The organism is Pseudoduganella albidiflava (assembly GCF_004322755.1).
Taxonomy (GTDB): domain Bacteria; phylum Pseudomonadota; class Gammaproteobacteria; order Burkholderiales; family Burkholderiaceae_D; genus Rugamonas; species Rugamonas albidiflava.
The window spans coordinates 571,475-626,981 of sequence record NZ_CP036401.1 but is presented as its reverse complement, the minus strand read 5'-3'; the positions used below and the strand labels follow the sequence as shown (position 1 = coordinate 626,981).

General features: G+C 66.8%; 52 protein-coding genes and 2 tRNA genes (2 of these 54 cut by a window edge). 22 read left to right on the top strand and 32 right to left on the bottom strand.

Annotated elements, in window-relative coordinates:
• Window positions 1–511, top strand: the 3' portion of a protein-coding gene (locus EYF70_RS02735; RefSeq protein ID WP_131144027.1) for a 3-deoxy-7-phosphoheptulonate synthase. 548 nt of this gene lie to the left of the window's left edge; the window shows 511 of its 1,059 coding nt (coding positions 549–1,059); the start codon falls outside the window, past its left edge; its stop codon occupies window positions 509–511.
• A 20-nt stretch (window positions 512–531) separates the two neighbouring features.
• Here EYF70_RS02735 and nirD read toward each other — a convergent pair whose 3' ends face one another.
• Window positions 532–942 carry a nitrite reductase small subunit NirD gene (gene nirD / locus EYF70_RS02730; RefSeq protein WP_131144026.1) on the bottom strand — a complete coding sequence of 137 codons (411 nt, stop codon included), beginning with the start codon at window positions 940–942 and terminating at the stop codon, window positions 532–534.
• A 357-nt stretch (window positions 943–1,299) separates the two neighbouring features.
• Between nirD and tsaD the strand changes: the two genes are divergently transcribed.
• Entirely contained in the window at window positions 1,300–2,331 is a 1,032-nt protein-coding gene (tsaD, locus tag EYF70_RS02725) for a tRNA (adenosine(37)-N6)-threonylcarbamoyltransferase complex transferase subunit TsaD (protein ID WP_131144025.1), read from the top strand.
• 13 nt (window positions 2,332–2,344) lie between these two features.
• Here the strand turns inward: tsaD and EYF70_RS30975 are convergent, their stop codons facing one another.
• From EYF70_RS30975 to ybaK, 7 genes are all read right to left on the bottom strand, one after another.
• Entirely contained in the window at window positions 2,345–2,515 is a 171-nt protein-coding gene (locus EYF70_RS30975) for a hypothetical protein (protein ID WP_165497559.1), read from the bottom strand.
• Between the two features lie 129 nt (window positions 2,516–2,644).
• Window positions 2,645–3,550, bottom strand: coding sequence for an ion transporter (locus tag EYF70_RS02720; protein ID WP_229420675.1), 906 nt, complete (start codon window positions 3,548–3,550; stop codon window positions 2,645–2,647).
• Window positions 3,551–3,590: 40 nt separating this feature from the next.
• A complete protein-coding gene (locus EYF70_RS02715; protein ID WP_131144024.1) occupies window positions 3,591–4,817 on the bottom strand; it encodes a metal-dependent hydrolase in 1,227 nt (408 codons plus the stop codon).
• Window positions 4,818–5,108 (bottom strand): DUF427 domain-containing protein, encoded by a 291-nt coding sequence (locus EYF70_RS02710; protein WP_131144023.1) that lies wholly within the window; start codon window positions 5,106–5,108, stop codon window positions 4,818–4,820.
• 142 nt (window positions 5,109–5,250) lie between these two features.
• Window positions 5,251–5,934: a DsbA family oxidoreductase gene (locus EYF70_RS02705; protein WP_131144022.1), complete on the bottom strand. Its 684-nt coding sequence runs from the start codon at window positions 5,932–5,934 to the stop codon at window positions 5,251–5,253.
• Between the two features lie 88 nt (window positions 5,935–6,022).
• Window positions 6,023–6,655 carry a glycerol-3-phosphate 1-O-acyltransferase PlsY gene (gene plsY / locus EYF70_RS02700; protein ID WP_131144021.1) on the bottom strand — a complete coding sequence of 211 codons (633 nt, stop codon included), beginning with the start codon at window positions 6,653–6,655 and terminating at the stop codon, window positions 6,023–6,025.
• Window positions 6,656–6,698: 43 nt separating this feature from the next.
• Window positions 6,699–7,190 carry a Cys-tRNA(Pro) deacylase gene (gene ybaK / locus EYF70_RS02695; RefSeq protein WP_131144020.1) on the bottom strand — a complete coding sequence of 164 codons (492 nt, stop codon included), beginning with the start codon at window positions 7,188–7,190 and terminating at the stop codon, window positions 6,699–6,701.
• A gap of 36 nt (window positions 7,191–7,226) precedes the next feature.
• Between ybaK and EYF70_RS02690 the strand changes: the two genes are divergently transcribed.
• Window positions 7,227–8,213 (top strand): endonuclease/exonuclease/phosphatase family protein, encoded by a 987-nt coding sequence (locus tag EYF70_RS02690; RefSeq protein WP_131144019.1) that lies wholly within the window; start codon window positions 7,227–7,229, stop codon window positions 8,211–8,213.
• Window positions 8,214–8,219: 6 nt separating this feature from the next.
• On the opposite strand, the gene EYF70_RS02685 is transcribed toward EYF70_RS02690, so the two are convergent.
• From EYF70_RS02685 to EYF70_RS02655, 7 genes are all read right to left on the bottom strand, one after another.
• Window positions 8,220–10,349: a putative bifunctional diguanylate cyclase/phosphodiesterase gene (locus EYF70_RS02685; protein ID WP_131144018.1), complete on the bottom strand. Its 2,130-nt coding sequence runs from the start codon at window positions 10,347–10,349 to the stop codon at window positions 8,220–8,222.
• A gap of 253 nt (window positions 10,350–10,602) precedes the next feature.
• Entirely contained in the window at window positions 10,603–10,839 is a 237-nt protein-coding gene (locus EYF70_RS02680) for a hypothetical protein (RefSeq protein WP_131144017.1), read from the bottom strand.
• Between the two features lie 49 nt (window positions 10,840–10,888).
• On the bottom strand, window positions 10,889–11,788 hold the full coding sequence (gene xerD, locus EYF70_RS02675; protein ID WP_131144016.1) for a site-specific tyrosine recombinase XerD: 900 nt from the start codon (window positions 11,786–11,788) through the stop codon (window positions 10,889–10,891).
• Complete coding sequence (locus tag EYF70_RS02670; protein ID WP_229420674.1) at window positions 11,764–12,288, bottom strand: methylated-DNA--[protein]-cysteine S-methyltransferase; 525 nt, start codon at window positions 12,286–12,288, stop codon at window positions 11,764–11,766. Before EYF70_RS02670 ends, xerD begins: the two co-directional genes overlap by 25 nt.
• Before the next feature lie 546 nt (window positions 12,289–12,834).
• Window positions 12,835–14,121 (bottom strand): TRAP transporter large permease, encoded by a 1,287-nt coding sequence (locus EYF70_RS02665; RefSeq protein ID WP_131144015.1) that lies wholly within the window; start codon window positions 14,119–14,121, stop codon window positions 12,835–12,837.
• Window positions 14,118–14,675, bottom strand: coding sequence for a TRAP transporter small permease (locus tag EYF70_RS02660; RefSeq protein ID WP_131144014.1), 558 nt, complete (start codon window positions 14,673–14,675; stop codon window positions 14,118–14,120). The genes EYF70_RS02665 and EYF70_RS02660 overlap by 4 nt, the downstream gene beginning before the upstream one ends.
• 78 nt (window positions 14,676–14,753) lie before the next feature.
• The gene (locus EYF70_RS02655; RefSeq protein ID WP_131144013.1) at window positions 14,754–15,743 is read right to left on the bottom strand and encodes a TRAP transporter substrate-binding protein; all 990 of its coding nucleotides are present in this window, start codon (window positions 15,741–15,743) and stop codon (window positions 14,754–14,756) included.
• 129 nt (window positions 15,744–15,872) lie between these two features.
• Between EYF70_RS02655 and EYF70_RS02650 the strand changes: the two genes are divergently transcribed.
• From EYF70_RS02650 to EYF70_RS02630, 5 genes are all read left to right on the top strand, one after another.
• Entirely contained in the window at window positions 15,873–17,876 is a 2,004-nt protein-coding gene (locus EYF70_RS02650; RefSeq protein WP_131144012.1) for a sensor histidine kinase, read from the top strand.
• 17 nt (window positions 17,877–17,893) lie between these two features.
• The gene (locus EYF70_RS02645; RefSeq protein ID WP_131144011.1) at window positions 17,894–18,481 is read left to right on the top strand and encodes a response regulator transcription factor; all 588 of its coding nucleotides are present in this window, start codon (window positions 17,894–17,896) and stop codon (window positions 18,479–18,481) included.
• Between the two features lie 8 nt (window positions 18,482–18,489).
• Window positions 18,490–19,221 carry an AAA family ATPase gene (locus EYF70_RS02640; RefSeq protein WP_131148857.1) on the top strand — a complete coding sequence of 244 codons (732 nt, stop codon included), beginning with the start codon at window positions 18,490–18,492 and terminating at the stop codon, window positions 19,219–19,221.
• A 115-nt stretch (window positions 19,222–19,336) separates the two neighbouring features.
• Window positions 19,337–19,837, top strand: coding sequence for a MarR family winged helix-turn-helix transcriptional regulator (locus tag EYF70_RS02635; protein ID WP_131144010.1), 501 nt, complete (start codon window positions 19,337–19,339; stop codon window positions 19,835–19,837).
• On the top strand, window positions 19,834–20,688 hold the full coding sequence (locus EYF70_RS02630) for a CPBP family intramembrane glutamic endopeptidase (protein WP_131144009.1): 855 nt from the start codon (window positions 19,834–19,836) through the stop codon (window positions 20,686–20,688). The genes EYF70_RS02635 and EYF70_RS02630 overlap by 4 nt, the downstream gene beginning before the upstream one ends.
• Window positions 20,689–20,738: 50 nt before the next feature.
• Here EYF70_RS02630 and queG read toward each other — a convergent pair whose 3' ends face one another.
• Entirely contained in the window at window positions 20,739–21,827 is a 1,089-nt protein-coding gene (gene queG / locus EYF70_RS02625) for a tRNA epoxyqueuosine(34) reductase QueG (RefSeq protein WP_131144008.1), read from the bottom strand.
• 49 nt (window positions 21,828–21,876) lie between these two features.
• Between queG and tsaE the strand changes: the two genes are divergently transcribed.
• The 3 genes from tsaE to EYF70_RS02610 are packed head-to-tail and all read left to right on the top strand — an operon-like array spanning window position 21,877 to window position 24,521.
• On the top strand, window positions 21,877–22,353 hold the full coding sequence (gene tsaE, locus EYF70_RS02620; RefSeq protein ID WP_174800384.1) for a tRNA (adenosine(37)-N6)-threonylcarbamoyltransferase complex ATPase subunit type 1 TsaE: 477 nt from the start codon (window positions 21,877–21,879) through the stop codon (window positions 22,351–22,353).
• A complete protein-coding gene (locus EYF70_RS02615) occupies window positions 22,317–23,717 on the top strand; it encodes an N-acetylmuramoyl-L-alanine amidase (RefSeq protein ID WP_131144007.1) in 1,401 nt (466 codons plus the stop codon). The genes tsaE and EYF70_RS02615 overlap by 37 nt, the downstream gene beginning before the upstream one ends.
• A 9-nt stretch (window positions 23,718–23,726) precedes the next feature.
• Window positions 23,727–24,521, top strand: a complete 795-nt coding sequence (locus tag EYF70_RS02610) for a D-hexose-6-phosphate mutarotase (protein ID WP_131144006.1) — start codon at window positions 23,727–23,729, stop codon at window positions 24,519–24,521.
• Window positions 24,522–24,716: 195 nt separating this feature from the next.
• Here EYF70_RS02610 and EYF70_RS02605 read toward each other — a convergent pair whose 3' ends face one another.
• Both EYF70_RS02605 and EYF70_RS02600 read right to left on the bottom strand, forming a co-directional pair.
• Window positions 24,717–25,736 carry a carbonic anhydrase gene (locus EYF70_RS02605; protein ID WP_131144005.1) on the bottom strand — a complete coding sequence of 340 codons (1,020 nt, stop codon included), beginning with the start codon at window positions 25,734–25,736 and terminating at the stop codon, window positions 24,717–24,719.
• An 82-nt stretch (window positions 25,737–25,818) separates the two neighbouring features.
• Window positions 25,819–26,445, bottom strand: coding sequence for a VTT domain-containing protein (locus tag EYF70_RS02600; protein WP_371861700.1), 627 nt, complete (start codon window positions 26,443–26,445; stop codon window positions 25,819–25,821).
• Between the two features lie 157 nt (window positions 26,446–26,602).
• On the opposite strand from EYF70_RS02600, the gene EYF70_RS02595 reads away from it, so the two are divergent.
• The 6 genes from EYF70_RS02595 to EYF70_RS02570 all read left to right on the top strand — a co-directional run bounded on the left by EYF70_RS02595 (window position 26,603) and on the right by EYF70_RS02570 (window position 31,588).
• The gene (locus tag EYF70_RS02595) at window positions 26,603–27,502 is read left to right on the top strand and encodes a peptidylprolyl isomerase (protein ID WP_131144003.1); all 900 of its coding nucleotides are present in this window, start codon (window positions 26,603–26,605) and stop codon (window positions 27,500–27,502) included.
• Window positions 27,499–28,269, top strand: a complete 771-nt coding sequence (locus EYF70_RS02590) for a hypothetical protein (RefSeq protein ID WP_131144002.1) — start codon at window positions 27,499–27,501, stop codon at window positions 28,267–28,269. Before EYF70_RS02595 ends, EYF70_RS02590 begins: the two co-directional genes overlap by 4 nt.
• 83 nt (window positions 28,270–28,352) lie before the next feature.
• Complete coding sequence (mutL, locus tag EYF70_RS02585; RefSeq protein ID WP_131144001.1) at window positions 28,353–30,263, top strand: DNA mismatch repair endonuclease MutL; 1,911 nt, start codon at window positions 28,353–28,355, stop codon at window positions 30,261–30,263.
• A 5-nt stretch (window positions 30,264–30,268) separates the two neighbouring features.
• The gene (miaA, locus tag EYF70_RS02580; protein ID WP_131144000.1) at window positions 30,269–31,216 is read left to right on the top strand and encodes a tRNA (adenosine(37)-N6)-dimethylallyltransferase MiaA; all 948 of its coding nucleotides are present in this window, start codon (window positions 30,269–30,271) and stop codon (window positions 31,214–31,216) included.
• Window positions 31,217–31,358: 142 nt separating this feature from the next.
• Window positions 31,359–31,435 (top strand) — tRNA-Met (locus EYF70_RS02575).
• 76 nt (window positions 31,436–31,511) lie between these two features.
• Window positions 31,512–31,588, top strand: a tRNA-Met gene (locus EYF70_RS02570).
• A 69-nt stretch (window positions 31,589–31,657) separates the two neighbouring features.
• Here the strand turns inward: EYF70_RS02570 and EYF70_RS02565 are convergent.
• Entirely contained in the window at window positions 31,658–32,419 is a 762-nt protein-coding gene (locus EYF70_RS02565; protein WP_131143999.1) for a hypothetical protein, read from the bottom strand.
• 160 nt (window positions 32,420–32,579) lie between these two features.
• Here EYF70_RS02565 and EYF70_RS02560 point away from each other — a divergent pair, with 160 nt between their 5' ends.
• Window positions 32,580–32,834: a hypothetical protein gene (locus EYF70_RS02560; protein WP_131143998.1), complete on the top strand. Its 255-nt coding sequence runs from the start codon at window positions 32,580–32,582 to the stop codon at window positions 32,832–32,834.
• Between the two features lie 217 nt (window positions 32,835–33,051).
• On the opposite strand, the gene EYF70_RS02555 is transcribed toward EYF70_RS02560, so the two are convergent.
• Window positions 33,052–36,060 carry a PEP-CTERM sorting domain-containing protein gene (locus tag EYF70_RS02555; protein ID WP_131143997.1) on the bottom strand — a complete coding sequence of 1,003 codons (3,009 nt, stop codon included), beginning with the start codon at window positions 36,058–36,060 and terminating at the stop codon, window positions 33,052–33,054.
• Between the two features lie 549 nt (window positions 36,061–36,609).
• Here EYF70_RS02555 and EYF70_RS02550 point away from each other — a divergent pair.
• A complete protein-coding gene (locus EYF70_RS02550; protein WP_165497558.1) occupies window positions 36,610–37,995 on the top strand; it encodes an ATP-binding protein in 1,386 nt (461 codons plus the stop codon).
• On the opposite strand, the gene EYF70_RS02545 is transcribed toward EYF70_RS02550, so the two are convergent.
• The 5 genes from EYF70_RS02545 to EYF70_RS02525 all read right to left on the bottom strand — a co-directional run bounded on the left by EYF70_RS02545 (window position 37,992) and on the right by EYF70_RS02525 (window position 42,006).
• Window positions 37,992–38,144 carry a XapX domain-containing protein gene (locus EYF70_RS02545; protein WP_131143995.1) on the bottom strand — a complete coding sequence of 51 codons (153 nt, stop codon included), beginning with the start codon at window positions 38,142–38,144 and terminating at the stop codon, window positions 37,992–37,994. The two genes, EYF70_RS02550 and EYF70_RS02545, sit on opposite strands and share 4 nt — an antisense overlap.
• On the bottom strand, window positions 38,141–38,380 hold the full coding sequence (locus EYF70_RS02540; RefSeq protein ID WP_131143994.1) for a DUF1427 family protein: 240 nt from the start codon (window positions 38,378–38,380) through the stop codon (window positions 38,141–38,143). The genes EYF70_RS02545 and EYF70_RS02540 overlap by 4 nt, the downstream gene beginning before the upstream one ends.
• Before the next feature lie 10 nt (window positions 38,381–38,390).
• Window positions 38,391–40,235, bottom strand: coding sequence for an amidohydrolase (locus tag EYF70_RS02535; RefSeq protein ID WP_131143993.1), 1,845 nt, complete (start codon window positions 40,233–40,235; stop codon window positions 38,391–38,393).
• A 133-nt stretch (window positions 40,236–40,368) separates the two neighbouring features.
• Window positions 40,369–41,640, bottom strand: a complete 1,272-nt coding sequence (locus EYF70_RS02530) for an MFS transporter (RefSeq protein WP_131143992.1) — start codon at window positions 41,638–41,640, stop codon at window positions 40,369–40,371.
• A gap of 39 nt (window positions 41,641–41,679) precedes the next feature.
• The gene (locus EYF70_RS02525; protein WP_131143991.1) at window positions 41,680–42,006 is read right to left on the bottom strand and encodes a thioredoxin family protein; all 327 of its coding nucleotides are present in this window, start codon (window positions 42,004–42,006) and stop codon (window positions 41,680–41,682) included.
• Between the two features lie 112 nt (window positions 42,007–42,118).
• Between EYF70_RS02525 and EYF70_RS02520 the strand changes: the two genes are divergently transcribed.
• The gene (locus EYF70_RS02520) at window positions 42,119–42,946 is read left to right on the top strand and encodes a glycosyltransferase family 2 protein (RefSeq protein ID WP_131143990.1); all 828 of its coding nucleotides are present in this window, start codon (window positions 42,119–42,121) and stop codon (window positions 42,944–42,946) included.
• A gap of 294 nt (window positions 42,947–43,240) precedes the next feature.
• On the opposite strand, the gene EYF70_RS02515 is transcribed toward EYF70_RS02520, so the two are convergent.
• The 5 genes from EYF70_RS02515 to EYF70_RS02495 form a co-directional block, all read right to left on the bottom strand.
• Window positions 43,241–45,169, bottom strand: coding sequence for a glycoside hydrolase family 28 protein (locus EYF70_RS02515; RefSeq protein WP_307722115.1), 1,929 nt, complete (start codon window positions 45,167–45,169; stop codon window positions 43,241–43,243).
• A gap of 8 nt (window positions 45,170–45,177) precedes the next feature.
• Complete coding sequence (locus EYF70_RS02510; protein ID WP_131143989.1) at window positions 45,178–46,620, bottom strand: pectinesterase family protein; 1,443 nt, start codon at window positions 46,618–46,620, stop codon at window positions 45,178–45,180.
• Entirely contained in the window at window positions 46,617–47,393 is a 777-nt protein-coding gene (locus tag EYF70_RS02505; RefSeq protein ID WP_131143988.1) for a rhamnogalacturonan acetylesterase, read from the bottom strand. The genes EYF70_RS02510 and EYF70_RS02505 overlap by 4 nt, the downstream gene beginning before the upstream one ends.
• Before the next feature lie 76 nt (window positions 47,394–47,469).
• Window positions 47,470–50,175 carry a TonB-dependent receptor gene (locus tag EYF70_RS02500; protein ID WP_131143987.1) on the bottom strand — a complete coding sequence of 902 codons (2,706 nt, stop codon included), beginning with the start codon at window positions 50,173–50,175 and terminating at the stop codon, window positions 47,470–47,472.
• A gap of 443 nt (window positions 50,176–50,618) precedes the next feature.
• Window positions 50,619–51,311: a FadR/GntR family transcriptional regulator gene (locus EYF70_RS02495; protein ID WP_229420673.1), complete on the bottom strand. Its 693-nt coding sequence runs from the start codon at window positions 51,309–51,311 to the stop codon at window positions 50,619–50,621.
• Window positions 51,312–51,497: 186 nt separating this feature from the next.
• Between EYF70_RS02495 and garD the strand changes: the two genes are divergently transcribed.
• Window positions 51,498–53,066 (top strand): galactarate dehydratase, encoded by a 1,569-nt coding sequence (gene garD, locus EYF70_RS02490; protein WP_131143985.1) that lies wholly within the window; start codon window positions 51,498–51,500, stop codon window positions 53,064–53,066.
• Between the two features lie 167 nt (window positions 53,067–53,233).
• Entirely contained in the window at window positions 53,234–54,052 is an 819-nt protein-coding gene (locus EYF70_RS02485) for an NAD-dependent epimerase/dehydratase family protein (RefSeq protein ID WP_131143984.1), read from the top strand.
• Window positions 54,053–54,387: 335 nt separating this feature from the next.
• Here EYF70_RS02485 and EYF70_RS02480 read toward each other — a convergent pair whose 3' ends face one another.
• A complete protein-coding gene (locus EYF70_RS02480; protein WP_131143983.1) occupies window positions 54,388–55,221 on the bottom strand; it encodes a ChaN family lipoprotein in 834 nt (277 codons plus the stop codon).
• A gap of 41 nt (window positions 55,222–55,262) precedes the next feature.
• Window positions 55,263–55,507 carry the final stretch of a LysR family transcriptional regulator gene (locus EYF70_RS02475; RefSeq protein ID WP_131143982.1) on the bottom strand. Its footprint extends 688 nt past the window's final position, so the window shows 245 of its 933 coding nt (coding positions 689–933); its start codon lies off the right edge, out of view; the stop codon is at window positions 55,263–55,265.

Genomic DNA, 55,507 nt, shown 5'->3' with positions numbered 1-55,507 from the left:
GGTCGGCTTCAAGAACGGCACCGATGGCGACATCAGCATCGCCATCAACGCGATCCTGTCCGCCGCCAACCCGCACGCTTTCCTGGGCATCAATGGCGAAGGCAGCGTTTCCGTCGTGCGCACGCGCGGCAATGCCTACGGCCACGTGGTGCTGCGCGGCGGCGATGGCCGCCCGAACTACGATTCCGTGTCGGTCACGATCGCCGAGCAGGCGCTGGCGAAAGCCAAGCTGCCGGCCAATATCGTGGTCGACTGCTCGCACGCGAACAGCTACAAGAAGCCGGAACTGCAGCCGCTGGTGATGACGGACGTGACCAACCAGATCGTGCACGGCAACCGTTCGCTGGTGGGCGTGATGATCGAATCGAACATCTGCGCCGGCAACCAGAAGATCCCTGCCGATTTGTCCGAACTGAAGTATGGCTGCTCGGTGACGGACGCCTGCATCGACTGGGAAACCACGGTGCAGATGCTGAAGTCGGCCGACGCGGAACTGCGCCGCCGGCCGTAAGCACGCCGGCCGCGCTTCTTCTATGGATAGGTGCTGGCCAATGGCGCCACGCCATACGTGCCGGCCAGCGCCGCTTCCGCGCGGCTGGCCGGCGCGTTCAGCTCCAGCAAATCCAGGTAGATCTTGCCGTCCTCCACCTTGACGCTGTAGCGCCGCGTGCAACCCTGCTCGGGTGCCACCGCGCAGCCCGTCTCCAGTGCGATATTCCAGTGATGCTGCGGGCATGCCACATGCTCGCCCAGCACCATGCCCTGTGACAGCGGGGCGCCCTTGTGCGGGCAACTGTCGAGCAGCGCATAGATGCGATCGTCGGCCGTGCGGAACACCGCCACGCCCGGCAACTCCTGCCATGCCAGGCCGCGCGGCACGTGGTGCGCACTTCCCGGCGCGATATCCTTGACCTTGCAAACCAGTTTCCAGTGTTCGGGCATTGCCTCTCCTTCCACGGCGGGTCGCCGCAACGCTGTAGAAGTAGCAAGAGCGATGCCATCACCATGGCGGCAAAGCTCCCCGCCATGGCCCGCCACCGCACTGCCGCGGTGCGCCCGCGCCCCGCGATCGCCCTCCTCCTGGCCTGCAATGGCTGAGCCCGTGTCATGGTGTCAGGAAGGAGTGACGCCTTGCAAGGCGTCACCGCAACGCGGGCAAGGAGCGGTGCTCCTTGAAATCCCTGCGATGCCACCATGACACGGGCTCAGCCTTGGGGATGCCTTGGCTGAAGTGGCCGCGGCTTTCCGATACAATGGCGGATTGCCCGTCATCTTCAGTCCTCATTGTTAGCCCCTACCATGATCGTTCTCGGCGTCGAATCCTCCTGTGATGAAACCGGCCTGGCCCTGTATGACACCGGCCGCGGCCTGCTTTCGCATGCGCTGCATTCGCAGGTGGCCATGCACGAGGAATATGGCGGCGTGGTGCCGGAACTGGCTTCGCGCGACCATATCCGCCGGGCTATCCCGCTGCTGCAGCAAACGCTCGAAGGGGCGCACATCGCCGCGGCCGATATCGATGCCATCGCCTTTACCCAGGGCCCCGGCCTGGCCGGCGCGCTGCTGGTCGGTTCGTCGATCGCGTGCAGCCTGGGCCTGGCGCTGGACAAGCCGGTGCTCGGCATCCACCACCTGGAAGGCCACCTGCTGTCGCCGCTGCTGGCGTCCGATCCGCCCGAGTTTCCGTTCGTGGCGCTGCTGGTGTCGGGCGGCCACACGCAGCTGATGCGGGTCGATGGCGTGGGCCAGTACGAACTGCTGGGCGAGACGCTGGACGATGCCGCCGGCGAGGCGTTCGACAAGTCGGCCAAGCTGCTGGGGCTGGGCTACCCGGGCGGGCCGGCCATTTCGCGCCTGGCCGAGTTCGGCGATCCGGCCGCATACAAGCTGCCCCGGCCGATGTTGCACTCGAAGGACCTGAACTTCAGTTTTTCAGGGCTGAAGACGGCCGTGCTGACGGTCGTGAAGAATGCCGGCGCCGCCAATGTCTGCGAGCAGGACAAGGCCAATATCGCGCGCGGCTTCGTCGATGCGATCGTCGACGTGCTGGTGGCGAAGTGCGTGGCCGCGCTGAAGCAGACGAGCCTGAAGCGGCTCGTGATCGCCGGCGGCGTGGGCGCGAACAGCCAGCTGCGCGCCGCGCTGAACGCGGCGGCAGCCAGGAAACGCTTCCGTGTGTACTACCCCGAACTGGAGTTCTGCACCGATAACGGCGCGATGATCGCCTTTGCCGGCGCGATGCGGCTGTCGATCAATCCGGGCGCGGCGAAGCGGGAATATGCGTTCAATGTGCGGCCGCGATGGCCGCTGGATGAATTGAAGGTTATCTGACCGCTGGCGTCGTTCAGGCGCCCAGCAGCATTGCCGCCAGCCCCACCAGGGCCAGCAGGCCGCCGGCCGCCACAGCGCCGGTCTTCACCTGTTTCTTGCGTAACTCTTCCATGCGCTCGGTGCGCGGCGGCTTGGCCTGCTCGCGTGGAGCCGACTTCGCGGCGGTCGAAACTGATTCGTTCATGGTGCGCTCCTGGCGAAATATGTCTAGACGAGACAATGTAGCAGCAAATGGCGTGCCATGGCCACGAATTTGAAACGGTCGTGGTTGGATTGACAATGGCCGGGCGTGCCGCCCGGCACCTTGCGAGGGTCAGCGCGGTTCTTGCGGCAGCGCCTCGCCGCAGCTCTTGCAGAAACTCGCGTCGGCCTCGTGGCCGGAAGCCAGGCAGCGCGTGCAGACGCGCGCCGAAACGGGGCGCAAGCCGCGCTGGTGCGTGATTTCGGAACTGATGATGCCGGTCGGTACCGCCAGGATGCCCCAGCCCAGCAGCATCATGCACGAGGCGATGGCGCGGCCCAGATCCGTCTTCGGCACCAGGTCGCCGAAGCCGACCGTCGTCACGGTCGAGATGGCCCAATAAACCGCCGTGGGAATACTGGTGAAGCCGTGCCGCGGTCCCTCGACCACGTACATCACCGTGCCCAGCAGGAACACGATCATGAACACGACGGAGAGAAAAATCAGGATCTTGCGCCGGCTGGCCAGCAGGGCATTGCCCAGCATGCCGTATTCCTGGATATACAGCGTAAGCTTCAAGATCCGGAAGATGCGCAGCAGCCGCAGGATCCGCACGTCCAGCAGCACATGCGAACCGGGCACGAACAGCGATACATAGCTGGGCACCACCGACATCAGGTCGATGATGCCGAAAAAGCTGCGCGCATAGCGGTCCGGCCGCTTCACGCACAGCAGCCGGCCGATGTACTCGACCGTGAACAGCAGCGTGAACAGCCATTCGGCCGCCAGCAGCCATGGCCCGTACGCGCGCGCCACCGGCGCGATCGACGTCAGCACCACGGTGACGACGGACAGCACGATCGCACCGATCAGCACGAGGTCGAAGATCTGGCCCGTGCGCGTATGCGACTCGAAGATGATCTCGTACAACTCTTCGCGCCAGCCGCCCTCCGGCTTGCCGAAATGCTGGTGCGGATCGGCCGAGAGCTCGGGCGGCGCCGGGGCCTTGGTGGGACGCTCGTTCATGGGGGTGTTCATGGGGAACTCACGCGGTGGGCCTGGATGGTCGCGGGGTGGCTCAATGTAGCGCAGCCCCCAGCAGGTCGGCGCGCGGATACGCCCAGCGCGGCACGTTGCCGCACGGTTCGCGGCTGGCCTGGGCAAGGTCCATCGTCGTGAAATTGCCGCGCGGCGTGGCCGAGAAGCGCAGGTCGCTGGCCACTTCCGCATCCACCGCCGGCATGCGCGCAAAGCGCAGCCAGGCGTTCACGTGGCAATCGTTCCTTGCCAGCGTGCGCAGCGTGGCCAGGCTGCCCTGCCAGGCGGAAGCAAAGCTCACCCCGGCCGATTCCGTGTCGCGAGCGGCCGGATCGGCCAACGCGGCCGGGCAATGCGCAAGCACGTCCGGCGCCAGGTTGAGCAGGCCGCGGCGGATGCGGTAGCTGCCCTGCCCGGCATTTTCCTCGATGCTCACGAAGGACCAGCATAGCGGCTGGGCCGGGAAGGCCGTCATCGCCACGTCGAGCACGCGCGATGCCGGATCGGCCCGTTGCAGCGCCGCTTCCACGCGGGCCCGCCCCACCGACGAGGTGCCGCCCTGCACGGCAATGAAGGCCACCGACACCAGCGCCGACAGGGCCAGCGCACGCCGGCTCTGCATGCGCGTGATGCGCAGCGCCGCGATGAAGCCGCCCATCAGCAGCAGGCCGGCCAGCGCGACCGGATCCAGGTAGCCGCGCCAGGTGACGTAGCCCAGGAATGCCGCCAGCCCGGCCAGCGCCACGCCGCGCAGGAAGCGCCGCGGGATGGCCAGCGCCAGCGGCACGCCGAAGGCCACCCAGAACACCGGTTCGACGATGAACACCAGGTCGCCGTAGAACCAGCGCGGATCGAACGGCGCCAGTGGATGGATGCCGTAAGAATTCAGGAAATCCATCGACATGTGCAGCAGGAAGCCGAGCCCGATGGCCAGCCCGAGCCCCAGCCGCGCCTGGCCGCTGTGCCGGAGCAGGCGCCGCGCGTTCGGCCACAGCAGCCACAAGGCGGCGAGCAGCAGCAGCGCCTGGGGTATCGCGTACAGCAGGGTATGGGTATGGCCGCGGTGGTGCAGCAGGTAGCCCAGCGGTGCCGGCAGCAGGTCGGTCAGCACCAGGTCCAGGTCGGGGAAATTGCTGGCCACCGCGCACGCTGTCAGCAGCAGACGGTGGCGGGTGCGCTGCCGCGCCTCGTCGGGCTCGGCAGGCAGCGAGCGTTGCACCAGTTCGCCGATGCCGAGCCCGACGAAGGTGTGGGTGACGTTATCCACTCAGCGGCTGACCTCGACCCCGTGCCAGAACGCGATGCGGCCCTCGATGGCCTTGGCCGCGTCCTTCGCGGCCGGGTAGTACCAGGCGGCGTTGCGGTTCAACTGGCCATCCACTTCCACGTCATAGTAGCTGGCCACGCCCTTCCAGGGGCACAGCGTGGTGTGGCTGCTGTCCTTCAGGTATTCGCGCCTGACGCGCTCGGGCGGGAAATACACGTTCTGCTCGACGATCTCCACCTCGTCGGCGGTGGCCTCGGCGATGACGGCGCCGTTCCAGATGGCTTTCGGCATGGCTGTTCTCCTGATGTCTGTGGTCCGATGATACGGTGCTCGCTGCGCGCACGCTTCCCCACTGTGGATGGCGGGATGAACAACATTTCGTGCCGCGGCAGTGTAGCTCAAAAGACCCGGTGCGGTCACACCGGCATGCGGATCACTTGCCTGCCAGGATTTGCCGCAGCGCACCTTCGAACACCTCGGGCGGCTGGCCGCCGGAAATGAGGTGGCGCTGGTTGATGACGACGGCCGGCACCGAACGCACGCCGGCCTGCTGCCAGTATTGTTCGAGCATGCGCACCTCGTCGGCGAACTGGCCGGATTCCAGCACTTGCCGGGCGGCGGCTCGGTCCAGCCCCACCCGCTCTGCCGCGCCCAGCAGCACCTCGTGGGAGCTGGGGTCTTCGCCGTTCGTGAAGTAGGCTTCGAGCAGGGCGTGCTTGAGTTCCTTCTGGCGCCCCGCTTCCTCGGCCCAGTGCAGCAGCCGGTGGGCGTCGAAGGTGTTGTAGATGCGGCTGCGCTTGTCCATCGCGAACGTGAAGCCGACCGCCGCGCCGCGCTGGCGGATCATTTCGCGCGACTGTTCCTGCTGCTCCGGCGTGCTGCCGTATTTTTCGGCGATGTGCTCGGTGATGTCCTGCCCTTCCTTGCCCATGTCCGGGTTGAGTTCAAAGGGCTGGAAGTGGAATTCGACGGCCGCTTCGGGAATGCGGGCCAGCGCCGTTTCCAGCGACTTCAGCCCGACCGCGCACCAGGGGCAGGACACGTCGGAAACGAAATCGATACGGAGCGGAGCGGGTGTGCCAGGTGTGGAGGTCGTGGAGATGGCGGGTGTGGACATGGCGGCCTTCATGGATGCGGGGCCGCCGGCGGCGGCCGATCGCCGGATGATGAGGGCCGTTGCCGGGATTGCAAGCCGCTTTTACAAGTTACTTCTTCTTGGCACCCGCGGTGGCGCCCTTGCTCTTGCTGCCGATGCGGCTTTCCTTGCCGGCCATCAGGTTGCCGATGTTCTTCGCATGGCGCCAGATCAGCAGGCCGCACATGGCCACCACCGCGAACAGCTGCGGCTCCACGCCGAACAGCAGGCCGTAGTACAGCGGCGCGAACACGGCGGCGATCAGCGCGGCCAGCGACGAGTAGCGGAACGCGTAGGCGATGATCAGCCAGGTGGCGAGCGTGGCCAGGCCAAGCCAGATATCCAGCGCCAGCAGCACGCCGGCGGCCGTCGCCACGCCCTTGCCGCCCTCGAAGCGGAAGAACACCGGCCACAGGTGGCCGAGGAAGACCGCGATGGCGACCAGCGCGATGGTGCCGTCGCCGACGCCGAGCTGGCCGGCGAAACGGATCACCAGCCAGACCGCCAGCCAGCCCTTGAAGGCGTCGCCGACCAGGGTCCAGATGGCGGCGCCCTTGTTGCCGCTGCGCAGCACATTGGTGGCGCCCGGGTTGCCGGAGCCGTAGGTGCGCGGGTCGGACAGGCCGTAGACCTTGCTCACGACGACAGCGAAAGAGATCGAGCCGATCAGGTAGGCGGCAACCGCCAGCAGGAGGGTAGTCATTTCCTGTAATTATCCTATGGAGTGTTGGTGGAGCACGTGGCGATCAGTCGGCCAGCGCGCAGGTGACCGGGCGCGCGCCCAGCACCTCGGTCAATGTGCGGGGGGCGATGCCCACCAGGAAACCGCGCCGGCCGCCATTGATATAAATTGTTTCCAGTTGCAGGATGGATGCTTCGACGTACACCGGCATTGCCTTGCGCGTGCCGAACGGCGAAGTACCTCCCACCATGTAGCCCGAATGGCGCTGCGCGACCTCCGGCTTGCACGGTTCGACGGACTTGCAGCCGATGTTGCGCGCCAAATTTTTCGTCGACACCTTGCGATCGCCGTGCATCAGCACAATCAATGGCTTGGCGGCTTCGTCCTGCATCACCAGGGTCTTGACCACGTGGTGCTCGTCGACGCCCAGTGCGCGCGACGACACCGAGGTGCCGCCATGTTCTTCGTACTCGTAAGGGTGTTCGCTGAACGGCACCTTGTGCTGCCTGAGCAGCGCGGTTGCCGGGGTCTCTGAAATGTGCTCTTTCTTGGCCATGCCGTGTTACGATCGTTTGAAAAGGAGTTCCTCATTATGCAGGAAGAAATTCGCTTTGCGACCTTCAACGTCTGCAACCTCGCCCCGCCGGGCGTGAAATTGTACGACAACCTCGAGCCCCTGACTCCCGAAGGCTACGACGCCAAGGCGAACTGGATCGCGCAGCAACTCGATCAACTCGACGCGGACGTGATCGGCTTCCAGGAAATCTTTTCGCAGGCGGCATTGCGCGATGTCCTGTCCCGCACCCGCAAGTATGGCGAAGCGCTGCATGCCGGCTTCGACCCGGATCCGCAGGCGCACCGCCTGACGCCGAGCGTGGCCATCGTATCGCGCCTGCCCTTCGCCGGCCCGCCCGCCATCTATGCCAGCTTTCCCGCCGATGTGCCGTGCGATTCCGGCAGCCCCGACTCCGACCGTTTCGCCCGCGCGCCGCTGCATGTGCAGGTGGTGCTGCCCGGCGAGCGCATCGTGGACGTGCTGGTGGTGCACCTGAAATCGCGCCGCCCCGATTACCGCAGTGGCGACAGCGGCGAAGACCCGCTGCACTACGCGATGGCCAGCCTGCGCTCGCTCGTCTGGCGCGGCACCGAGGCGGTGGCGCTGCGCGTGCTGCTGTCGAAGATGATGCGCGAAACGCGCCGGCCGTGCGTGGTGCTCGGCGACTTCAACGACACGGCCGATGCCGTCACCACCACGATCGTGCTGGGCACCGGAGGCACGCGCGGCATCGATGGCAACGGCGGCAAGGTGCCCCAGGCCGAGGAGCGCCGCGGCCGGCTGTACGACAGCAACCAGATCCAGCTGCGCCAGGACCACTTGCGCCACGTGGGCTATACCAGCATCCACGAAGGGCATTACTCGACGATCGACCACGTGCTCGTGTCGGAGGAATTCAACCGGCATTCGCCGCGCGCGATCGGCGAGGTGGTCGACGTCAGCTATTTCAACGACCATTTGCGGCTGGAGCGGCCCGAGGCGTCCGACCATGGGCAGGTGCTGGTGCGGATGCGGCTGTTCTGACGCGCCTTACGACTGCCAGGCATCCGCCCTGCCCTGGACAGCCAGGCTGCCAAGACTGGCAACACCACCCAGGCCGCTGTCCTGCACCGCCGCTTCGGCCTGGCGGCCCTGGTACAGGTCGCACCCTTCGCCGCGCAGGAAAGCCAGCTGACCCGGGGTCTCCACCCCTTCCGCGATCACCGTCATCCGCATGCTGCGCGCCATCGCGATGATGGTGCGGATCACCGTTTCATCGCCGCCATCGCGCAGGAAGGCTTGCGCGATCTTCAGCTTGTCGATCGGGTAGTCCTTCAGCTGCCCGAGGCGCGACCAGCCGGTGCCGAAGTCGTCCAGCGACAGCCGCACGCCCAGCGCGCGCAGCCCGTGCAGCGTGGCGGCAGTGGCGCCGCCCCCCTTCATGATGATGGACTCGGTCAGCTCCAGCTCGAGGAAGCGCGCTTCCAGGCCGGCCGCTTCCAGCGCGGCACGCACGCGGTCGACCAGGTCGCGCTGCATGAACTGCGTCAGCGACAGGTTGACGGCCACCGCCACCGCCTGGCCGCCGTCATGCCAGCGGCGCGCGTGGCGGCAAGCCTCGCGCAGCACCCAGTCGCCGATCGGCACCATCAGGCCGGCCTCTTCCGCAACGCCGAGGAAGCGCTCCGGCAACAACAGGCCCAGCTCCGGGTGGCGCCAGCGGATCAGCGCTTCCAGCGCCACCAGGGTGCCGGTGGCGATGTCCAGCTCCGGCTCGAACGCCAGCTCGAACTGCCCTTCGGCCAGCGCGCGGCGCAAGCCCTGCTCGAAGGACGCGCGTTCGACGATGCGCTCGTTCATCTCGGCGCTGAAGAACTGGAAGTTGTTGCGGCCGCCCTGCTTGGCGTGGTACATCGCGATGTCGGCGTTCTTCACCAGGGTGTCGATATCATCGCCATCGCTGGGGAAGATGGACACGCCGATGGACGTGGACACGTGCAATTCGTGGGCGCCGATCGCATAGGGCTGGCAGATCGCCTGCCGGATCGTGTCCGCCACGTGCGCCGCGTGGTCGATGCCGCCGATGCCGGCCAGGATGATGACGAACTCGTCGCCACCCTGCCGGCTGACGGTATCGACCTTGCGCACGCATTTCAGCAGGCGCGCGGCCACTTCCTGCAACAGCTGGTCGCCCACCTGGTGGCCCAGCGTGTCGTTGATGCGCTTGAAGCGGTCCAGGTCCAGGAACAGGATCGCCAGCATGCTGCCGTTGCGGCGCGCGGCGGACAGGGCCAGCGACAGGCGGTCCAGCAGCAGCACGCGGTTCGGCAGGTCGGTCAGGAAATCGTGTTCGGCCAGGTGGCGCGTCTGTTCTTCCGAGCGCTTGCGTTCGGTAATGTCGGAAACGATCGCCATGTAATTGCTGACCTGGTCGTGGCTGTCGCGGATCGCCGTCAGCGCCAGCCAGGCGGGAAACAGTTCGCCGCCCTTGCGGCGCGACCAGATCTCGCCCTGCCAGTGATCGGTGGCCTCGATCTGGTCCCAGACGGCGCGGAAGAAGGTTTCATCCTCGATGCAGGAACGGTAGACCGACAGCGGCTTGCCCGGCATGTCGCCGCTGCCGTAACCGGTGATTTCCGAATACGCGCGGTTGATCGAGATGACGTGGCGGTCGCGGTCCATCAGCAGGATCGCATCGCGGCTGTTCTCGAAGACCTGGGCCGCCAGGTACAGCGTGCGCTCGGCGTGCTTGCGCGCCGAAATGTCGACGTCCATGCAGAACACCTGCGTCAGCTCGCCTTCGTGGTATACCGGCACCAGCGTGGAATACAGCCACAGCTCCTGGCCGCTGGCGGTGCGCACGTGCCAGTCGCCGATCGGCGAATGCCGGCCGGTCCGCCAGGCTTGCTCCACCAGCGCGTCGTGCTCGGCTTCGCGGTCGCCGCGCGAGAACAAGCACTTCAAGGGCTGGCCGACGACCGCTTCCGGCGCCACGCCGGACAAGTCGGCGCAGGCCCGGTTGCAGAAACGGACGCGGCCTTCGCGGTCGATGCTGCACACGGCCACCAGCGGCGTGTGTTCCAGCGCCGCCACGAGGCGGGCGATCAGGTCGAGGGCGGCCAGCGCCGGATTCGGCGCGGCTCGCTGTGCGGAGGGGGGAAGGTGATCTTGCGGGGCCATCGTGCCATTCTTGCCGCCCTGCCAGGCGCGCGCTTGCGCTGGCTCAAGAATGCCTGCTTGCACGGCAATTTTGTTGCCCAAATACAAAATTGGAACGCCAGCGCTATCCGGGCAAACCTGCCTTGCCAGCGGTGGCCGGTTTCCGATGTCCGCTACGGCAGGGCGGTTCAGCCCTGCCTGAGCACCGTGGTGTTTTCCTCGCAGCGCGGTTCAGCCCTGCCTGAGCACCGTGGTGTTTTCCTCGCGGCGCGGTTCAGCCCTGCCTGAGCACCGTCGCGTCTTCCTCGGCCTGGCCTTCCCCGGCCTGGCCCGGTTCGACCTGGTCTTCCTCGACCTGGTCTTCCTCCGTCCCGTATCCTGCCGTGTCGGCCTGCTGCTCGCCGGCCGGGCGGTGCTTCGCCTCTTCCTTGCGCCGGGCCTTTTCCTCGGCCTTGCGCTTCTTTTCCAACTCGCGTTGCCGCTTCTCGTACTGGAAATTCGTTTTTGCCATGACTGCCTCCGTTGCCGACATTATGCGACAGATTAGCATCGCAGATTTTTCAACCCCGCGGATGATGCAGCGCATGTAGCTGTTTCAGCCGTTCGCGCGCCACGTGGGTATAGATCTGGGTGGTCGAAATGTCGGCATGGCCGAGCAGCAGCTGCACCACGCGCAGGTCGGCGCCATGGTTCAGCAGGTGCGTGGCGAAGGCATGGCGCAGCGTATGGGGCGACAGGGGCGCGGTGATGTCCGCCTTGCGCGCGCATTTCTTCACGACCACCCAGAACATCTGCCGCGTCATCGGCCCGCCGCGGCCCGTGACGAACAGCGCATCGTCCTGCTGGCCATTCAGGATCACGCCGCGCCCGTCGCGCAGGTAGCGCTCGATCCATTGCCGGGCTTCGCCGCCGAACGGCACCAGGCGGGTCTTCGCACCCTTGCCGGTGATGCGCACCACGCCCTCGTTCAAGCCGAGCTCGGTAACCTTCAGCGCCACCAGTTCCGAAACCCGCAAGCCGCTCGCATACATCAGCTCGAGCATGGTGCGGTCGCGCAGGCCCAGCGGCTCGCGCACGTCCGGCGCGGCCAGCAATGCTTCCACGTGGCTTTCCGACAGCGTGTGGACGAAGCGGGCCGGCTGCTTCGCCGATGCCAGCTGGAGGCAGGGATCCTCGGCGATGCGCTGGCGGCGCAGCGCCTGCTGGTAAAAGCGTTTCAGGACCGACAGCCGCCGGTTCGACGAACTGGCCTTGGTATCGCCATGCCGGGCGGCGAAATAGCCGGCGATGTCGCCGGCATGCACCGCCAGCAGGCCGGTGCCGGGACGGGCCTGCGCCAGCCAGGCGGAAAACAGCTTCAGGTCGCGCCGGTAGGCATCCAGCGTGTTCTTCGACAGGCCGTCTTCCAGCCACAGCGTGTCGCAGAATTCATCGATCAGAGCAGGGTCGTTTGCTGCCATGCGTATTCGCGGTGCCCTTCGTGCGCCAGCAGCCAGCGCTTGACGTCCAGCGTGAAGCCGTTGCGGTCGTCGCTGCCGGCGAAGCCGCCCAGGCCTTGCGCGCCCGTCACGCGGTGGCATGGAATGACCAGCGGAAAATAATTCGCGCCGCACGCCTGGCCCACGGCACGCGGCATCGAGCCGACGAACTTGGCGATCTCGCCGTAAGTGCGCACTTCACCGCGCGGGATCGCCCCGATGGCATCCCACACCTTGCGCTGGAATGCGCTGCCGACCTGCGCCAGCGGCAAGTCGAAAACGAAATCGGCATCCTCGCAATAGCGCCGTACCTGCGCGGCGGCGCGTTCGGCAACCGCATCGGTGGGCGCCTTGTCGGCGAAGCTGGCCGGCAGGTACACCAGCTCGCTGACGACGGCGCCACCGGTGCGAATGCCGAGCGCGCCGAACGGGGTGGAAACGATGGCCGCGAACAGGTCGGCGGCTTGTTGTATTTGCGTCACAATTAACTCCAGACTACTGTGGCAAACATGCTACACGAACGCCGCATGGCGTACCAGAGCTCGTGCGGACGGGGCGTTTCGCGCTGCATCGCTGCCGGACTCGCCATGGCGTTTCACCACGGAGATCCAGCGAGAACCAGTGAGCGCCATGAATGCACGGACGAAAAAAAACGCACCTTCTGGTGCGTTTTAAGTATTGCTTTGGCACGGCTCCGGTTGTTTGGTCCCGCCGCGGCTGGCTTTTGGCCGCCTTCAGCAGTGATGCCAACAACATACTGTGAACCGCGTGTCTCCTCGATTTATCGCCGTCTCCGGCATGCCGTTTTTATTACCACTCCCCACTAACCCGCATATTCGTTGCTACCTTGGTGCATATCGATATGTGCTGCACCAAACAGGAGCGATCATAACTGATCCAAACGCGCATTTCTCCTGTTTTTTTGTAGCAAGAAAATATTTGCCTTGAGCATAAATTAACTATGGCAATGTTTTCGAAAGTTTGCTAGGCGCGTCACAGTCTTGTCACATCGGTCGTCACAGCGGCCGTTACATCGGGCCATACACAAGCCGGGGCAGCCACAGCGAAATTTCCGGCACGTAGGTCACCACCATCAGGAAGGCCAGCATCGTCAGCAGCCATGGCATCACGGCCACGGTCAATTCCGAGATGCCCATCTTCGTGATGCCGGATGCCACGTACAGGTTCAGCCCGACCGGTGGATGGCACATCCCCACTTCCATGTTGACGACGATGAGGATGCCGAAATGGATCGGGTCGACACCCAGCGCGACCGCGACAGGGAACAGAATCGGCGCCATGATCAGCACGATCGACGACGGCTCCATGAAATTCCCCGCCGCCAGCAGGATCACGTTCACCACCAGCAGGAAAGCGATCTTGCCGAGGCCTTGCGCCGTCAGCCAGGCGGCCATTTCCTGCGGAATGTTTTCGCTCGTCATCAGGAACGAGAACAGCACGGCGTTCGTGATGATGTACAGCAGCATGGCCGACATCGAGGCCGAATCCAGCAACACCTTGCCGGCCTGGCGCAGCTTCAGGTCCTTGTACACGAACACGGCAATGACGAAGGCGTACACGGCCGCCATGGCCGCCGCCTCGGTGGGCGTGAACAGGCCGGAGTAGATGCCACCCATCACGATCACGATCAGCAGCAGTCCCCATGCGCTCCTGCGGAATGCGGTCAGGCGCTCGGCCCAGGTGGCCTTGGGCATGCGCGGATAGCCGCGCTTCTTCGCCAGTACCCACGTCGTCAACCCCAGCAGAAACGCCAGCATGATGCCCGGCACTACGCCCGCCATGAACAGCGCGCCCACCGACGTGTTGGTGGTGACCGAATACATCACCATCACGATCGACGGCGGAATCAGGATGCCCAGCGCGCCCGACGTGGTGATCACGCCGGCGCCGAAACGCTTGGGGAAGCCCTGCTTCACCATGGCCGGCAGGATGATCGAGCCGATCGCCACCACCGTGGCCGGGCTGGAGCCGGAGACGGCCGCGAACAGCGCGCACGCCAGCACGCCGGCCAGCGCCAGCCCGCCATGCCAGTGCCCCACCATCGACGTGGCGAAGTTGATCATGCGCCGCGCCACGCCGCCGTGGGTGAGGAAATTGCCGGCCAGGATGAAGAACGGGATCGCCATGATCTCGAACTTCTCGATGCCGGTAAACAGCTTCAGCGCCACCGCCTCGATGGGCACTTCTGTCATCGTGAACAGGAACGTGAGCACCGTCAGGCCCAGCGAGATGGAGATCGGCATGCCGGTCAGCATCAGCACCAGCAGCAGCGTAAAGATGATCAGCGCGTTCATGCCTTCGCTCCCAGTTCGTCATCCAGGCCTTCGACATGGGCGTGGTCGTGTTTCGGCAGGTCGCCGGTGCGCACGAAATGCACCATCACCTGCAGGAAGCGGAAGCACATCAGCCAGGAACCGGCCGGCACCGCCAGGTAGACCAGCCACATCGGCACTTCCAGGTCGGGCGAAGTCTGGTCGGTGTGGCCGATATCCCATACGAACGAGGCGCCCAGCGCCCCGACGATGCCGGTAAACAGCGCACCGGCCAGCAGGCCGAACACGATGAACTTGTTGCGCCACGGCGTGGCGAGGCGGTTGATGACCACGTCGACACCGACGTGGATGCCGGTGCGCACGCCGTACGCGGCGCCGAACTTGGCCATCCACACGAACATGTAGATGCACAGTTCCTGCGCCCAGCTGGTATTGATCTGAATGAGTTCGTCCTGCAGCCAGGGAATCGGCAAGCCGGACAGGTAGCGGTGCACCACCGCCACGAAGATGATGAAGGTGGCCGCGCCCATCAGGGACGCGATGAGCCACTCTTCCAGGTGGTCCAGGAATTTCATGGGTGACTTTCGGGGGAGCCGGCCGGGAGGCCGGTACGTCAGGAACAACGGGGCGGCATGCTGCCGCCCCACGGCGAATTACTTCGCGCTTTCCTTCGCGATCGCGTTGACGAGGTCGGCGCCGATGCGGCCTTCCATCTGCTTGTGTACCGGCAGCAGCACCTTCTTCCAGGCTTCCTGCTGCTGCTGATTGAGGGTGATGAACTGCGTGCGGCCGGATTTCTTCATCGCGTCCAGCGCCATGTCGTTGTCGCGCTGGGCGATCGCCTTTTCATACGTGGTGGCTTCGCGCATCGCCCCTTCGAGCGCGGTGCGGATATCGGCCGGCAAGCCATCCCAGAACTTCTTGTTGACGATTACCGCGTAGCCCAGATAGCCGTGGTTCGACACCGTGGCGTACTTCTGCACTTCGTGCATCTTCTGGGTGTACATGTTCGACGGCGGGTTCTCGGTGCCATCCACCACGCCTGTCTGCAAGGCCTGGTAGACCTCGGAGAAGGCCAGCACCTGGGGGTTGGCGCCCAGCGAACGCATCTGCGCATCGAGCACCTTGGAGGACTGGATGCGCATCTTCAGGCCGCGGAAATCGCTCGGCAACGTCAGCGGCTTGTTGGCCGACATGATCTTGAAGCCGTTGTCCCAGTACGCCAGGCCCGTGATACCCTTGGATTCCAGTTTCTTCAGCAGGCTCTTGCCGATCGGCCCTTCGGTCACGTTGTACAGTGCCTGCTTGGTGGGGAACGCATACGGCAGGTCGAACACCTCGAATTCCTTCACGCCCAGCGGCCCGAACTTGGCCAGCGACGGCGCCAGCATCTGCACGGCGCCCAGCTGCAGGGCCTCGAGTTCTTCCTTGTCCTTGTACAGCTGGCTGTTCGGATAGACCTCCACCTTCACGCGGCCGTTCGTGGCGCGCTCGGCCAGCTGCTTGAAGCGGGCGGCGGCCTGGCCTTTCGGCGTGTCCGTCGCCACCACGTGGCTGAACTTGATGACGATCGGCGATTGAGCAAAGGCGTTGGTGAAGCAGGCGGTCGCGGCAAGGGCGACCAGGATGGTCTTGAGCTTCATGCGTGTGTGTCCCCAAATATGGAAGTTACATTTATTATTCCTGCAATTACATTCTGCATAACCCCCCGGCAAGGGGATACTGTGGAAAACCACAATACCCGGCAGGACCAGAATGGTTACCCTCCGACAATGACCTCCCTTCGTTCCATGGCGGCGCGCCTGCCGTTCCCCAGTTCCGCGCGCTGGCTGATGCCCGTTGTGCTGGTGCTGCTGTTCCTGGCCATTCTAATCTGGCTGCCGTGGCAGGCGCGCCAGATGGAAAGCAACGAGCGCCAGGAGCAGCTGATCGCCGACACGCTGTGGGTCGAGCAGACCATCCGCTTCCAGCTCGGCCGCCATGAGGAAGACCTGAAAAGCGTGGCCAACGAAATCCTCGCCGGCGCCACGGTCAAGCGCCTGCACGACCGCATGGCCAGCGAATTGAAGACGGGCCTGGAACTGAAACGCGTAATGTGGGTCACGCCGGAAGGCGACGTGGCCGCATCGAGCGAGGAAGCGCCGCCGCCCGTGGCGCGGCTGTCGGCCGCCTCGCGCGACGCGGCCGAGCGCGCCCGGCTCGGCCGCAGCGGCGTGTACAGCGAGCCGGCGCCGCAAACGGCGTATCCGGCGGCGGGCACGCCGGGCGCGATGATGATGGATTACCACTTGCCGCTGTACCGGGGCGCCACCTACCTGGGCACGCTGGTGGCCACCTACCAGCTGTCCGCCATCCTGGAAGAAATGGTGCCGTGGTGGTTCGCGCAGGATAACCAGGTGACGCTGCTGAACCGCGACGACGAGATCCTGGCCCGCCGCGCCGCCGCCGGGCCGGGGCACGGCGTGTACACCCACAAGCGCGCGCTCGACTTGCCGGGCGCCACCATCACGCTGATGACGGACAGCGTCAAGGCCGCGCCGAAGCTGCTGCCGAACCTGCTGGTGGGCTCGGTGATCGTGCTGGCGCTGGCGCTGCTGTGGAGCCTGCTGGCGCTGTGGGGCCACATTTCCCGGCGCCTGGCCGCCGAGGAAGCACTGCGCCAGCAGATGGCGTTTCGCACCGCGATGGAAAATTCGCTCGTCACGGGCCTGCGCGCGCGCGACCTGGAGGGGACCATCACCTACGTCAACCCCGCGTTCTGCCAGATGGTCGGCTACACGGAAGAGGAACTGGTGGGCCGCCGGCCGCCGATGCCCTACTGGGCGGCCGAAGTGATGGCCGAATACGAGCACCGGCTGCACAACGTGCTGCAGGGCACGGTGACCCCGCAATTCGAGACCATCTTCCAGCGCCCGGACGGCACCCGCATCCCCGTGCTGATCTTCGAGGCCCCGCTGGTGGACAACGATGGCCGCCATACCGGCTGGATGGGGTCGATCCTGGACATCACCGACCGCAAGCGCATCGAAGAGCTGAACCGCGAGCACCAGGAAAAGCTGCAGGCGTCCAGCCGGCTGGCCACGATGGGCGAGATCGCCTCGATGCTGGCGCATGAACTGAACCAGCCGCTGGCGGCCATTTCCAGCTACACCACCGGCGCCTTGAACCTGCTGGCGCGGCCGGGCGTGGATCCGGCCACGCTGAAACCGGCGCTGGAACAGGCCGGCACGCAGGCGCGCCGCGCCGGGCAGATCATCCGCAGCGTGCACGAATTCGTGCGCAAGCGGAAAACCGAGCGGCTCGACGTGGAAATTTCGACGATGATCGAAGGTATCCGCGCCCTGATCGAATTGCAGGCCCGGCCGCACCGCGTGGCGCTCCAGGTGGCGCTGCCGGCCGACCTGCCGCAGGTGCGGGCCGACCGCATCCTGATCGAGCAGGTCTTGCTGAACCTGGCGCGCAACGGCATCGAGGCGATGGCCGCCGTGCCCTTGCAGCGGCGCGTGCTGCGCATCGAAGGGCAGCAGGACAGCGCGACCGGCCAGGTCATCGTCAATGTGATCGACAATGGCCATGGCATCCCGCAAGAGGTGGCCGAACGGCTGTTTTCGCCGTTTTTCTCGACCAAGGCGCAGGGCATGGGCATGGGCCTGAACATTTGCCGCACGGCGATCGAGTTCCATGGCGGGACGCTGACGCACCGGGACAACCCCGGAGGCGGTACCATATTCACCTTCACGCTGCCGGCATCCGTCCCGGCCGCGGCGCAAGCCTAGTTTCTGGAGACATTCATATGCTGCATATCGTCGATGATGAAGAAGTGGTGCGCGACTCATTGTCGTGGCTGGCCTCGTCGCGCGCCATTCCCGCCACCACATACGATTGCGGCGCCAAGTTCCTGGCCTATGTGGAAGCGGGCCAGTTCGATCCGGCCGGCGATTGCGTGCTGCTCGACGTGCGGATGCCGGACATGAACGGCGTGGCCGTGTTCGACCAGCTGCATGCGCGCGGCCTGGCGCAGCGCCTGCCGGTGATCTTCCTGACCGGCCATGGCGACGTGCCGATGGCGGTCGATACCCTGAAGCGCGGCGCGTTCGACTTCTTTGAAAAGCCGTTCAACGACAACGACCTGATGGACCGCGTGCAGGAAGGCCTGGCACGCTCGCAGCAGGCCAGCGCGCATGCGGCGGTGCACGCCAGGCTGGCCACGCTGTCCTCGCGCGAGCGCGAAGTGCTGGACCTGATCCTGGCCGGCAAGATGAACAAGGTGGTCGCCGACGAACTGGGCATCAGCATGCGCACCGTCGAGGTGCACCGCGCCCATATCTTCGACAAGATGCAGGTCAAGACGGCCGTCGAGCTGGCCGGCTTGCTGAAGTAGCCATGGCGATGTCGCCCGCGTTCGCGATCAGCATGGCGCTGCTGCGCGACACGGTGCCGGACTTCGAGCGCTATCCGTTCTCGCTGCCCGCGGTGCGGCACCTCGACAAGCTGACCTTCCATCCCGCCGTGACGTTCATCGTGGGCGAGAACGGCAGCGGCAAGTCGACCCTGCTCGAAGCGCTGGCGGTGGCGCTGGGCTACAACGCCGAAGGCGGCAGCCGCAACTTCAACTTCGGCACGCGCGCCTCGCATTCGCAACTGCACGAGCATGTGCGCATCGCGCGCGGCTACCGGCGGCCCCGTGACGGCTACTTCCTGCGCGCCGAGAGTTTCTTCAACGTGGCCACGGAGGTGGAACGGCTGGGCATCCCGCTGGACTCCTACGGCGGCCGGCCGCTGCACGAACAGTCGCACGGCGAATCGTTCATGGCACTGCTGACGCACCGCTTCGGTGGCCAGGGCCTGTACCTGCTGGACGAACCGGAAGCGGCCCTGTCGCCCCAGCGCCAGCTGGCCGCGCTGGCGCGCATCCACCAGCTGGTGAAAGGCGGTTCGCAATTCATCATCGCCACCCACTCGCCGATCCTGATGGCCTATCCGGATGCGCGCATCTACGCCTGCCTGCCGGACGGCTTGCGCCGCACCGACTACGAAGACACCGAGCATTACCAGGTCACGCTGGACTTCCTGCGCAACCCGCGCCGCATGCTCGACACGCTGCTCGGCGAGGAACCGTGAGGGTGAGGCGGCGGTAATGGTGGCAATGGGGGTGACGATGATCGCCCTGCCCGGTCCGGCCGTAGCCCCAAAAAAATTTATTGAAATACATAAGCGCTTATGTAAATATGGCCGCATGAAACAAGGACTCGGCACCCAGTTGCGCCACCTGATCGAATTGCTCGATGGCGCCGTGGCCGCTTCCTACGAGGAAGCGGGGATCGACTACCGTCCGCGCTATACGCCGGTGATGCGCGCACTGGCCGAAGGCACGCCCCGCAGCGTGGGCCAGATCGCCGAAGCGGCCGGCATCACGCAGCCGGCCGCCACGCAGACGGTCGCGCTGATGCAGAAGGAAGACCTCGTGACGACCATGCCTTCGCCGGCCGATGCGCGCCAGAAGCTGGTCCGGCTGTCGGCGCGGGGGCAGGCCCTGCTGCCGCGCCTGCAGCAGTGCTGGGCCGCCACCAGCGCCGCCGCGGCCAGCCTCGATGCGGACTTGCCGTACCCCTTGTCCACCACGCTGGCGCAGGCGATCGACGCGCTGCGACAGCAATCCTTCGGCGCGCGGATCCGTGCCGCGCGTGTCCGGCTTTCGCCGGTCCCTCCCTTGCACGACCACCAGGAGAAATCATGAGTACCGCATCGTTTTCGGCCCCCTCCCGCCCCTCGCTGGGCAAGCGCCTGCTCGCCAACGGGTTCGTGCGCACCCTGCTGGGCATCCTGGCGGTGCTGGTGCCCATGAGCGTGGCGCTCGGCCTGTCCGAAATCGTGCCCAAGCCGTACCGCCTCGGCTGGCCCTTCCTGCTGGCGGCCGCCGCGATCGTGGCCGGCTACCGGTTCTACGTGCGCAAGATCGAACGACGCGAGGTGACGGAACTGGCGCTGCCGGGCGCCCGGGCCGAGCTGCTCAACGGCCTCGGCATCGGTGCGCTGCTGATGCTGGCGTGCAGCGTGCCGCTGCTGGCCGGCGGCGTCTACACATACACCGGCCTGGCGCACTGGAGCGCCGTGCTGAAGCCGCTGCCGGAACAAGTATTCGTGGCTTTCATGGAAGAGATCCTGTTCCGCGCCGTGCTGTTCCGGCTGCTGGAAAAGGCCTGGGGCACGTCGATCGCGCTGGCGGTGTCGAGCCTGGTCTTCGCCGCCGCCCACCTGCCGAGCGAGCACATCAGCACGGTCGGCGTGCTGGCCACGGTGGCCGCCTCGGCCGCGCTGTCGGCCGGCTACATCGCCACGCGCCGGCTGTGGGTACCGATCGGCATGCACTTCGCCTGGAACTACCTGTTCGATGCCGTGCTGTCGATCCCCGTTTCCGGCCACGCGGCGCGCGGCTGGATCCAGGTCACCGCCAGCGGCCCCGAATGGCTGAGCGGCGGTGCCTACGGTATCGAGGGCTCGGTCATCACCATCGCGGCCTGGGGCGGTGCCGCCATCGTGCTGCTGCTTGCCGCCCGCCGCAAGGGGCAGTGGCTGCCGCGGCCCTGACGCCAGCCGTGCAGCAAGTCAGCCGTGGTACAAGTCAGCCGTGCTACAAGTCAGCCGTGCCGGGCCAGCGCCCAGGCCACGTGCTCGCGCACCAGCGCCGACGGATGGTCCAGGCGTGAACGCAGCGCGGCGAGGATGGCGGCATCGCCGCGGGCGCCCAGCGCCGCGGCGTTGCCGAGGCCGACGGCCAGGTTGCGCAGCCACCGCTCATGGCCGATGCGGCGGATCGGGCTGCCTTCCATGTTGCGGTTGAATTCTTCTTCGCTCCAGCCGAACAGCGTGATCATCGAGGCATGGCCCAGGCCATGGCGCTCGTCGAAATCCGGCAGCGTGGCGCGGCCGGCGAACTTGTTCCAGGGGCAGGCGGTCTGGCAATCGTCGCAGCCGTACACGCGGTTGCCCAGCAGCGGCCGCAGGTCTTCCGGGATGCTGCCCTTCAGCTCGATCGTCAGGTAGGAAATGCAGCGGCGCGCATCGAGCCGGCCGGGACCCAGGATGGCGCCGGTCGGGCACACCGTGATGCAGGCGCTGCACGCGCCGCAGTGTGCTTCCGTGGGCGGGTCGACCGGCAGCGGCAGGTCGACGAGGATCTCGCCCATGAAGAACATCGAGCCGGCCTCGCGGTTGATCAGCAGGGTGTGCTTGCCGCGCCAGCCCAGGCCGGATTTTTCCGCCAGCGGCAATTCCATCACCGGCGCAGAATCCGTGAACACCCGGTAACCGAATTCGCCTACCTCGCTGCGGACGCGGTCGGCCAGCTGCTGCAGGCGCGCGCGCAGCACCTTGTGGTAATCCCTGCCCCGCGCGTACACGGAAATCACGGCAGCCTGTGGATCGGCGAGCCGGGCCTGTTCCCGCGCACGCCAGCCGGCATCGTGCGACGCCGGCAGGTAATCCATGCGCGCCGTGATCACCCGCACGGTACCTGGCACCAGCTCGGCGGGGCGGGCGCGCTTCATGCCGTGCGCCGCCATGTAGTCCATCTCGCCGTGCATGCCGGCGTCGAGCCAGGCCTGCAAGCCCGCCTCCGCCGCCGCCAGGTCGATGTCGGCGATGCGCACTTCGGCGAACCCAAGTTCGCGCCCCCACCGCTTGATGGCGGCGGCCAGGGTGGACAACACTTCGGGAGAAAGGGACATCGGGCGGTACAATGGCGGCAGCAATCCACCATTTTATGCGATCCCACCCATGAAAGCCCACCTGCGCGATGAAAGCCACACGCACGCCCTCGGCGTTTCGCTGGCGCGCGCCCTGCTGCCCGGCCTGTCGATCCACCTGCACGGCGACCTCGGCGCCGGCAAGACGGCGCTCACGCGCGCGCTGCTGCACGCGGCCGGCCACGCGGGCACCGTGAAGAGCCCCACTTACACCCTGTCCGAACCGTACCGGGTCTCGCTCGACGGCCAGCCCGTCAACGTGATCCACTACGACCTGTACCGCATGGGCAGCCCGGAGGAATTCCTCGACGCCGGCTTCCGTGAAGACTTCGACGGCCACAATATCTGCATCGTCGAGTGGCCTGAAAAAGCCGAAGGCGTACTGCCGCCGCCCGACCTGAGCGTGACGCTCGGCGTGGCCGGCGACGGACGTGATGTAGAATTGCAGGCGTTCTCCGCATTAGGTTTGTCATGCCTGCAACGCCTCCACTTCCCCCAGATCCTCTGATCGCTCCTTCGCGCGGCCGCACCCGCCGCACCTTGCTGAAGGCCGGCGGCACGCTGCTGCTGTCGGTCCTGGCGCCGCTGCCGGCCCGCGCCGCGCAGATCCTGGCCGTGCGCGTCTGGCCGGCGGAGGACTATACCCGCGTCACGCTGGAAAACGACGCCGAGCTGAAGACCTCGCATTTCATCGTCAAGGATCCGGAACGCCTGGTGGTCGATATCGAAGGCCTCGACCTGAACCCCGAGCTGAAGTCGCTGGTGGCGAAGATCCAGTCGAACGACCCGTACATCCGGCAGGTGCGCGTGGGCCAGAACCGGCCGGGCGTGGTGCGCCTGGTGTTCGACCTGAAGGAGCATATCCGCCCGCAGGTGTTCACGCTGGCGCCGGTGGGCGAATACAAGCACCGCCTGATCTTCGACCTGTATCCGGTGCACGAGGTGGACCCGATCGCGGCCATGATCGAAAAGGGCGAATGGTCCAGCGACGGCGTGCCCGTGGGCCAGCCGCAGGTGGCCGAGCAGCACCCTGCCCCGGGCCTGCCGCTGCCGGACAACCGGCTGCCCGCGCCGGGCGTGCCGTCCGAGGCGGTGCCGCGGCCGGACATCGCCAAGGTGGAACCGCACAAGCCGGAAGCGCCGAAGAAAGCCGACAAGCTGGTGCGCATGCTGACGATCACGCTCGACCCCGGCCACGGTGGCGAGGACCCCGGTGCGATCGGCGGACGCGGCAGCCGCGAAAAGGATATCGTGCTGGCGATCGCCAAGCGCCTGAAGGAAAAGCTGGAACAGCACCCGAACATGCGCGTGATGCTGACGCGCGATGGCGATTACTTCGTCCCGCTCAACAAGCGCGTGGAAAAAGCCCGCAAGGTCGATGCCGACCTGTTCGTCTCGATCCATGCCGATGCCTTCGTCAAGCCCACCGCGCGCGGCTCCTCCGTGTTCGTGCTGTCGGAAAAAGGCGCCAGCTCGTCGGCGGCACGCTGGCTGGCGAACAAGGAAAACCAGGCCGACCTGATCGGCGGCGCCCAGTCGGGCGGCGGCGATCCGCAGCTGGCCAGCGTGCTGTTCGACCTGTCGACCACGGCGCAGATCAACGACAGCCTGAAGGTGGGCAAGGCCGTGCTGCAGCAGATCGGCGGCATCAACCGGCTGCACAAGAACGCCGTCGAACAGGCCGGCTTCGCCGTGCTGAAGGCGCCGGACATCCCGTCGATCCTGATCGAGACGGCCTTCATCTCGAACCCGGAAGAAGAAGCGCGCCTGCTCGACAACAATTACCAAGACCAGATCGCGGACGCCATCGTGAAGGGCATCCGCTCGTACTTCGCCAAGAACCCGCCGCTCGCCAAGAACCGGCTGACCTGAGGATCCCGCATGCAAGAGACAACGTTCGGCCAGCTCCCGGCCGTGAGCATCACCGCGCCCGACGGCGCGCAAGCGACCATCGCGCTGTACGGCGCGCACCTGGTGTCGTGGCGCACGGCCGATGGCCGCGAGCGCCTGTTCATGAGCGAAGCCTCGCCGCGCGACGGCAGCGCCGCGATCCGCGGCGGCGTGCCGGTGATCTTCCCGCAGTTCTCCACCCGCGGCCCGGGCCAGCGCCATGGCATCGCCCGGCTGTCGCACTGGCGCCTGGGCGATCATGGCAATGACGCCACCACGGCCTGGGCCGAGTTCCTGCTGACGCAGGAGGACGTGCCGGCCGAACTGGCGCGGGGCTGGCCGCACGCCTTCGCGCTGGCGCTGCGCTTCACGCTGCGGCCCGACGGGCTCGAGATGCGCTTCCACGTCCGCAACACGGGCGGCGAACCGTTCGATTTCGCCTGCGCGCTGCACACCTATTACGCCGTCGACGCCTTCACGGGCACGGTGCTCACCGGCTTGCCGGACACGTCGCCGCTGAACTTCGGTCCGCCGCTGGACAACGTCTATCCGGCTCCGGCCGGGCTGACCCTGCAGCCGGGCACCGGTACCGTGCAGCTGGCACAGCAGGGATTCACCGAATTTGTCGTGTGGAACCCGGGGGCCGAGGCGGCTGCCAGGCTGACCGACCTGCGGGACGACGAATGGCAGCGCTTTGTCTGCATCGAACCCGCGCGGGTCGACCAGCAGCCGCTGGCCGCCGGTGCCGACTGGACCGGCGTGCACACCATCACGGTGGCCCCGTAACAAAGCCGGTCCGGCAAGCGCCGGACAAAAAAGACGGGCGCATCGCTGCGCCCGAATACTACCCTCACTGAAAACAGCCGCTTCACCCGCATCGATCTGCCGCCTGCCGAGCCCGTGTCAGCGTGCCTGACACCCTGACACGGGCTCGGCAGCAAGATGGCCTACTGCGATTCCTTGCCTACTGCGATCCCTTGCCTACTGCGATTCCTTGATCATCCGCCCCGCGGCCGCCTGCACCGGCCGGGCATTGAGCGGATACAGCCGCGAGAACAGTGCCATCTGCTCGGGCGAGGCCTGCACCGGCTCCTTCATCACCAGCCACAGCACGCCTTCCGTGCAGGGCGGCTCGGTCAGCGAGCCCATGTAGGTGTAATAGTCGCGCCGTTCCGGCAGCAGGTCGTTCGGGTTGAACACGATCGACGGCGTGAAGGTATCCTTCTTTTCCAGCGGCAGGTTGTTCCACACGGTCTGGATCGCCGCCTGTGGGCGGCCCCGCTGCAGCATCAGGGCCAGCACCGCGATGCGCCCTTCGATATCCTTGTGCACCAGGTGGATGCCCATCTCGTAGGTCTTGCCGTTGACGCGTTCTTCCGCCGGGCGGTGGAAATGCAGCTGCTGCAGCTCGTAGGTGCGTCCGGCCACGGACAGGAAATTGCCGGTGCCCAGCGCCACCTGCACGGTATGGCCGTTGTCGGTCACGGAAAAGCCGGACGGGCGGTAGTCGAAGGCGATCTGTTCCAGGTCGACCTTGATGCCGTCGCGGATATCGATCGGCGACTGGCGTTCGCCGCCATTGCACTTGTTCCAGGCGGCGTTGATCTTGCTCCAGTTGGCGGGCCCGAACTCGCCTTCGTACGTCCAGAAGGTGCCGTTGGCGGGCGGCGGCTGGGCGGGCACGTAGGCGGCTTTCGCGGCATGTGCCTGCGCCTTTCTCGCCCGGGCGGCGGCCGCGGCGCGGGCGGCCTGGTTGGCTTTCATCTGCGCCAGCCGCTCGGCGATCCTGGCCGACAGCTCGGCTTCGGCCTGCTCTTCCTCCTCGCGCGCCGACAGCTTCCTGCCCGGCTTGCCCGGCTTGGCCTTGGGATTGCCGATGCCCATGGCATCGTCGCGCGCGGGCGAAGACGGCTGCACGCCGGCAATCCGGGACGGGGAATCGTTGGCACTTGCCGAGCCGAGGGCCAGGCAGCACGCGGTGAGGGCAAGCAGCTTGCGCATGTCAATCCGGGGCAGAAAACAGAATTGCCCCGGTTAACGGATGCCGTACGGAAAAACTTGAGGTTTTTTTGCTTGAGAGAAATCAGCGGCCCAGCATGCGGCGGCTCATCTTCCACAGGCCGCCCAGCGCCACCGGGACCACGGCCACGCCCACGCCGATCAGCACGATCGTGGTCAGGTTGTCGCGCACCAGCGGCATGTTGCCAAAGAAGTAGCCGGCCGTGCACAGCGACCCGACCCACAGCACGGCCCCGGTCACGTTATAGAGCTGGAAGCGGGCAAAGGTCATGTCCGACACGCCGGCCACGAATGGCGCGAAGGTGCGCACCACTGGCACGAAGCGCGCCAGGATGATCGTCTTGCCGCCATGCCGCTCGAAGAAGTTGTGGGTGCGCTGCAGCGCATCGCGGTTGATCCAGCGGTAGTTGTGGGTAAACATGCGGTTGCCGATCGCTTCGCCGATCCAGTAATTGGTGGTGTTGCCGATCACCGCGGCGGAAATGAGCAGGAAGATCAGCAGCCCCAGGTGCATGTGGCCGGTGGCGCAGAAGGCGCCGGCAATGAACAGCAGCGTATCGCCGGGGAAGAAGAACAGGACCACCAGGCCCGTCTCGCAAAAGATGATGGCAAACAGGATCGCGTAGACCAGCGTGCCGTACTGCGCAATCAGCGTGTCCAGCGCCTTGTCGACGTGAACCAGCATTTCCATCAAGTGAACGAATTCCATAGTAGTCCTGTAAGGTTGCGGCGGGAATCATACACCAGCCCATTGGGGGAAATTCTTGCCGGCGCAACAAAGTTTTCAATAAATCAGTTTTAAAGATTACAATTTTTCAGCCCGCCCGGGCAAGCATCCAGGAGATCCGATGACCCGCTGGCCCCTCTATTTACTCGCATCCCTCGCCGCCACGCCACTGGCGGCGGCAGAACTGCCGCCGAAAGCGTCGGTCGCCGACGTGATCAAGGCATCGGCCAGCGCCGAATGGCGCCCGCTCGACCCGGCCAGCACCCTGTACCTGGAACTGCCGGCGGGCCGCGTCGTCATCGAGCTGGCGCCCGTGTTCGCGCCAAGGCATGCCGACAACATTCGCGCGCTGGTGCGCGACGGCTATTTCGACGGCCTGGCGATCCTGCGCGCGCAAGACAATTTCGTGGTGCAGTGGGGCGACCCGGACGAAGCCAATCCGCGCCCGCTGAAAACGGCCAGGGCCAAGCTGGACGGCGAATTCACGGTGCCACTGAAAAACGTCAGGGAATTCACGCGCCTGCCCGACCGCGACGGCTATGCGCCGCAGGTGGGCCATTCGAACGGTTTCCCGTCCGCGCGCGATCCGAAGAGCGGCCAGGCCTGGCTGGCGCACTGCTACGGCATGGTGGGCGTGGGGCGCGACGTGGGCGCCGACAGCGGCAACGGCAGCGCCCTGTACGCCGTGATCGGCCAGGCGCCACGCCAGCTGGATCGCAACATCACCGTGGTCGGCCGCGTGGTCGACGGCATGCCGCTGCTGTCGGTGATGCCGCGCGGCCCCGGCGCGATGGGCTTTTATGAGGACCCGGCCCAGCGCGTGCCGATCCGCTCCGTGAAGCTGGCCGCCGACGTGCCAGAAGCGCAGCGCAGCAAGCTCGAAGTGATGCGCACCGACTCGGCCAGCTTCAAGGCGGTGGCCGAAGCGGCGCGCAACCGCGGCGGCCCGTGGACCAAGGTGGCTGCCGGCCACGTCGACCTGTGCAACGTGCCGATCCCGGTGCGCCAGCAGGGTTCGTGACGGCTGCCGCCTCGTTGCGGCATCGCTCCCGCGCCGCCGGCCTCGGCCTGGCGGCCGGCCTGCACGCGGCCGTCATCGCCGTGCTGCTGGCGGACGCGGCGCGCCCTCCGGCGCCGCCCGCGGGCCAGGCCCGGGCCTTCCTGCTGGTGCCATTGCCCGCCCCCCGGCCGGCGGAACCGCCACCGGCCGCGCCGCGCCGTGATCCGCCGCCGGCACGGCAGCACCGTGCCGCGGCGCGGCCGCCCGCCAACTCCCCGGTGCCGCCCGCTTTGCAGCCCGCTTTGCAGCCCGCTTTGCAGCCCTCATTGCAGCCCTCTTTGCAGCCCTCTTTGCAGCCCACTTTGCCGCCGCTGGCCGGTGCCATCACGCTGCCGCCGCCAGCGGCGCCAGTCGACCCGGCCGCGCCGGTGGCCCCGGCCGATCCGTTCGGGGCACCGGCCGCGCAGCCGTCCCTCGCCGAACGCGCCCGCAGCAGTGCCGGGAAAATCGCCCGCGAACTCGCGCAGGAATCGGGGCAGCGCCCGCAGGAACCGCTGGCGGCCAGGCGCAACCGGCATTTCGACCGCCCTTACGAGCGCGGCATGCACGGCTTCACCGAGGATCGCTACGTGTCGCCCGACGGCACCAGCGTGATCCGCCGGAAGAGCGCCGGCAAGGTGTCATGCTATATGCCCGAGCCTTACCAGCTGCGTGCCATTCCCCGTTCGAGCTCGAGCGAACAGCGCATCCACTGCCCGCCCGACAACGCCGGGTGGCAACGGCACTGATGCCGCGCTAATGCAGGGCTGGTGCGGCGCCGGTGGGCCCAGGTGCCGGAGCTGCGGCGCCACTCCGGTATAATTTCGCCACCATGAACGCCCCGATTCCGCCCCGCCCGATCCGGGCTCTTCCCGACCAGCTCATTTCGCAAATCGCCGCCGGCGAGGTGGTCGAGCGGCCGTCCGCCGTGGTCAAGGAGCTGCTGGAAAACGCGCTGGACGCGGGCGCCAGCCAGATCACGATCCGCCTCGAGGAAGGTGGCGTCAAGCGTATCTGCATCACCGACAACGGCAAGGGCATTCCACCGGAGCAGATGCCGCTGGCGCTGGAGCGCCACGCCACGTCGAAGATCGCCTCGCTGGACGACCTGGAAAACGTCGGCACGCTGGGCTTTCGCGGCGAGGCGCTGGCCTCGATCGCCTCGGTCGCGGTCGTCACGCTGACCTCGCGGACGGCCGACGCGGCCCATGCGTGGGAACTGCAGGGCTCTCACCTGGGCACGGTCGTGCCATCGTCCGGCGCGCCGGGCACCACCGTCAACGCGCAAGACCTGTACTACAACACGCCGGCGCGCCGCAAGTTCCTGAAGTCCGAGCAGACCGAATTCGGCCACTGCGCCGAAGTCGTACGGCGCATCGCGCTGGCCCGGCCGGACGTGGCGTTTACGCTCACGCACAACGGCCGCACCGTGGACCACTGGATGGCCAGCGACATGGCCAGGCGCAGCGCGCAGATCCTCGGCGAAGCGTTTGCCGAGGCGCGCATCGCGATCGACGAAGCGTCCGGCGTGCTGCGCCTGCATGGTTTCGCCGGCCTGCCGACCGCCTCGAAGGCGCGTGCCGATTGCCAGTACTTCTATGTCAACGGCCGCTTCGTGCGCGACAAGCTGCTGGTGCACGCGGTGCGCGCCGCCTATGAAGACGTGCTGCATGGCGACCGCTTCCCTTCCTATGTGCTGGCGCTGGAGCTGGATCCGGCGCTGGTGGACGTGAACGTGCATCCATCGAAGATCGAAGTACGCTTCCGCGACAGCCGTGCCGTGCACCAGTTCGTGTTCCACGCGGTGCAGCGCGCGCTGGCGCAAACTTCCGCCACGGCGCACGGCAATGTGCCCGCCCCACTGCCCGCCGCGCAGACGCTGGGCGGCGACGTTCCCCTCGGCGGCCACGCCTGGCGCCCGCAGCAGCAGACGTCGTTCGGCGCGATGATGAACCCCACCTACACGCCCACCTTCTCGCCTTCGCCCTTCGGATCGCGCGACGGCGGCGGCGTGGCGCAGAGCACGGAACGCTACGGCGCCCTGTTCGCCGACCCGCAGCCGCCGCGCGCAGCGGAACAGGCTGCGCCATACACGATGCCGCAGCCGACCAGCTACACGGCCACCGCGGCCGCGCTGGCGCACGAGGAATTCCCGCTCGGCTTCGCGCTGGCGCAACTGCACGGCATCTATATCCTGGCGCAGAACAGCAAGGGCCTGGTGCTGGTGGACATGCACGCCGCGCACGAACGCATCCTGTACGAGCAATTGAAGAACGCGCTGGATGCGCAGATCGCCGGCACCGACATGCAGGTGCAGGCGCTGCTGATCCCCGTCACGTTCTATGCCGACCCGGTCGAGGTGGGCACGGTGCAGGAACATGGCGACACCCTGGCGGCCCTGGGCTTCGATATCGCCGTGCTGTCGCCGACCACGCTGGCGGTGCGCGCCGTGCCCAGCCTGCTGAAGAACGCCGATGCGCAGACGCTGGCGCGCGACGTGCTGCGCGACGTGCGCGAATTCGGCGGCTCGCGCGTGCTGATCGAGCGCCGCAACGAGCTGCTCGGCACGCTGGCCTGCCACACGGCCGTGCGCGCCAACCGCATCCTGACCACGCCCGAGATGAACGCGCTGCTGCGCCAGATGGAAAGCACGGAACGCGCGGACCAGTGCAACCACGGCCGCCCGACCTGGGTGCAGGTTGAAATCTCCGCCCTCGATAAACTGTTCCTCCGCGGGCAGTAAGCTGCATGAACCAACACGCCAAGCGGCCGCTCGCGGTCGCCATCATGGGCCCGACCGCGTCGGGCAAGACAGCCGCCGCACTGGCGATTGCCGAACGCATTCCGTCCGAGATCATCTCCGTCGATTCGGCGCTGGTCTACCGCGGCATGGATATCGGCACCGCCAAGCCCACCCGCGAAGAGCGGGCCGCGGTGCCGCACCACCTGATCGATATCCTCGACCCGCTCGATGCCTATTCGGTCGCCCAGTTCCGCACCGATACGCTGCGCCTGGTGGCCGACATCGCCGCGCGGGGCAAGCTGCCGCTGCTGGTCGGCGGCACCATGCTGTACTTCAAGGGCCTGGCCGACGGACTGGACGACCTGCCCGGCGCCGATCCCGCCGTGCGCGCCGAACTGGAAGCCGAAGCGCAGCGCCTGGGCTGGCCGGCGCTGCATGCGCGGCTGGCCACGCTGGACCCGGCGACGGCCGCGCGGCTCAATCCGAACGATGCGCAGCGCATCGGCCGGGCGCTGGAAATCATCCGGCTGTCGGGCCAGCCCATGTCGGCCCTGCTGGCGCGGCGCGAAAAGGAAGCGCTGCCGTTCGAGCTGGTGTCGTTCGCGCTGGAGCCGAACGACCGCGCCGTGCTGCACGAGCGGATCGCGCGCCGCTTCGACATTATGCTGGAAGACGATGCGCTGATCGATGAAGTGGAAGTGTTGCGCCGGCGCGGCGACCTGCATCCCGGCCTGCCGTCGATGCGCTGCGTGGGCTACCGCCAGGTATGGGAATACCTCGACGGCCGCATCGGCTACCAGGACATGCGCGAGACCGGCATCATCGCCACGCGCCAGCTCGCCAAGCGCCAGCTGACGTGGCTGCGCGCCATGCCCGAGCGGATCGTGATCGATTGCCTGGCGCCCGACGCGGCCGGGCAGATCCTGGCGCGGCTGCCCGTGCCGCTCGGCTGAACCAGGCGCTGTTGCGTTCATGGCGCGCATTTGCGCTGCACGTCACTGATTTGCGCTATATTGTTCGATTGTCCATCCCCAGCGCGAAATTGGCGCTTTCCTTGACAGCGTGGGTGGCACCCGGCATAATGCCTGCCGTTGCGGTGATATAGCTCAGCTGGTTAGAGCACAGCACTCATAATGCTGGGGTCGGTGGTTCAAGTCCACCTATCACCACCACCAGAATTCAAGACGAATGACCTGACCGGCGACGGTTCAGGTCATTTTTCTTCAGGAACATCGTTGTACAGTTTGCGGTGATATAGCTCAGCTGGTTAGAGCACAGCACTCATAATGCTGGGGTCGGTGGTTCAAGTCCACCTATCACCACCAGATGTGAAAAAGCCGCCGGTCGCGAGACTGGCGGCTTTTTTCATTGTCCGGGCGGATGTTAAAAATCGTTCACCCGCGTGCACCCTGCGTGCTCTCCCCTACCATCTGCCGGTACACCGGCAATGCCCGCGCCGCGCAATCGAGCATCCGCCGCCCCACGGCAGCCTGCCGCGCGTCGCCACTGCGCAGCAGTTCGCGGCCCACCTTGTATTGCGATGGATAGTTGTGGTGCATCGCGGCGTAGAGGTCAATGCTCGACAGCGCCTTGTCCACCCTGGCGCGGCGCGGGTGCGATACGCCGGCCGCATCGCCGATGGCCGCGTACAGTGCGCCGATGTGATGTTCCTGCATCCATTCGAGCAGCGAAATCGTGCGGAACGGCGTGGCATCGTCCGGCGCCTGCTGGCCGTCCCGAGACAGGTACACCTGCACTTTCGCGAGCCAATTGCCATGCCGCGCCGCGCGGTGCAGGTCGCGCAGCATGGCCGGATCGCCGCGGCTGCCAGGCAAGCCGCGCAGATAGGCGTCGACCGCGTCCAGCAACGGTACCGGTCCCACCTCGGCGGGCAGCTTGCAGACGAAGCGGGTCGTGTCCTGGTAGGCCGCCACGTCCCGCATCGCCTTCTCCAGCAGCCGCTCGACACGCGCGTCGAGCGTTTCGGCGGCAAAACGCGGCGTCCCGCGTGACGGGCCGTGCCACGCGGCCGTCCGTACCGCCGCGTCGGCACCGCGCCGCTGCGATTGCACGGTGTCGCGCGGGTATTGCGCGGCCGAGTAGATCAGGCCGCCCGCCAGCAGCAGCAACACCGCCAAGGTTCCCTGGTTTTTCATGCATTCCCCCGTTGTTGGACTGTTCTGAATGCCACTCTAAGCGGGGCAGCAGGATGCGAAATTGCGGCAACGCAATTCCTATGAGCAATCATTGCTTCATCTCAGCAACAACATTCCCACCCGGCGGCAGACTGTGTGTTTTCACCACACAGGAGGAACCATGGTCGATCTGATGCCCCCCATCTCGCGCGTGATCGGCGAGCACCGCGCGCAGATTCTGCAGAAACTGGACGGCAAACCGGGAGAGTGGACAGTGGCGGCGCTGCAAAACCAGCAGGCGATGGATACCGTGATCGGCTGCTGCTATGAGCTGCTGCCCGGCCTGGTGCGGCTGGCCGTCAAGGAGCCGGCGTTCCGCACGTTCATGATGAACAACCGCGACCGCATCATCACGCAGCTGGTGCCGCCTGCCTGAGCAATACCCGCGCGGAAATGGACGGGCGGCCGAACGCGCCTGCCCGTCCTGACGCATCTTCAGCGCTGCCGGCGGCTCCAGGGCCGCCGATCGCGTGTCCAACCCGGCCAGCAGGCTATCTTTCGGGCTTAACCCGGCCTGGACGGCATTCCTGCCAGCAGGATGCACCGTCACTGTTCGCAAGGCCGCCATGGCGGCCCGTTTTGTCGCGCCCGTTTCAGGCAGCGTGCCATGCGCCCCGCTGATGGCTGTCACGGCGGTCCTGCGCCTTGCGCGCCGCCCGCCGCACCAGCAGCACCGACAGGCCCGCCAGCAGCATGATCCAGGTGCCGGGCTCCGGTATGGCTGTCACGCCGATCGCGTATTCGAAGCCGAAACCGCCGGCGTCGTTCAGCGTGAATCCGGTCGTCAGCACGAGCTCTTGCGCCCCCGCCGCCAGCATGCCCAGTGTCAGCGCATGATCGTCGAAGAACAGTTGCGCCTCCGCGACGCTGGTGAAGTCTTCCGAGAACAGTTCGGTGCCATTGTTGCTGACCGTGAATGACAGTGCCTGGAAGCCGGCACCTTGCGACATGGCCCCTGCCAGGCCAAGCACCAGCGTACCCTGCTCCGCCGTGGCGAACTGGAAGCTGGCCGAGGTCTCATACGTATAGGCACCGAACCCTTCGCCTTCCGCATCGCCGGCATAGTACGCGGCGCTGGCGCCGATGCCGATCACGCTGCCGGTTCCCAGGACACCGGCCACTTCCGGCTGGTCGGTCAGGACCCCGATGACATCGCCGGCGGTCGGCGCGGCGGTCGCGAACGACACGGCGCCGGAATATTCCATTGGCCACATCGGTTCACTGTAGGCACCCCCGACGCTGGCGGACGTGCCTGCGCCAGCGTAAGTGCGCCCCTTCGCCCTGGCGTACGTCGACACCAGCATGCCATCGCCGTCGGACGTGCTTTGCGCGGTCGCGGTGGTGATCTGCCCGGTGGCCCCGGCGGCGGCGTTATTGCTCGCGGCGCCATGGGCCCATGAGCGCGCCGTGGCGTCGGCCTTCGTGCCGGTGGCCGTGGCACCGGCACTGGCACTGCCGAAGCCGCCACGCGCTTCCGAGACCGCCACCGCATCGTTCTGCATCCATGCACTGCCACCGCTGGTGGCACTGGCATACGCCTGCGCGATACCGGCGGACTGGGCGAACGAGTGCGCTTCGGCCCGGCCACCCGGCGCCTGGTTGTTATAGCCGGCGCCGCCCCGGGCGATGCTGTTGCTGTAGGCCTGGTCCGCCGCCGATACCGATGCGCGGGCCAGCGCACTGCCGCCCATGCCGCTGGGGTACTCGGGGCCGCTGCCGCCGCCCCGTGCGATCGAATCGGCGGTGACATGGGCACCCGCCACGGTCGACGTCAGGTCGACCATGGTGTCGGCATTGCCGCCGCCCCCGCCAGCGACGCCGATGCCCCGTCCACCGGTGCCGCCCTCGGCGACGACATTGGTCCTGAGCAAGCTTGCACCGCTGTCGGTCAACGTCAGGTGCGACGATGCCGCCCCGCCGTCCGCCGCGAGTGCGTCGCTGGCGCCGCCTTCACCGCCAATCGCGGTTTGCGACATGAACAGGTCGCCGGTGGTGGAACCGCTGACGCTATCGACCAGGTTGACCGCTCCGCCGGCGCCCCCGGTCGCGCCAAGTCCACCGGCGCCGCCAGCCCCGCCCGTGACCGTGGCGCCCACGTTCACGGATCCCGAGGTCGACTGCCCGCTGGCGGTGGCGGTACCGGAGCCCCCCGCGCCGGCCTGGTTGCCGAAGTCGATGCCGTTGCCGCCCGCGCCGCCGGTCGCGGTGGCGAAACTGTAGACCAGCACGCCGCCGGTATCGACCGCGGTACTGCTGGCCTGGCCATTGCCGCCCGCCCCGCCGTTGCCGGACCGATGGTTGCCGCCCCGGCCGCCGGTCGCCTTGGCATCGGCGTAAGTGCGCGCGCTATTGCTGGCGTTGACCGCAGCCTTGCCGAGCCCCCCGGCGCCGGCCGTTCCCGCACCGAACTCGTCGCTCACGCTGCCACCGTCGCCACCGGTGGCCGTGCCGAACAGCGAAAGATTGGTTCCGCTGGCGTTGCGCTGCAGCGTCAGGTCGGCGATGCCGCCAGCGCCGGCGGCGGCATCGGCGCTGTCGCCGCCCCGGCCCCCGCGGCCCTCCAGCGACAGGATCATATTGCCGGGGGTACTGCCGGAAAACACGTTGGCGGCCGTCACCCCGGCACCCGCCCCGCCGGCGGCACCGGCCCGGCCGGCACCGCCATCGCCACCGGTGATGACCGCGCGCAACGAGACAGCGCCGCCGCCCGACGTGCCGGCCACCGTCACCGCGGCCGTACCGCCCGCGCCGCCCGTATTGCCGCTGCCGGCCGCTTCGCCGCCGCTGCCGCCACGCGCATTGCCGGTCAGCGACAGCAGGCCGCTGGTCCCGCCGGTGCCGGCCAGGGCGGCGGTGGCTGCGCCGCCCGCTGCCCCGCTGCCGGTGGCGAGGCCGGCCGAAGCCGCCCCGCCCTGCGCGGTTGCCGTGCCCGACACGCTGGCCGTACCCGCGACGGTCAGCAACGCATCGGCCGCCCCGCCGGCTGCCGACATGCCGCCGGCAGCACCGGCAAGCGCGCCCGCGTTGCCGCCGGTGGCGGTGGCGGTGGCCGTTACACCGCTGCCCCCTTGCGCGCTGCCCTCGACAATGGCGCCGGCGTATCCACCCTGGCCGGCCATGGCGCCCGCACCGGTCGCGGCACCGCTGCCGGCCGCACCCGGCTCGCCGGCGTTGCCGCCGTTACCGCCGAGCGCGATGGCGGTCGCGGTGGCGGCGCCGCCGGCCGGATGCGATCCCGCCGTGGCCTGGGCCGCGCCACCGGCGCCACCCGCACCGGCCGCGCCGCCGTCCTGGCCAGGGTCGCCGGCCGCGCCGTTGCCGCCCGCGCCACCAGCGCCGCCGGTTGCCGTGGCAACGTTGCTGTTGCTGTTATTCGGCCCGGAAGTGGCCACGGCCGGCTGGCCGGGTCCCCCCGCGCCACCGGGGGCACCGGGGATGGCCCCATGGGTGCCGGGCGTGCCGGGGTTGCCGGTCACCGTGCTGTCGGCGTAGGCCGGACCGGCCGCCACCGATAACAGCAGTGCCAGGAGAGGCAGCAAGGGTTCCAGCCGGCCACCGCGGGTGCGGCATGGCGGCAGGGTCGACGAAGTGGCGACGCGCATGATCCAGTTCCTTCACTCATTGAGCAATTCCGGAAATGCCCTTCACGCGGCACGGGCTTCCACCCTGTGCCGTGACGCTTCCGGCGCCGGGCACAAGGCGCCTGATGTCCTGCTTCATGCCGGCCCATGGTCGAGCCGCCCGGTGGCCAGTGTCTGGTGACCAAAGTCTGGTGGCCAAAGTCTGGTGGCCAAAGTCGGGTTGCCAAAGTCTGGTGGCCAATGTCCGATGACCAAACTCTGGTGGCCGGCGTCCGGTGTCCGATCCCTGGCCCGCAGAGTCGCGCGGCCAGGGTCTGCCGGCCACGCTGCTCCTGCCTTCCCTGCTCTTCCGTAGCGCCAGTGCGCGCCTTGTCGCGGCGCTGCCACAGCCGGTGCGAGCCATGCCAACAAGGCGCGCTGGGCAGATTGCGCCTGACTTGCAAATATGCTATCAACAGACGATACGGACGCACCCTGGACCGCCAGCCGCGCCTGCGCTGCGTGCCTTGCAGAGCACCCCGGCAAAGCGCTTGCGATTATCAGTATCGGGTTGATATGTCTGAAAATCCTTTGGCTTCCCTGAATCCGCTCTTAAGCGGAGCTGAGCGGCCTGCCCGCAGCACGCTGCTGCAGGTCGGCGCCTTTGAATTGTGGCCAGCGGCGCGGCGCCTGCGGCTGCGGGGCAAGCCCGTGCCGCTCACGGCCCGCGCCTTCGACGTGCTGGCGGCCCTTGCCCTGCACCACCCCGGCATGGCCAGCAAGCGCGCGTTGCTGGCGGCCGCGTGGCCGGGGCTGGTGGTCGAGGAAAACAACCTGCAGGTGCAGGTTTCGCTGTTGCGCAAGCTACTGGGCAGCAACGCCATCACGACGGTCCCCGGCCATGGCTACCGGCTCAACCTGCCGGTGAGCGGCGGCCATGGCGTTGCCGTGGAAGAGCTGCCGCCGCCCGCCGCGCCGCTGCTCGGCCGTGACAGGGACCTGGCCGACCTGGGCGACATGCTGCGCCAGCATCGCCTGGCGAGTTTGCTGGGGGCCGGTGGCGTCGGCAAGAGTACGCTGGCGCGGCATGCCGCCACCGGCGCCGCGGCGGCCGCCGGGCTTGCCGTTGTCTGGGCCGACCTGGCCGAGTGCGCCGGGCCCATCGACGTGCTGGAAACCGTCGCGCGCGCAGCGGGTGCCGACGATACCGCGGCCGTTCCGCTGGCGCGCCACCTTGCGCAGCGGCCCTGCGTGCTGGTGCTGGATAATGCCGACCGCGTGGCCGGCGACGTGGCCGGGCTCGTCACCGCGCTGCTGGCCCATGCGCCACCGGTGCGGCTGCTGGTCACCACCCAGGTGCGGCTGCACTTGCCGGAAGAGCAGGTCTACCGGCTGATGCCGCTGGCGGTGCCGCCAGCCGGCTGCACGCTGCAGGCGGCGCTGCAATACGGCGCGCTGGCCTTGCTGCAGGCGCGCGCCCATGGCCACGACCACCGCTTTGCGCTGACCGAGGCAACCTTGCCCATCGCCATCGCGCTGTGCCGCGAGCTGGACGGTTTGCCGCTGGCGCTGGAACTGGCGGCGGCGCGCATTCCGGCCCTCGGTGTCACGGAAGTGCTGCAACGGCTGTGCGACCATTGGCTGCTGCTGAAGACGATCAACGGCAACGGCCCGGCGCGCCACCGCAGCCTGGCGGACACGCTGGAATGGAGCTTCCGGCTGCTCGACCCGCCGGCGCAGGCGCTCTGGTGCGAGACGGCGGCGATGCCACCGTGGTTTTCGCTGGACGACCTGATGGCGCATCGCGGCGGCAGCGATGGGGCGGCGACCCTGGACCTGCTCGGCACGCTCGTGGACCGCTCGATGCTCACCTTCGAAGCGGGCCGCACGCCGGGCTATACCCTGTCGGCATGCCACCGGGCGTTCGCCTTGCAGAAGCGTTCGGCCCACGGCGCCGGCACGCCGGTATCTGCCTAGATGATTCCGCCCACCACGTAGCCACCCGTCATCGCCACCACGAGCAGCGCGCCGATCGGCGTGGGCGGCGCCGGGGAAGGTATATCGCAGGCGCGGCACACGGCGCCGATCACCAGGCCCAGCACCGCACCGATCACCAGGGCGCTCATCGCGAGCCCCCTGCCTGCGCCTTTGCATCGAGCGCATGGCCACCGCAGTGGCGCCGGTTCTCGGCCGCGCGGCGGGCCACGTAGCGGTCCACCAGCCAGTAGCCGCTGCTCATCATGAACACCAGCAGCGCGCCGGACAGCACGGGCGGCGAGGCGGCCGGGATGCCGAACTTGCGGCACGCCAGCCCGACGACGAACGACAGCACCAGTCCGGCCAGGATCTTCACGTAGTTCATCGCCCCTCCGTCAGAAAGCAAAGCAGCTGCAGCCGAAGGCGCCCCAGAAACCGGCGTAATCCGAGACCGGCACAGTGGATTTGCGCGCCACGTCGTGCGAATGCCGGTGCACCGCGCAGGCGCCGGCGCACTGGTGCGGCAGCAGCCCCTTTTGCGCCGCCGGCGCCGCCGCGCGATAGTGGCCGGGCACCTTGTTCACCGGCGACCAGTCCGGCAAGACCGGCAGCGGCGGCGGGCCCAGCTTGTCGAACTCGGCCTGGGCGAACACGATCCTGCCGCCGACCACGGTGAGCACCGATTCGATCGACTTGATCGCTTCCTCGTCGACACGGAAGAAGTCGGCCGACAGCACGGCCAGGTCGGCCAGCATGCCTTCCTGGATGCGGCCTTTCTTGCCCTGCTCGCTGGAGAACCACGCGCTGCCGGCGGTCCACAGTTCGATCGCCGTCGCGCGGTCCAGTTTCGCGCCGGCGTCGTACAGGCGCAGGCCGCCCACGGTGCGGCCCGATACCAGCCAGTACAGCGCCGTCCACGGGTTGTAGCTGGCCACGCGCGTCGCATCCGTGCCGGCGCCGACCGGCACGCCGTTCTCCAGCATGCGCTTGATCGGTGGCGTGTGCTTTGCGGCCTCGGCGCCGTAGCGGTCGACGAAGTACTCGCCCTGGAACGCCATGCGGTGCTGGATGGCGATGCCGCCGCCCAGCGCTTTTACCCGCTCGATGTTCCTTGGCGTGATCGTCTCGGCGTGGTCGAACAGCCAGTGCAGGCCGTCGAACGGGATGTCGCGGTTGACCTTCTCGAACACGTCGAGCATGCGGCTGATCGATTCGTCATAGGTGGCATGCAAGCGGAACGGCCAGCGCTGCTCGACCAGGTGACGCACCACCTGTTCCAGCTGCGCTTCCATTTCCGGCGGCAGATCGGGGCGTGGCTCCAGGAAGTCCTCGAAGTCGGCGGCCGAGAACACCAGCATCTCGCCGGCGCCGTTGTGCCGGTACCAGTCGCTGCCATCGCCCGGCTTGACGATCTCCGTCCACTTCCTGAAGTCCTGCAGTTCGGCGCCCTTGTTCTGCGTGAACAGGTTGTAGGCGATGCGGATCGTCAGCTGGTCCTGCTCGGCCAGTTGCTGCACCACCTGGTAGTCTTCCGGATAGTTCTGGAAGCCGCCACCGGCGTCGATCGCGCTGGTCAGCCCGAGCCGGTTCAGCTCGCGCATGAACTGCCGGGTCGAGTTGACCTGGTGCTCCAGCGGCAGCGCCGGGCCCTTGGCCAGCGTGGCGTACAGAATCATCGCATTCGGGCGCGCGATCAGCATGCCGGTGGGGTTGCCCTGCGCGTCGCGCTGGATCTCGCCGCCCGGCGGTGCCGGCGTCGTCTTGTCGTAGCCCACGGCGCGCAGCGCGGCACGGTTCAGCAGCGCGCGGTCGTACAGGTGCAGCACGAAGACCGGGGTATCGGGCGCCGCGGCATTGATTTCGTCGAGCGTGGGCATGCGCTTTTCGGCGAACTGGAATTCGTTCCAGCCCCCCACCACGCGCACCCATTGCGGGGTGGGCGTACGCAGCGCCTGCTCCTTCAGCATGCGCAGCGCGTCGGCCAGCGACGGCACGCCTTCCCAGCGCAGCTCCAGGTTGTAGTTCAAGCCGCCGCGGATCAGGTGCAGGTGCGAGTCGTTCAGGCCGGGGATCACGGTGCGGCCGTTCAGGTCGATCACCCGGGTATCCGCCGCGGCATGGCGCATCACCTCTTCGGTGCCGCCCACGGCGAGGAACTTGCCGTCGGCGATTGCGACGGCCGTGGCGACAGGGTTGGCTTTGTCGGCGGTGTGGAAGCGGCCGTTGGTCAGTATCAGCATGGTCTTGTAGGTGGTCGATGAGGTTGGACGATGGGTGTGCCCCATCATACGCACCTGCCGTGCCCCGTCATCCCTAGACGGGGCACACCATGCCTATGCCGAAAGAGGTAGGCCTTGCCGGCCTTGCCGACCTTTACTGCTTCTTCGCCAGCACCAGCGCGATCAGGCTGAGCACCGCGGCGATCGACAGGTAGTAGCCCACGTACTGCAGGCCGTAGGTGGTGGCCAGCTTGGTGGCGATGTACGGCGCCAGCGAGGCACCGATGATGCCGGCCAGGTTGAACGTCAGCGAGGCGCCGGTGTAGCGCACCTCGGCCGGGAACAGTTCCGACAGGATGGTGCCCAGCGGGCCATACGTCATGCCCATCAGGCCCAGGCCCAGCGCCAGGAACAGCGTGACCTGGACCGCGCTCTTCGAATCGAACAGCGGGCCGAACACCAGGCCGAACAGCGCGATCGCCGCCGACACCCAGATCAGCGTGCCGCGCCTGCCATGGCGGTCGGCCAGCAGCGCGGCCACGGGAATCGTCAGGCCGAAGAACACCACGGCGATCAGCTGCTGGATCAGCATCTGCTGGCGCGAGAAGCCCTGGCCCGCCACGCCCCAGTTCAGCGTGAACACCGTCATCAGGTAGAACAGCACGAAGGTGGCCATCGCCATCATCGTGCCCAGCACCAGCGCGCGGGTATGCTGCACCAGGACCGCCTTGACGGGCACCTCGACGCGCTCGCCCTTGTCGAGCACTTTCTGGAAGTCCGGCGTTTCCGTGATCTTCAGCCGCACATACAGGCCCACCAGCACCAGCAGCGCGCTGGCCAGGAACGGCACACGCCAGCCCCAGCTGAAGAACTGCTCGTCGGTCTGTACTTCGGACAGCAGCAGGAAGATGCCGCCGGACAGGAAGAAGCCGATCGGCGCGCCCAGCTGCGGGAACATGCCGTACCAGGCGCGCTTGCCCGGCGGCGCGTTCTCGGTGGCCAGCAGCACGGCGCCGCCCCACTCGCCACCCAGGCCCAGGCCCTGGCCGAAGCGGCACAGCGCCAGCAGCGCCGGGGCCCAGGCGCCGATCTGCGCATAGGTGGGCAGCATGCCGATCACCACGGTGGAAATACCCATCGTCAGCAGGGCGGCCACCAGCGTGGCCTTGCGGCCGACGCGGTCGCCGAAGTGGCCGAACACGGCCGAGCCCACCGGGCGCGCGAAGAACGCGATGGCGAACGTGGCCAGCGACTGCAGCGTGGCGGCGGTGGGGTCGCCAGCCGGGAAGAACAGGTGGGGGAACACGAGGACGGCGGCCGTCGCGTAGATATAGAAGTCGAAGAATTCGATCGTGGTGCCAATCAGGCTGGCAAACAGCACGGTGCCGGGCGAGTTGACTCGGCCGGCCGGGTGAGGCTGGGACATGCGTACTCCGGGGTGATGGGAAAAACCGAAAGGGTGCCGTCAGCCGGGTGGGGCGATCTGGGCGAACGCGTCGCGGATCTCGGCGGCGGATTCCGGCCGCACCACGCGCGCCACTTCCTTCCCGTCTTGCAGGAAGATCATGGTCGGCCAGAGTTTGACACGGAAGGATCGGCCCAGCAAGCGGCCGGGCCCGTCCTCCACCTTGAAGTGGCGGATCGCCGGGTAATCCGCGTAGGCCTCGGCCAGCGGCGCCTGCGCGGCGCGGCAGTAGCCGCACCAGTTGGTGCCGAATTCAAGCAGTGCCGGACCGGCCAGCGCGTCGATATCGGCCCGCGACGGGGCGGCCTCCTGGTAGGTACGTTCCATGATGTGCTCCGCAACGATGAAGGCCGCACCTTATCACGGCCGCGCGGCGGCGGGCGCCAGGATCGGCGGTGGCCGATGCTAGAATTGCCTGTCCCTACTACCGGCGATCACGATGCGCCTTGGCATCACCTCCATCCAGCGCAACCGCCAGCCGTGGATCGTCGAATGGCTGGCCTTCCACATGCTGGCCGGCTTCGAGCGCTTCTACCTGTACTGCCACCGGTGCGACGACGGCATGGAGCAGACCCTGGCCAGGCTGGCCCGGCACTACCCCCTCACGGTGTACACGGTGGGCGACCGCGACAGGCCGCAACTGGCCGCCTACCAGCACGCATGGGACAAGCACCAGCGGGAAGTCGACTGGATGGCCTTCATCGACGGCGACGAGTTCCTGTTCCCCACCCGCGCCGCGACGATGGCCGAGGCACTGGCACCCTACGCGGACAAGCCGCTGTCGGCACTGGCGGTGTACTGGATCTGCTACGGCAGCAACGGGCATGTGCGCGACCCGGGCGGCCTGCTGCTGGAAAACTATCCGCGCCACAGCGAGCCGGGCTTCGGCCCGAACCGGCACGTCAAGTCGATCGTCCGTTCCGGGCAGCCGGTACGCTGCAGCGGATCGCATGTCTTCACCACGCCGCTCGGCACGGTCGACGAGCTGCTGCGGCCGCTCACGGCGCCGATGCTGCAGGACCCGGCGCTGGCGCCGTCCCACGAGCACTTCCGCATCAACCATTACGTGACCCAGCACTACGACTACTTCAGGCAGGTCAAGCAGAACATCGGCGCGGCCGACCGCACGCCGCACATCGTCCGCCCCGACCACTGGTTCACCGGCCACGACCGCAACGAATGCGACGACGGCGTCGCGCGGCGCTTCCTGCCGGCGCTGAAGCGGAAGGTGGCGGAGCTGGAGGCGGTGCTGAAAGCGGGCAGTTGACCTGGAGCCCGCTTGGTTGAGCGAACCCCAAATGCAAAATCCGGGGTCAGACCCGCCGGGTCTGACCCCAGCCGTTCGCCGTTGGGGTAATAGAAATCGGTCACAGTCACCATTTTTGGTGGCAAAGCTGGCCTGCATTTTCGCTCTACAGCATCGGGACCTCGAGAAACCGTAATGAGCGACGGCAGATCTGGTTGAGGAACGGAGTCGTACTTTAGTACGATCGGTCCGCCGCAGCGGAGTACCGGAGACCAGCAGCTGGCGCCGCGCAATAGGCTTATCGAGGTTCCACCACTATGCGGAGAGGGTGGTGTTGTACTCCTTGCCGCCGATCTTCACGCGGTTCAGCTTCAGCCCGCGCACGTTGTACAGGAAGTACGGGTGCTCGGTGCTGACGGTGGTGCCGAAGTCGCAATCGCTGATCGTCACGTTGGTGACCGGCGGCACCTGCGGCATCGGCTGCGGGCCGTTGTAGTTGTTCGAGACCGGGCCGAGGATCACGATGGCCTGGTAGCACGCCGCCTTCTGTCCCTTCTTGGCGCCCTTCTTCACTTCCACGTTGCCGACCGTGACATTGGAAATCTGCACGTTGTCCACCACCGGCGGACGGGTACGCACGGTGTCGGCGGTCGGCGTGTAGTCGCAGTCGAACGTGACGACGGCGCCGGCGGCCACGGCCACGGTGCGCGCTTCGATCGGCGAATTGGGCAGCGATGCGTAGAACGACGGGCTGGTCTGCACGCCATTCGGGATCTTCACGTTGCGCACGTAGAAGTTCTTCAGGTAGCCGCCGCGGTTCATGTTGGTCTTCAGCCGGATCGCGGTGTTCAGCGGATCGGTGGCCCAGTGGATGTTCTCGAACACGAGATCCTGGGCATACACGTTCTGGATGCCGCCGGCCATCTCGCTGCCCAGCGTGACGGCGCCGTGGCCACTCTGCATGATGCATTTCTGCACCACGATGTTCTGCGACGGGCCGTACTGCGTATCGAGGTCCTTGCCGGCCTTGATGGCGATGCAATCGTCGCCCGTGTCGAAGGTGCAGCCCTCGATCAGCACCATGTCGCACGACTCCGGATCGAAGCCGTCGCTGTTCGGGCCCTTGCTGTTGCAGTGCACGTTGCGGATCACGATGTTGCGGCAATGGACCGGGTGGTGCTGCCAGAACGGCGTGTCCTTCAGTTCGTAGCCCTCCAGCAGCACATTGGTGCAGCCGATCAGGTGCACCATCGTCGGCCGCAGCAGGTGGCCCAGGCCGAACACGCGCTGCCCCAGCGGCACGCCCGCTTCGGACAGCGCCGGCAGGTACTGCTCGTCGGCGCGCCAGCGTTCGCCCTCGCCCTGGATATGCAGGCGCTCCGCTTCGGTGAGGTGCGGCGCCACGTCCTTCAGCGATTTCGGGTTGATCGGGTTCGGCACGCGCTGCGTCAGCTTGCCTTCCACGTAGCCCGGCGTGTTGGCCTGCGAGGCCGGGTTGATCGTGCGGTTCTTGCCCTTCCAGGTCCACCAGCAGTCGCCATCCTTGCCGTTGAAGGGCACGCCGCCCTGGCCATTCAGCACGCTGGTCCAGTCTTCGCCCGTCAGCGCGATATTGTCGGCACCATAAGCGTAGATCGGCGACGCGAAGTTCAGGCAATCGTTGCCCTGCCAGCGCGTGATCACCAGCTTGCCGTGCTTGCCGCAATCGAATTCGCCATACTTCGCGTAGTCGGCAGGCTGCGTCGAGAACAGCACGTTGGCGCCCTTCTTCAGGTGGACGTGCACGTTCGACAGCAGCACGATCGGGCCGGCCACGAACCAGTTACCGGCCGGGATCACCACGCGGCCGCCGCCGGCCTTGTGGCAGGCCTCGATGGCGGCCTTGATCGCCGGGTAGCAATCGTGCGAGCCCGGCGCATGCGTGTCGACCGTCGCCTGGTCGTCGTGCGAGATCCAGGCCCTGATCTTGACCAGCTTGCACTGCGCGGCGCCGAAATCGGTGATCGGGAAGTCCTGGTCGCGGAAGCGCAGGGGCTTGCTCAGGCGGTCGACGATTTCCTTGGCGCGGCCCCACGGGTCGTCGCCGATCGCCGCACTGGCCGAACCGGTCGCCAGGGCGGCGCCGCCGCCGGCCAGCGCCAGGCTGGAAGCCGATACCGCCTTCATCATCGCGCGGCGTTTTTCATTGACTCGCTGGTCATTCATGCGCTGGTCGTTCACATGCTGCTTATTCATGTCGTTCATGCTGTCTCCTACTCGTGGGAGTTGTTGAATTCTGCCAGGTACACGTCCGGCGGCAGGGGCTGCTTCCCGTAGCCCAGGTGGTTGACGGGGTCGAAGCCCGCGTTCTTCAGGTTCTTGAAAAAATCATCCGATGAAAACTGCGCCGGGCGGTAGGCCAGCGTGCCGGGCGCGTTCCAGTCCGACCAGGGCCTGGCGCGGTCGATGTGCGCGCCGATGCGCGAATTCATCACCACCATCTTGCCGACCGTTTCCAGCACGGTGGGCGTGATCGTGCCCTTCGGGGCCTGGTAGGCGCTGGCGGTACCCAGCGTGCACGCATAGCCCGCCACGGCCACCGGCGCGTACGGGCTGCAGCGCGAGTTGTGGAACCACTGGCGCGCGAGGTAGTACTTGCCGGCCAGCGCGTTCGGCGAACCGTCGCTGGTAAACTTCACTTCGTTGAACACGAAGCCGTACTTGGTGCGCCAGTTGGTGTTCGGCGCGCCCACGTACGACATCGTGCGGTCGCCCAGCGACTTCACTTCGCTCCGGTAGAAATAGGCGGTGGTATCGCCGAAGATGAAATCGACGTCGCCCTCGATATACGACTTGTGGAAGAAGCTGCGCGCGGTGACGCGGGTTTCGCCCGACTTCAGGTACAGCGTGTCCTGGAAGCCGATCAGCCGCACGTTCTCGAACTGGGCCTTGTCGGCGCCTTCGACCAGCAGGGCCACGGCCTGGTGGCTGACGCGGGCCTGCGGCTGGTCCGGCGTGCCGCACACGCGCTCGCCGCATTCGTCGCGCGCATTGCCGGTGGCCTTGTTGTAGGCGTTCTCGATGGTCAGGTTGCGCGCCTGGAAGCCGTGGTTGCGGGTCCACACCGTCATCGAACCGCTGGTCGAGATGGTGGGCGCGCGCGCCGCGATCTGCGCATGCATTTCCACGATAGCCGGGGCCAGCCGGGCAAACTGCGCGCCGTGCTGCCGGATGTAGTCGGCCACCGGCACGGCGGCATCCAGCCCGGCCGAGATCACGGTATCGGCCGCCGTGGCGCCCTCCCCGTACAGCGTGATCGGCCGCGCCGAGGCGGGCACGTAGACCAGCTCGCGGTAGGTACCCGGCTTGACGAGGATGTACTGGCGCCCGCCGCCCGGCTGAGCGGCGGCATCCACGATGGCGCGGTTGATGGCCTGCTGCACGCTGATGAAGGTCTTCACGCCATCGGCGCGGCCGGCCGCGTCGACCGTGTAGTCGGCCGTAAACGGAACATTGCGCGCCAATGGATCGGCCAGCGGATCCCACGGATCGGTTTTCTCCGCACCGGCACGGCCGGTGGTCTTGAGCACTTCGGCAATCGTGAAGCGTTTCGCTTCCGCCGCGCTGAGCTGCGGCCGGCCGGCGGCCCCGGTATCCTGGGCCTGCGCAGCACCGGCCAGGAGCATGGCCGCCAGCAGCAGTGCCGCGCGCATCATTCGCCCTCCGGCTTGAACTCGGCCGCCACGGCGGGGATGGCCGCTTTCAGCTCGCGTTCGACCATCGCGGCGAAGTATTTCGCCCCTTTGGCGCCAAGGTGCGTGTAGTCGAAGGCGCTCTTGGCGGCGCCTTGCGGCTCGGCGCCCGCTCCCGTGGCGACGGGCGCCGCGGCCGGCTTCGGCGCCACCGCGAATGTGTCGGCCTGCGCTTCGCCCATCGCCTGCACGGCGGCGTAGCTGTCGGCATTCAGGTCCAGCAACGGCACCTGCTTTTCCTTCGCGGTGGCGCGGATCACGTCCGCCCACGGCACCAGCGTGTTTTCCAGCACGCCGTTCCTGAACATGCGGCGCGTGAGCGGCGTCACCAGCACCGGCACGCCGTCCAGGGCCCTGACTTCGTCGACATAGCGGCCCATGTTGACGGGGAATTCGGTCTTCAGGTCGGTCGACCGGCCCGGCTTGCCCGGCTGGTCGTTGTGGCCGAACTGGATCAGTACATACGTGGCGCGGTAGGCGGCGGCGCCTTTCAGCAGGCCCTGCACCTCGTCCCAGCGCCCTTCGGCGCGGAAGCTCGACGAGCTGCGCCCGCCCTTGGCCAGGTTGATGCACGTGTGGGCGCGGTTCACGCGCGCGCAGAACGCATCCCCATAGCCGCTGGCCGTGGCCATGGTGGAATCGCCGACGAGGATGAACCGCACCGGCTTGTCCGCCGCGGCGGCACTGCCGAGCGACAGCAGGGCAGCCAGGGCACCGCACAGGAAACGCTGTTTCATGTAAGACCTCCGCTCCATGGTAAAAAACCGCCGGCCACGGCAGTGATACTGCGCGTGGCGGGCGGCCCGGTTTCGCTTAGAACGTGTAGCTTGCGCGCAGGTTGTACGAGCGGCCGATCGGGCTGGCCGCGCTCGACAGGTAACCGAACGAGTAACCGCTGTGGTTGGTGACCGGCGGGGCCGAGTCGAACACGTTGGTGATGCCGAACGTCAGCTGCGTGTTCTTGAAGCCCTTGTAGCCCACCGTCAGGTTCCACGGCTTGTACGAGTTGATGTCGCGCCAGTATTGCTCGGCCACGAGATTCTGGTCTTCGTACTTCGAGTTGTAGTTCTGGGTGGCCTGCGCGGTCCAGTCGCCCAGCGCCCACGACATCTTCAGCACGTGCTTCCAGCGGTACGTGATGATCGGGAAGCTCGACGTGGTGCCGTTCGACGCGGCGCCGAAGCGGCCCACGTTGTTGACCCATTCTTCGCCCTCGAACAGCTGGTTGTCGAACTGCGTCAGGTAGGTGCCGTCCAGTTCCACCTTGAAGTCGCCGTAGGTGCTGCGCGGGAAGCGGTAGGTCGCCGAGACGTCGATACCGGCCGCCTTCTGGCCGCCCAGGTTCATCGTGGTGTTGTTGATGAACGCCAGCGTGCCGTCGGCGTTGCGCACGAACAGGTGGGCGTACTTGGCCGGATCCTGGAAGTACACCTGCTCCGGCAGGTTGGCCAGCATGTCCTTCATGCGGATGTTCCAGTAGTCGAACGACATCGTCAGCGACTTGGTCGGTTCCACCACCACGCCCAGCGTGAAGCCCTTCGATTTTTCCGGCTTCAGGCCATCGTTCGAGCCCACCTGCTTCGGCAGCTGCACGTTGCAGACTTCGGAAGCGACATAGCCCGGCAGCGCGGTGCCGGTACCGGTCACGCCTGGCGTGCCGCCCGGGCACAGCTGCGGGTCATCCCAGCGTGCGGAAGTCTTGCCGGTGGCGCCCGGCAGGCGATAGCCGTAGGCGTCGAACAGCGTCGGCGCGCGGAAGCCGGTGTTGGCCGAGCCGCGGAACATCACGTTCTTGGTGGCTTCCCAGCGGAAGCTGGCCTTCGGATTGATGGTGTTGCCGAAGTCGCTGAAATAGTCGTCGCGCACGGCCAGGTTGACGTTCAGCGCGCTCGTGACCGGCAGGTCCAGCTCGGCGTACAGCGCGTACACGTTGCGCTGGCCTTCGCCGTGCGACATGGTGCTGTTCAGGTACGTGATGCCGTTCTGCACCGGCAGCTTGTCGTCGCGCGTGGTCTGGTGGCTCGCGTCGGCACCCAGCGCAATCGCCGCGTCGCCGCCGCTCATCGCGAACAGCGTACGGCTGGCCGAGAAGTCGACGCCCTTGTACGTGGTTTGCGAATCGCGGTTCTTCACGCCGTTCACGGTCAGCGTATCGAGGTATGCGCGGCCGGCCTGGTCCTGCAGGCCGAACGGGTTCAGGATGCCGTTCTTCAGGCCATCGAGCAAACCCTGGCCTTCCAGGAAACCGTTCTGGTAGAAGTTTTCGCGATCCGACAGGCCGATGACGAGGCCGGCCCGGTAATCCCATTCACCGAACTTGCCTTCGTCGACGAAGGCCAGGCGCTGGTTGACCTGCTTGTCCTTCTGCGCGGCCAGGCCGTAGTCGGCCACGGACCAGGTCACGGTCAGCGGCTGGCCGTTGATGCCGGCCATTGCCGGCACGCCGCCGCTGTTGCCCGGATACCATTTCGACGACGACGGGAGGATGGCCGACACGCCATTCACCGCTACGGCCTGGGTCGGGTTGCGCGTGGCGATGATGTACGACTGCCCGCGGGTGTATTCCACCGTGAACGTGTGGTCTTCGCTGATCTGCTTGGCGGCGCGGGCATAGAAGCCGATCTGCTGGTTTTCATACAGCGCGGTGCCGTACTCGTTGCTGTTCAGCGTACAGGTATTCTTGGCGCCGATCGTCGAATACGGCTCGGCGCAGGTGGCCGCGTACGGGTTCTGCGCATTCTTGTTGGTGGCCGTGGTGAAGTTGGCCGGCATGGCATAGCCGCCGGTGCCCAGCGTGCGCGGACGGCCCAGCGAAGCCAGCAGCTCGTCGGAGCTGAATTCGGCGCGGTCGCGCGCGGCCAGGCGCGAACGGTCGTGGAAGTCGACGGTGGCGTAGGCCGACCAGCCGTCGCGGTTCAGGTTGCCCTTGCCGAAGGTCAGCGTGGCGCGGCGTTCGTCGCCGCCACCGCTGCGTTCCGGCATCACGTACTGGCCGGTTACCTGCACGCCTTCGAATTCCTTCTTCGTGATGAAGTTGACCACGCCGCCGATCGCGTCCGAACCATACAGCGACGAGGCGCCATCGCGCAGGATCTCGACACGCTGCAGCGCGGAGAACGGGATCACGTCCAGGTTGGCATAGCCGGCGGAGATCGCCTCGTTGGCCAGGCGGCGGCCGTTCAGCAGCACCAGCGTGCGGTTCACGCCCAGGCCACGCAGGTTGATGTTGGTGCCGGAACCGGCATTGCTCGGTGCCAGCGACGCCGATTGCGGCAGCGCCATCATCACGTCGGCCAGCGTGGTCATGCCGCGCTGGGTGAATTCCTCGGCCTTGATGCTGGTGACCGGCAGCGCTTCTTCATTGGCCAGTCGCTTGATCGAGGAACCCGTCACTTCGATGCGCTGCATCGCGGCCTCCTGTGCGGCTGCCCCGTTCGCCACGGCGATTGCCGCCAGTGCGATCGAGGTCAGAACCAGCCGTGGCTGGAAGCGGGTTTGCATACTTGCGCGCTTGTTCATGCTTGTCTCCTGGGTTTTCCGATGGTGTTCGCGCCGGCCTGCCTCCTTGTATAGAGCGGCGGGCGGCGGTAGTGGAGCACCTCGCGTGCTCCGTGCCGCTGCGACGAGGGCCGGGGCCGGGGTCGCATGCGGTGGATAAACTTGTTGTTATGAGATCAGGGGCGCGGCTGCGCTGCGCAGAGGCGCGCGACGCCGGCAAAGGTGGCGGGTGGTTCCGCTGATGGTATCGAATACATCCTGTCTCCTGTCGCGGCGCCATTCGATGCGGCCCCGCGCTGCTGTAATTGCTGTATTGCCGTTCCGGTACTGCTTGTTCTTGTAATGCCTGTGCCGGTACTGCCTGTCTTGTACTGCCTGTCCTGTACTGCCTGTCCTGTATTGCCAATCCTGTATTGCCAGTCCTGTGTTGCTTTTTTGCAGGCTTTTTACTGCCTGCCTTGCCCTCAGCCGCGCGAAAACGTCCGCGTCACCCGTTCCAGGTGCGCCCGCATCGCGCGCCGCGCCGCGGCCGGATCGTGTGCCGCGATCGCCTCGAAGATGCGGCGGTGGTCCTTCAGCGTTTCCTGCCGCAGCTCTTCCGTCTGGAAGTGTTCCTTCAGCTTGTGCCACAGCCGGCCGCGCTGGTTCCACAGGTAATCCATCGTGCCCACCAGCGCGCCGTTGCCGGTGGCGCGGGCGATCGCCAGGTGGAAGTTGCGGTCGGCCAACTCGTTGGTGGTCTTGTTGGCGTGGTGCGCCTCCATTTCCTCGACCGCCTTGAGGATCGCGTCGATCGCATTGTCGGTGGCCACGCGCGCCGCGATGGCCGCCACTTCCGCCTCGATCAGGCGGCGCGCCGACAACACTTCGAACGGGCCCGGCCCTGCTTCCGGCAGGCTCGCCTCCGGTTCCGCCTCGCATACATAGACGCCGGAGCCGCCACGCACTTCGATCACGCCGCCCAGTTCCAGCGCGATCAGCGCCTCGCGCAGCGAAGCCCGGCTGACCGCCAGCCTGGTGGCCAGGTCGCGCTCGGATGGCAGGCGGGCGCCGGGCGCAATGCCCTCGTCACGGATCAGCTGCGCGATACGGTCCGCGACCACGCGGTACAGCCGCGGCTCCTGGTGGTCTGGCGATGGGGGCGGACGTTTCAGCATCTTGCTTTTCATTATTGCATTTGGTCAGGCCATTCTAAACCGGTCAGACCAAATGAGCAATGTGGACTAGCCAAAAATTTGGGCATCTGTCATACTGAAGTCATCAGACAACTCGCCGGCACGTCAGATCGTTGCGCAACAACAACATGCGCCGATCCCACGCCGCCGGCCCCTCAGGACAGAACCATGACAGCGAGCACTCCGCGCCGTATCCTCATGCACGCCAACGATAACGTGGCGATCGTCGTCAACGATGGCGGGCTGCCGGCGGGCACCGTTTTCCCCGATGGCCTGACGCTGGTCGAAAACGTGCCGCAAGGCCACAAGGTGGCGCTGGCCGACATCGCGCAGGGCCAGAGTGTGCTGCGTTACAACGTTTCGATCGGCCGCGCCGTGCGCGATATCCCGAAAGGCAGCTGGGTCTCCGAGCAGTTGCTGGAGATGCCGCCGGCGCGCGAGCTGGACAACCTACCCATCGCCACCGTGAAAGTGCCGCCGCTGGAACCGCTGGAAGGCTATACGTTCCAGGGCTACCGCAACGAGGACGGCTCGGTCGGCACGCGCAACATCCTGGGGATCACCACCACCGTGCAATGCGTGTCCGGCGTGGTCGAGTTCGCCGTGAAGCGCATCAAGGCCGAGCTGCTGCCCAGGTATCCGAACGTGGATGACGTGGTCGGCCTCGAGCACACCTATGGCTGCGGCGTGGCGATCGATGCGCCGGGCGCCAACATCCCGATCCGCACGATCCACAACATCAGCAAGAACCCGAACTTCGGCGGCCAGGCGATGGTCGTGTCGCTCGGCTGCGAGAAGCTGCAGCCGACCCGCCTGTTCCCCGCCAACTCGATCCAGATCCGCCGCAAGGACGATACGGTGGCCACCGAACCGCCGGTGGTGTGCCTGCAGGACGCCGGCAACGTGGGCTTCATGTCGATGGTCGAATCGATCATGCAGACGGCCGAGGCGCAGCTGGAAGTACTGAACCGCCGCCAGCGCGTGACCTGCCCCGCTTCCGACCTGGTGGTGGGCGTGCAGTGCGGCGGCAGCGATGCCTTCTCCGGCGTGACCGCCAACCCGGCCGTCGGTTTCGCCACCGACCTGCTGGTGCGCGCCGGCGCCACCGTGATGTTCTCGGAAGTGACGGAAGTGCGCGACGGGATCGACCAGCTGACGTCGCGCGCCGTGAGCGCCGAGGTGGCCGATGAAATGATCCGCGAGATGGCGTGGTATGACGCCTACCTGACCCGCGGCGGCGTCGACCGCAGCGCCAACACCACGCCGGGCAACAAGAAGGGCGGCCTGTCGAACATCGTCGAAAAGGCCATGGGCTCGATCGTCAAGTCGGGCAGCGTGCCGATTTCGGGCGTGCTGTCGCCGGGCGAAAAGGCCACCACGAAAGGCGTGAAGGGCCTGATCTACACGGCCACGCCGGCATCGGACTTCATCTGCGGCACGCTGCAGCTGGCGGCCGGCATGAACCTGCACGTGTTCACCACCGGCCGCGGCACGCCGTACGGCCTGGCCGAATGCCCGGTGATCAAGGTGGCAACGCGCGACGACCTGGCGCGCCGCTGGCATGACCTGATGGACGTGAACGCGGGCCGCATCGCCACCGGCGAAGCGACCATCGAAAGCGTGGGCTGGGAACTGTTCCAGCTGCTGCTCGACGTGGCAAGCGGCAAGAAGACCTGGGCCGAGCACTGGAAACTGCACAACGCCCTGGTCCTGTTCAATCCGGCGCCGGTCACCTAATAAGGGCTGCAAACCTGCTGCGCGTTGTATTTCGAGTCTCCAGTGCTCACCGTACTAAAGTACGGCTGCGCGCTTCAACTCGAACTACTGCCGCTCGCGACGGTTTTCAGGCCCTTATCGGCTCGATCATTACAGGCTAAAATCCAGAGACCAATTTAGAGACCACTATGACGACGACGAAAAAACCTTTCAAGCGCCTGTTGCTGACCGGCGCGGCCGGCGGCCTCGGTAAAGTGCTGCGCGAGCGGATCAAGCCATGGGCGGACGTGGTGCGCCTGTCCGACATCGGCGACATGGGCGAGGCCGGCGAGGGCGAAGAGATCTTCCAGGCCGACCTGGCCGACAAGCAGGCCGTGCTGAAGATGGTCGAAGGCGTCGACGCCATCCTGCACTTCGGCGGCATCTCGACCGAGAACACGTTCGAGAACATCATGTTCGCCAATATCCAGGGCACGTACAACATCTACGAGGCGGCCCACCGCCACGGCGTGAAGCGCATCGTGTTCGCCTCGTCGAACCATGCGATCGGCTTCTACCCGCAGACCCAGGTGATCGACGCGGACGACCCGCCGCGCCCGGACAGCATGTACGGCATCTCGAAGGTGTTCGGCGAGCAGCTGTCGCGCTATTACTTCGACCGCACCGGCATCGAGACCGTGTGCCTGCGCATCGGTTCCTCGTTCCCCTCGGTGAACAATCCGCGCATGATGTGCACCTGGCTGTCCTATGACGACCTGCTGGAAGCGCTGCGCGTCTCGCTGCTGACCCCGCGCGTGGGCCACACCATCCTGTTCGGCGCCTCGAACAACAAGCGCCAGTGGTGGGACAACCGCAAGGCCGCCCACCTGGGCTTCCAGCCGAAGGATTCCTCGGAACAGTTCCGCGCCGACGTGCCGGAAACCGGCGAATACCCGCCGGAAGACGACGCCACCTTCAACTACCACGGCGGCAAGTTCATCTTCGACGGGCCGATGTACAAGGATTGATGCAATCAAGGGCGCAACTAGCGCCCTTTTTTTCGGCTGCGGAATGTTGGTGCCCGCAACCCCAACGGCAGAGACCGGGGTCAGACCCCCGCGGCCGTTACCAGCAAGCTCGGCCGTCAGCGGTGCCGGGGGTCTGACCCCAGCGCTTGCAACTGGGTGGACAGCCGGTAGCGGCCTGCTGATTTTCCAGGCTGCGTATCGCTGGCTCACGCAAATCCAACGGCAGAGACCGGGGTCAGCCCCCGACGCCGTTACCAGCAAGCTCGGCCATCGGCGGTGCCGGGAGTCTGACCCCGGGGCTTGCATCTGGGTTGAAATAGCCCGTAGCGGCCTGCCTATTTCTTGAACTTCGCACAGGGATCGGCGCGCTTCTGCGCCGGGATCGTCCGCACCTCGTCGAACAATTCCTTCTGCCCGCCGCCTTCCACGTAGCCGACCGCCCTCACCGTCAGCTTGCTGCCGAACGAGTTCAGCCAGCGTGGCACGCCGATATCCTTGCGCACGTGGCCGTTGCCGGCGATGAGCACCACGTCGCGCGGCCGCTGGTCGCGGATCAGCTTGGCCATCCAGATGTCGCGCGCCATCTGGGCATCGACCATGCCGGGAACCATCATGTCCGGCAGCATGTTGCAGTGGCCGGTGCGGATTTCGTTTTCCTGCGCCTTGCGCCAGTCGGCGGAAATCGGTTCGCCCAGCCGGTACTCGGCCACCGTCTTCGCGTCGAAGCTCGATGCCACGCCGTCGCGCACCACTTTCGAGGCATTCGCGCGCGACAGGTTGACCGCCACGATCGGCAGATGCTTGTCCAGCGCCAACTGGATCACCGGGTAGTACTGCTGCCAGTCCCAGCCCTTCTTGTTCATCACGCGGATCACGCAGCCGGCATCGACGCAGCCTTTCACCGCGTCGTCGAGCAGCGCCTGGTCTTCGTGGTCGAACTGTTCCATGGCGATGACGGGATGCCAGCCGGCGTCGACGCGCTTTTTCAATTCCTCGAAACGCAGCTTGTGGCCTTGCGGGTTGTCGTGCACTTCGCCCAGCAGCAGCACTTGCGGATTGGCCGCTTCCTGCATGCCGGTGATGCGCCCGGCCGCGCTGTCTTTCTTGATGACGCCGCAGCCGGCCAGCAGCACGCCGGCCAGCACGGCAACGAGTGGGAGATGTTTCATGGCACGTGGGTTCGCTATCGAAGCCCGCAGTCTACCCCAACTCAGCGTCGCGGCATCCCGGCCGCCTTGGGCCCGGGCTGGAACTGCGCGGTCAGGAACTCGATGAACGTCCGCACGCGCAGCGGCAGGTGACGGGCATGCGGATACAGCAGGTAGAACGGCCGCGACGTGCCGCCATGCGCCGGCAGCAGTTCGACGAGCTCGCCGCGCGCCAGGTCGTCCGCGACGATGAAGCGGTATGTCTGCGTGAGTCCCGCGCCGTGCCGCGCCAGCGTGGCGATGCCCA

What these genes read in the sequence shown, in the direction of transcription:
- tsaE (WP_174800384.1), top strand. Translation starts at nt 21,877, where the DNA reads ATGAAAGCCCACCTGCGCGATGAAAGCCACACGCACGCCCTCGGCGTT.
- EYF70_RS02500 (WP_131143987.1), bottom strand. Translation starts at nt 50,175, where the DNA reads ATGAACAAGCGCGCAAGTATGCAAACCCGCTTCCAGCCACGGCTGGTT.
- EYF70_RS02655 (WP_131144013.1), bottom strand. Translation starts at nt 15,743, where the DNA reads ATGAAGCTCAAGACCATCCTGGTCGCCCTTGCCGCGACCGCCTGCTTC.
- EYF70_RS02635 (WP_131144010.1), top strand. Translation starts at nt 19,337, where the DNA reads ATGAAACAAGGACTCGGCACCCAGTTGCGCCACCTGATCGAATTGCTC.
- EYF70_RS30975 (WP_165497559.1), bottom strand. Translation starts at nt 2,515, where the DNA reads ATGAACGAATCAGTTTCGACCGCCGCGAAGTCGGCTCCACGCGAGCAG.
- EYF70_RS02480 (WP_131143983.1), bottom strand. Translation starts at nt 55,221, where the DNA reads ATGAAACATCTCCCACTCGTTGCCGTGCTGGCCGGCGTGCTGCTGGCC.
- EYF70_RS02660 (WP_131144014.1), bottom strand. Translation starts at nt 14,675, where the DNA reads ATGAAATTCCTGGACCACCTGGAAGAGTGGCTCATCGCGTCCCTGATG.
- EYF70_RS02705 (WP_131144022.1), bottom strand. Translation starts at nt 5,934, where the DNA reads ATGTCCACACCCGCCATCTCCACGACCTCCACACCTGGCACACCCGCT.
- plsY (WP_131144021.1), bottom strand. Translation starts at nt 6,655, where the DNA reads ATGACTACCCTCCTGCTGGCGGTTGCCGCCTACCTGATCGGCTCGATC.
- EYF70_RS02595 (WP_131144003.1), top strand. Translation starts at nt 26,603, where the DNA reads ATGACCCGCTGGCCCCTCTATTTACTCGCATCCCTCGCCGCCACGCCA.
- tsaD (WP_131144025.1), top strand. Translation starts at nt 1,300, where the DNA reads ATGATCGTTCTCGGCGTCGAATCCTCCTGTGATGAAACCGGCCTGGCC.
- EYF70_RS02710 (WP_131144023.1), bottom strand. Translation starts at nt 5,108, where the DNA reads ATGCCGAAAGCCATCTGGAACGGCGCCGTCATCGCCGAGGCCACCGCC.
- EYF70_RS02560 (WP_131143998.1), top strand. Translation starts at nt 32,580, where the DNA reads ATGGTCGATCTGATGCCCCCCATCTCGCGCGTGATCGGCGAGCACCGC.
- EYF70_RS02615 (WP_131144007.1), top strand. Translation starts at nt 22,317, where the DNA reads ATGCCTGCAACGCCTCCACTTCCCCCAGATCCTCTGATCGCTCCTTCG.
- ybaK (WP_131144020.1), bottom strand. Translation starts at nt 7,190, where the DNA reads ATGGCCAAGAAAGAGCACATTTCAGAGACCCCGGCAACCGCGCTGCTC.
- EYF70_RS02610 (WP_131144006.1), top strand. Translation starts at nt 23,727, where the DNA reads ATGCAAGAGACAACGTTCGGCCAGCTCCCGGCCGTGAGCATCACCGCG.
- EYF70_RS02525 (WP_131143991.1), bottom strand. Translation starts at nt 42,006, where the DNA reads ATGGAACGTACCTACCAGGAGGCCGCCCCGTCGCGGGCCGATATCGAC.
- EYF70_RS02690 (WP_131144019.1), top strand. Translation starts at nt 7,227, where the DNA reads ATGCAGGAAGAAATTCGCTTTGCGACCTTCAACGTCTGCAACCTCGCC.
- EYF70_RS02640 (WP_131148857.1), top strand. Translation starts at nt 18,490, where the DNA reads ATGTCGCCCGCGTTCGCGATCAGCATGGCGCTGCTGCGCGACACGGTG.
- garD (WP_131143985.1), top strand. Translation starts at nt 51,498, where the DNA reads ATGACAGCGAGCACTCCGCGCCGTATCCTCATGCACGCCAACGATAAC.
- EYF70_RS02510 (WP_131143989.1), bottom strand. Translation starts at nt 46,620, where the DNA reads ATGATGCGCGCGGCACTGCTGCTGGCGGCCATGCTCCTGGCCGGTGCT.
- EYF70_RS02555 (WP_131143997.1), bottom strand. Translation starts at nt 36,060, where the DNA reads ATGCGCGTCGCCACTTCGTCGACCCTGCCGCCATGCCGCACCCGCGGT.
- EYF70_RS02645 (WP_131144011.1), top strand. Translation starts at nt 17,894, where the DNA reads ATGCTGCATATCGTCGATGATGAAGAAGTGGTGCGCGACTCATTGTCG.
- EYF70_RS02565 (WP_131143999.1), bottom strand. Translation starts at nt 32,419, where the DNA reads ATGAAAAACCAGGGAACCTTGGCGGTGTTGCTGCTGCTGGCGGGCGGC.
- queG (WP_131144008.1), bottom strand. Translation starts at nt 21,827, where the DNA reads ATGTCCCTTTCTCCCGAAGTGTTGTCCACCCTGGCCGCCGCCATCAAG.
- EYF70_RS02530 (WP_131143992.1), bottom strand. Translation starts at nt 41,640, where the DNA reads ATGTCCCAGCCTCACCCGGCCGGCCGAGTCAACTCGCCCGGCACCGTG.
- EYF70_RS02600 (WP_371861700.1), bottom strand. Translation starts at nt 26,445, where the DNA reads ATGGAAATGCTGGTTCACGTCGACAAGGCGCTGGACACGCTGATTGCG.
- EYF70_RS02680 (WP_131144017.1), bottom strand. Translation starts at nt 10,839, where the DNA reads ATGGCAAAAACGAATTTCCAGTACGAGAAGCGGCAACGCGAGTTGGAA.
- EYF70_RS02485 (WP_131143984.1), top strand. Translation starts at nt 53,234, where the DNA reads ATGACGACGACGAAAAAACCTTTCAAGCGCCTGTTGCTGACCGGCGCG.
- nirD (WP_131144026.1), bottom strand. Translation starts at nt 942, where the DNA reads ATGCCCGAACACTGGAAACTGGTTTGCAAGGTCAAGGATATCGCGCCG.
- EYF70_RS02495 (WP_229420673.1), bottom strand. Translation starts at nt 51,311, where the DNA reads ATGCTGAAACGTCCGCCCCCATCGCCAGACCACCAGGAGCCGCGGCTG.
- EYF70_RS02515 (WP_307722115.1), bottom strand. Translation starts at nt 45,169, where the DNA reads ATGAACGACATGAATAAGCAGCATGTGAACGACCAGCGCATGAATGAC.
- mutL (WP_131144001.1), top strand. Translation starts at nt 28,353, where the DNA reads ATGAACGCCCCGATTCCGCCCCGCCCGATCCGGGCTCTTCCCGACCAG.
- EYF70_RS02685 (WP_131144018.1), bottom strand. Translation starts at nt 10,349, where the DNA reads ATGGCCCCGCAAGATCACCTTCCCCCCTCCGCACAGCGAGCCGCGCCG.
- EYF70_RS02545 (WP_131143995.1), bottom strand. Translation starts at nt 38,144, where the DNA reads ATGAGCGCCCTGGTGATCGGTGCGGTGCTGGGCCTGGTGATCGGCGCC.
- EYF70_RS02650 (WP_131144012.1), top strand. Translation starts at nt 15,873, where the DNA reads ATGACCTCCCTTCGTTCCATGGCGGCGCGCCTGCCGTTCCCCAGTTCC.
- EYF70_RS02505 (WP_131143988.1), bottom strand. Translation starts at nt 47,393, where the DNA reads ATGAAACAGCGTTTCCTGTGCGGTGCCCTGGCTGCCCTGCTGTCGCTC.
- miaA (WP_131144000.1), top strand. Translation starts at nt 30,269, where the DNA reads ATGAACCAACACGCCAAGCGGCCGCTCGCGGTCGCCATCATGGGCCCG.
- EYF70_RS02535 (WP_131143993.1), bottom strand. Translation starts at nt 40,235, where the DNA reads ATGCTGATACTGACCAACGGCCGCTTCCACACCGCCGACAAAGCCAAC.
- EYF70_RS02520 (WP_131143990.1), top strand. Translation starts at nt 42,119, where the DNA reads ATGCGCCTTGGCATCACCTCCATCCAGCGCAACCGCCAGCCGTGGATC.
- EYF70_RS02720 (WP_229420675.1), bottom strand. Translation starts at nt 3,550, where the DNA reads ATGAACACCCCCATGAACGAGCGTCCCACCAAGGCCCCGGCGCCGCCC.
- EYF70_RS02665 (WP_131144015.1), bottom strand. Translation starts at nt 14,121, where the DNA reads ATGAACGCGCTGATCATCTTTACGCTGCTGCTGGTGCTGATGCTGACC.
- EYF70_RS02630 (WP_131144009.1), top strand. Translation starts at nt 19,834, where the DNA reads ATGAGTACCGCATCGTTTTCGGCCCCCTCCCGCCCCTCGCTGGGCAAG.
- EYF70_RS02605 (WP_131144005.1), bottom strand. Translation starts at nt 25,736, where the DNA reads ATGCGCAAGCTGCTTGCCCTCACCGCGTGCTGCCTGGCCCTCGGCTCG.
- xerD (WP_131144016.1), bottom strand. Translation starts at nt 11,788, where the DNA reads ATGGCAGCAAACGACCCTGCTCTGATCGATGAATTCTGCGACACGCTG.
- EYF70_RS02540 (WP_131143994.1), bottom strand. Translation starts at nt 38,380, where the DNA reads ATGAACTACGTGAAGATCCTGGCCGGACTGGTGCTGTCGTTCGTCGTC.